48 protein-coding genes (2 of these 48 only partly in view) are annotated in these 57,671 nt (G+C 66.9%); 20 read left to right on the top strand and 28 right to left on the bottom strand.

The window, feature by feature from the left end:
• On the bottom strand, positions 1-263 hold the 5' end (the start) of the coding sequence (gene frr, locus OEZ60_RS00830; protein WP_263332245.1) for a ribosome recycling factor. It extends 301 nt beyond the left edge of the window; only the first 263 of its 564 coding nucleotides appear in the window; it begins with the start codon at positions 261-263; its stop codon lies beyond the left edge, outside the window.
• A gap of 76 nt (positions 264-339) precedes the next feature.
• Positions 340-1,071 carry a UMP kinase gene (pyrH, locus tag OEZ60_RS00825; RefSeq protein ID WP_263332243.1) on the bottom strand — a complete coding sequence of 244 codons (732 nt, stop codon included), beginning with the start codon at positions 1,069-1,071 and terminating at the stop codon, positions 340-342.
• A gap of 39 nt (positions 1,072-1,110) precedes the next feature.
• On the opposite strand from pyrH, the gene miaA reads away from it, so the two are divergent.
• From miaA to OEZ60_RS00765, 12 genes are all read left to right on the top strand, one after another.
• A complete protein-coding gene (gene miaA / locus OEZ60_RS00820; RefSeq protein ID WP_263332241.1) occupies positions 1,111-2,085 on the top strand; it encodes a tRNA (adenosine(37)-N6)-dimethylallyltransferase MiaA in 975 nt (324 codons plus the stop codon).
• 144 nt (positions 2,086-2,229) lie between these two features.
• Positions 2,230-3,138, top strand: a complete 909-nt coding sequence (locus tag OEZ60_RS00815; RefSeq protein WP_263332239.1) for an AraC family transcriptional regulator — start codon at positions 2,230-2,232, stop codon at positions 3,136-3,138.
• Between the two features lie 176 nt (positions 3,139-3,314).
• Positions 3,315-4,961 (top strand): ABC transporter substrate-binding protein, encoded by a 1,647-nt coding sequence (locus tag OEZ60_RS00810; protein WP_263332237.1) that lies wholly within the window; start codon positions 3,315-3,317, stop codon positions 4,959-4,961.
• A 105-nt stretch (positions 4,962-5,066) separates the two neighbouring features.
• On the top strand, positions 5,067-6,116 hold the full coding sequence (locus tag OEZ60_RS00805; protein ID WP_263332235.1) for an ABC transporter permease: 1,050 nt from the start codon (positions 5,067-5,069) through the stop codon (positions 6,114-6,116).
• A 1-nt stretch (position 6,117) separates the two neighbouring features.
• Positions 6,118-7,293: an ABC transporter permease gene (locus tag OEZ60_RS00800; RefSeq protein WP_263332233.1), complete on the top strand. Its 1,176-nt coding sequence runs from the start codon at positions 6,118-6,120 to the stop codon at positions 7,291-7,293.
• Positions 7,294-7,305: 12 nt separating this feature from the next.
• Positions 7,306-9,387, top strand: a complete 2,082-nt coding sequence (locus tag OEZ60_RS00795; RefSeq protein WP_263332230.1) for a dipeptide ABC transporter ATP-binding protein — start codon at positions 7,306-7,308, stop codon at positions 9,385-9,387.
• A gap of 111 nt (positions 9,388-9,498) precedes the next feature.
• Positions 9,499-10,467 (top strand): glucokinase, encoded by a 969-nt coding sequence (locus OEZ60_RS00790; protein ID WP_263332228.1) that lies wholly within the window; start codon positions 9,499-9,501, stop codon positions 10,465-10,467.
• A 75-nt stretch (positions 10,468-10,542) separates the two neighbouring features.
• The gene (locus OEZ60_RS00785) at positions 10,543-10,893 is read left to right on the top strand and encodes an STAS domain-containing protein (protein ID WP_263332226.1); all 351 of its coding nucleotides are present in this window, start codon (positions 10,543-10,545) and stop codon (positions 10,891-10,893) included.
• The gene (locus tag OEZ60_RS00780) at positions 10,884-11,249 is read left to right on the top strand and encodes a response regulator (RefSeq protein WP_263332224.1); all 366 of its coding nucleotides are present in this window, start codon (positions 10,884-10,886) and stop codon (positions 11,247-11,249) included. The genes OEZ60_RS00785 and OEZ60_RS00780 overlap by 10 nt, the downstream gene beginning before the upstream one ends.
• 11 nt (positions 11,250-11,260) lie before the next feature.
• Positions 11,261-13,216 (top strand): chemotaxis protein CheA, encoded by a 1,956-nt coding sequence (locus OEZ60_RS00775; RefSeq protein ID WP_263332222.1) that lies wholly within the window; start codon positions 11,261-11,263, stop codon positions 13,214-13,216.
• The gene (locus OEZ60_RS00770) at positions 13,213-13,668 is read left to right on the top strand and encodes a chemotaxis protein CheW (protein ID WP_263332220.1); all 456 of its coding nucleotides are present in this window, start codon (positions 13,213-13,215) and stop codon (positions 13,666-13,668) included. Before OEZ60_RS00775 ends, OEZ60_RS00770 begins: the two co-directional genes overlap by 4 nt.
• Positions 13,665-14,525: a CheR family methyltransferase gene (locus tag OEZ60_RS00765; protein ID WP_263332218.1), complete on the top strand. Its 861-nt coding sequence runs from the start codon at positions 13,665-13,667 to the stop codon at positions 14,523-14,525. Before OEZ60_RS00770 ends, OEZ60_RS00765 begins: the two co-directional genes overlap by 4 nt.
• 488 nt (positions 14,526-15,013) lie before the next feature.
• Here the strand turns inward: OEZ60_RS00765 and cheB are convergent, their stop codons facing one another.
• The 9 genes from cheB to OEZ60_RS00720 form a co-directional block, all read right to left on the bottom strand.
• Positions 15,014-16,048 (bottom strand): chemotaxis-specific protein-glutamate methyltransferase CheB, encoded by a 1,035-nt coding sequence (cheB, locus tag OEZ60_RS00760; protein WP_263332215.1) that lies wholly within the window; start codon positions 16,046-16,048, stop codon positions 15,014-15,016.
• A gap of 75 nt (positions 16,049-16,123) precedes the next feature.
• Positions 16,124-19,081, bottom strand: a complete 2,958-nt coding sequence (locus OEZ60_RS00755) for a methyl-accepting chemotaxis protein (protein ID WP_263332213.1) — start codon at positions 19,079-19,081, stop codon at positions 16,124-16,126.
• A gap of 256 nt (positions 19,082-19,337) precedes the next feature.
• A complete protein-coding gene (pgi, locus tag OEZ60_RS00750) occupies positions 19,338-20,936 on the bottom strand; it encodes a glucose-6-phosphate isomerase (RefSeq protein WP_263332211.1) in 1,599 nt (532 codons plus the stop codon).
• Positions 20,937-20,951: 15 nt separating this feature from the next.
• Positions 20,952-21,623, bottom strand: coding sequence for a 6-phosphogluconolactonase (gene pgl / locus OEZ60_RS00745; RefSeq protein ID WP_263332206.1), 672 nt, complete (start codon positions 21,621-21,623; stop codon positions 20,952-20,954).
• Complete coding sequence (gene zwf / locus OEZ60_RS00740) at positions 21,620-23,083, bottom strand: glucose-6-phosphate dehydrogenase (RefSeq protein ID WP_263332204.1); 1,464 nt, start codon at positions 23,081-23,083, stop codon at positions 21,620-21,622. Before zwf ends, pgl begins: the two co-directional genes overlap by 4 nt.
• 158 nt (positions 23,084-23,241) lie before the next feature.
• The gene (gene acuI / locus OEZ60_RS00735) at positions 23,242-24,237 is read right to left on the bottom strand and encodes an acryloyl-CoA reductase (RefSeq protein WP_263332202.1); all 996 of its coding nucleotides are present in this window, start codon (positions 24,235-24,237) and stop codon (positions 23,242-23,244) included.
• 10 nt (positions 24,238-24,247) lie between these two features.
• Entirely contained in the window at positions 24,248-25,333 is a 1,086-nt protein-coding gene (locus OEZ60_RS00730) for a dimethylsulfoniopropionate demethylase (protein WP_263332200.1), read from the bottom strand.
• Between the two features lie 20 nt (positions 25,334-25,353).
• Positions 25,354-25,974, bottom strand: coding sequence for a DUF1326 domain-containing protein (locus OEZ60_RS00725; protein WP_263332199.1), 621 nt, complete (start codon positions 25,972-25,974; stop codon positions 25,354-25,356).
• An 11-nt stretch (positions 25,975-25,985) separates the two neighbouring features.
• The gene (locus tag OEZ60_RS00720) at positions 25,986-26,792 is read right to left on the bottom strand and encodes a DUF2182 domain-containing protein (protein ID WP_263332197.1); all 807 of its coding nucleotides are present in this window, start codon (positions 26,790-26,792) and stop codon (positions 25,986-25,988) included.
• 112 nt (positions 26,793-26,904) lie between these two features.
• On the opposite strand from OEZ60_RS00720, the gene OEZ60_RS00715 reads away from it, so the two are divergent.
• Entirely contained in the window at positions 26,905-27,654 is a 750-nt protein-coding gene (locus OEZ60_RS00715; protein WP_263332195.1) for a FadR/GntR family transcriptional regulator, read from the top strand.
• A gap of 28 nt (positions 27,655-27,682) precedes the next feature.
• On the opposite strand, the gene OEZ60_RS00710 is transcribed toward OEZ60_RS00715, so the two are convergent.
• From OEZ60_RS00710 to hisD, 7 genes are all read right to left on the bottom strand, one after another.
• Complete coding sequence (locus OEZ60_RS00710; RefSeq protein ID WP_263332193.1) at positions 27,683-29,320, bottom strand: ABC transporter ATP-binding protein; 1,638 nt, start codon at positions 29,318-29,320, stop codon at positions 27,683-27,685.
• A 4-nt stretch (positions 29,321-29,324) separates the two neighbouring features.
• Positions 29,325-30,248, bottom strand: a complete 924-nt coding sequence (locus OEZ60_RS00705) for an ABC transporter permease (RefSeq protein ID WP_263332191.1) — start codon at positions 30,246-30,248, stop codon at positions 29,325-29,327.
• An 11-nt stretch (positions 30,249-30,259) separates the two neighbouring features.
• Entirely contained in the window at positions 30,260-31,213 is a 954-nt protein-coding gene (locus OEZ60_RS00700) for an ABC transporter permease (protein ID WP_263332190.1), read from the bottom strand.
• A 101-nt stretch (positions 31,214-31,314) separates the two neighbouring features.
• Positions 31,315-32,883, bottom strand: coding sequence for an ABC transporter substrate-binding protein (locus OEZ60_RS00695; protein ID WP_263332188.1), 1,569 nt, complete (start codon positions 32,881-32,883; stop codon positions 31,315-31,317).
• A gap of 59 nt (positions 32,884-32,942) precedes the next feature.
• Positions 32,943-34,052: a mandelate racemase/muconate lactonizing enzyme family protein gene (locus tag OEZ60_RS00690; RefSeq protein ID WP_263332186.1), complete on the bottom strand. Its 1,110-nt coding sequence runs from the start codon at positions 34,050-34,052 to the stop codon at positions 32,943-32,945.
• Positions 34,053-34,208: 156 nt separating this feature from the next.
• The gene (cuyB, locus tag OEZ60_RS00685) at positions 34,209-34,898 is read right to left on the bottom strand and encodes a cysteate racemase (protein WP_263332184.1); all 690 of its coding nucleotides are present in this window, start codon (positions 34,896-34,898) and stop codon (positions 34,209-34,211) included.
• A gap of 21 nt (positions 34,899-34,919) precedes the next feature.
• The gene (gene hisD, locus OEZ60_RS00680) at positions 34,920-36,221 is read right to left on the bottom strand and encodes a histidinol dehydrogenase (protein ID WP_263332183.1); all 1,302 of its coding nucleotides are present in this window, start codon (positions 36,219-36,221) and stop codon (positions 34,920-34,922) included.
• A 103-nt stretch (positions 36,222-36,324) separates the two neighbouring features.
• Here hisD and OEZ60_RS00675 point away from each other — a divergent pair, with 103 nt between their 5' ends.
• Positions 36,325-37,296 (top strand): LysR family transcriptional regulator, encoded by a 972-nt coding sequence (locus tag OEZ60_RS00675; protein ID WP_263332181.1) that lies wholly within the window; start codon positions 36,325-36,327, stop codon positions 37,294-37,296.
• A 127-nt stretch (positions 37,297-37,423) separates the two neighbouring features.
• Here OEZ60_RS00675 and OEZ60_RS00670 read toward each other — a convergent pair whose 3' ends face one another.
• The 8 genes from OEZ60_RS00670 to OEZ60_RS00635 all read right to left on the bottom strand — a co-directional run bounded on the left by OEZ60_RS00670 (position 37,424) and on the right by OEZ60_RS00635 (position 48,690).
• Positions 37,424-38,299 carry a dimethyl sulfoxide reductase anchor subunit family protein gene (locus OEZ60_RS00670; RefSeq protein WP_263332179.1) on the bottom strand — a complete coding sequence of 292 codons (876 nt, stop codon included), beginning with the start codon at positions 38,297-38,299 and terminating at the stop codon, positions 37,424-37,426.
• Positions 38,299-39,036, bottom strand: a complete 738-nt coding sequence (locus OEZ60_RS00665; RefSeq protein WP_263332177.1) for a 4Fe-4S dicluster domain-containing protein — start codon at positions 39,034-39,036, stop codon at positions 38,299-38,301. Before OEZ60_RS00665 ends, OEZ60_RS00670 begins: the two co-directional genes overlap by 1 nt.
• Positions 39,033-41,819 carry a molybdopterin oxidoreductase family protein gene (locus OEZ60_RS00660; protein WP_263332175.1) on the bottom strand — a complete coding sequence of 929 codons (2,787 nt, stop codon included), beginning with the start codon at positions 41,817-41,819 and terminating at the stop codon, positions 39,033-39,035. The genes OEZ60_RS00665 and OEZ60_RS00660 overlap by 4 nt, the downstream gene beginning before the upstream one ends.
• 76 nt (positions 41,820-41,895) lie before the next feature.
• Positions 41,896-43,056 carry an acetate/propionate family kinase gene (locus OEZ60_RS00655; protein ID WP_263332173.1) on the bottom strand — a complete coding sequence of 387 codons (1,161 nt, stop codon included), beginning with the start codon at positions 43,054-43,056 and terminating at the stop codon, positions 41,896-41,898.
• A gap of 1 nt (position 43,057) precedes the next feature.
• Positions 43,058-43,804: a sulfite exporter TauE/SafE family protein gene (locus OEZ60_RS00650; protein ID WP_263332171.1), complete on the bottom strand. Its 747-nt coding sequence runs from the start codon at positions 43,802-43,804 to the stop codon at positions 43,058-43,060.
• Positions 43,804-45,582 carry a sulfoacetaldehyde acetyltransferase gene (gene xsc / locus OEZ60_RS00645; protein ID WP_263332169.1) on the bottom strand — a complete coding sequence of 593 codons (1,779 nt, stop codon included), beginning with the start codon at positions 45,580-45,582 and terminating at the stop codon, positions 43,804-43,806. The genes OEZ60_RS00650 and xsc overlap by 1 nt, the downstream gene beginning before the upstream one ends.
• A 94-nt stretch (positions 45,583-45,676) precedes the next feature.
• Complete coding sequence (pdxR, locus tag OEZ60_RS00640; RefSeq protein WP_263332167.1) at positions 45,677-47,158, bottom strand: MocR-like pyridoxine biosynthesis transcription factor PdxR; 1,482 nt, start codon at positions 47,156-47,158, stop codon at positions 45,677-45,679.
• A 152-nt stretch (positions 47,159-47,310) separates the two neighbouring features.
• Positions 47,311-48,690, bottom strand: a complete 1,380-nt coding sequence (locus OEZ60_RS00635; RefSeq protein WP_263332165.1) for an aminotransferase family protein — start codon at positions 48,688-48,690, stop codon at positions 47,311-47,313.
• A 443-nt stretch (positions 48,691-49,133) separates the two neighbouring features.
• Between OEZ60_RS00635 and OEZ60_RS00630 the strand changes: the two genes are divergently transcribed.
• The 6 genes from OEZ60_RS00630 to OEZ60_RS00605 all read left to right on the top strand — a co-directional run bounded on the left by OEZ60_RS00630 (position 49,134) and on the right by OEZ60_RS00605 (position 55,478).
• Positions 49,134-50,132, top strand: a complete 999-nt coding sequence (locus OEZ60_RS00630) for a taurine ABC transporter substrate-binding protein (RefSeq protein WP_263332163.1) — start codon at positions 49,134-49,136, stop codon at positions 50,130-50,132.
• A 69-nt stretch (positions 50,133-50,201) separates the two neighbouring features.
• The gene (locus OEZ60_RS00625; RefSeq protein ID WP_263332161.1) at positions 50,202-51,008 is read left to right on the top strand and encodes a taurine ABC transporter ATP-binding protein; all 807 of its coding nucleotides are present in this window, start codon (positions 50,202-50,204) and stop codon (positions 51,006-51,008) included.
• Positions 51,005-52,270: an ABC transporter permease gene (locus OEZ60_RS00620; protein WP_263332159.1), complete on the top strand. Its 1,266-nt coding sequence runs from the start codon at positions 51,005-51,007 to the stop codon at positions 52,268-52,270. Before OEZ60_RS00625 ends, OEZ60_RS00620 begins: the two co-directional genes overlap by 4 nt.
• A 76-nt stretch (positions 52,271-52,346) precedes the next feature.
• Entirely contained in the window at positions 52,347-53,444 is a 1,098-nt protein-coding gene (locus OEZ60_RS00615; RefSeq protein ID WP_263332157.1) for an NAD-dependent epimerase/dehydratase family protein, read from the top strand.
• Positions 53,445-53,499: 55 nt separating this feature from the next.
• Positions 53,500-54,327 carry a methyltransferase domain-containing protein gene (locus OEZ60_RS00610; protein WP_263332154.1) on the top strand — a complete coding sequence of 276 codons (828 nt, stop codon included), beginning with the start codon at positions 53,500-53,502 and terminating at the stop codon, positions 54,325-54,327.
• A complete protein-coding gene (locus OEZ60_RS00605) occupies positions 54,324-55,478 on the top strand; it encodes a glycosyltransferase family 4 protein (RefSeq protein ID WP_263332152.1) in 1,155 nt (384 codons plus the stop codon). The genes OEZ60_RS00610 and OEZ60_RS00605 overlap by 4 nt, the downstream gene beginning before the upstream one ends.
• A gap of 30 nt (positions 55,479-55,508) precedes the next feature.
• Here the strand turns inward: OEZ60_RS00605 and OEZ60_RS00600 are convergent, their stop codons facing one another.
• Positions 55,509-56,219, bottom strand: a complete 711-nt coding sequence (locus OEZ60_RS00600) for a methyltransferase domain-containing protein (RefSeq protein ID WP_263332150.1) — start codon at positions 56,217-56,219, stop codon at positions 55,509-55,511.
• Between the two features lie 153 nt (positions 56,220-56,372).
• Positions 56,373-57,671, bottom strand: the 3' portion of a protein-coding gene (locus OEZ60_RS00595) for a mannose-1-phosphate guanylyltransferase/mannose-6-phosphate isomerase (protein ID WP_263332148.1). It continues 141 nt past the right edge of the window; the window shows 1,299 of its 1,440 coding nt (coding positions 142-1,440); the start codon falls outside the window, past its right edge; its stop codon occupies positions 56,373-56,375.

The following is a 57,671-nucleotide window of genomic DNA, read 5'->3' as shown; positions in this document are numbered from 1 at the left end:
GAGTCGCGGATCGCCTTTTCGACCTTGGAGACCAGCCCCTTGTCCCAGACGTTGATCGTGACCATACGCGGCTCGGGCACGTTGATCGTGCCGACCTGGTTGATCGGGGTCATCGAACCATAGGCATCGACCATGACCGGCTCGACCATCGAGGCCGAGGCGCGGCCGGTGCGGAGACTCGCGAATTCGTGGCGCAGCGCGGTCATCGCGCCGTCCATGCGGCGTTCAAGGTCGTCGATGTCGATCTCGATGTCGTCGGACATGGGGTATCCCGTTGGTAATGTCGTCAACTCTGCGTCGCGCCCTTTGTACCCGCAGGACGCGCATAATGATATAGGGTCAGGCGGCGACCAGCGTATAGGTCCCGTCGCCGGCCAGAATGCCGCGGAAGCCGCCCGGCTCGTCGAGCGAGAAGACGACGATCGGCAGGTGGTTGTCCCGCGCGAGTGCGATCGCAGAGGCGTCCATCACGCCGAGATGCTTCTGCAGCACCTCGTCGTAGCTCACCCGGTCGTAGCGCTTTGCGTCCGCGTGCTTCTTGGGATCCTTGTCGTAGACCCCGTCCACCTTGGTGCCCTTGAAGATCGCCTCGCAGCCCATCTCGTTGGCGCGGAGCGTCGCGGCGGTGTCGGTGGTGAAATAGGGGTTGCCGGTGCCGGCGGCGAAGATGCAGACCCGCTTCTTCTCGAGGTGCCGGATCGCGCGGCGCCGGATATAGGGCTCGCAGACCTGGTCCATCGGGATGGCCGAGATCACGCGGGTATGGATCTTCAGGGCCTCGAGTGCCGCCTGCATCGCGAGCGCGTTCATCACTGTGGCAAGCATGCCCATATAGTCGGCCGTCGCCCGCTCCATCCCCTGCGCCGAGCCCTGCAGGCCGCGGAAGATGTTGCCGCCGCCGATCACCATGCAGATCTCGACGCCGAGATCGTGGACCGACTTCACCTCGGCGGCGATACGGTTGACCGTGGGGGGGTGTAGCCCGTAGCCCTGATCGCCCATCAGCGCCTCTCCGGAAATCTTCAGGAGCACACGCTTGTAGGTGACCCTGGGTTCCTGCACCCCTTCCATGTTCCGCTCCGCTTGCCGCCCCATTCGTTCCGGCGCAAAATGGAGGAAATCGGCGGCAGGTTCAACCTCGGTCGACCCGAAACCCGGCGCAAGACACGGCACACCCCGACGATCACCGCAAGAACGGCAGGCAAGACACTGTTTTCAATAGATGAAATAGATCCGGAAAAACCGGTTCTGATTGCCGGGCCGACGGCTTCGGGCAAATCGGCGCTGGCGCTCGGGATCGCCGAGGCGCAGGGTGGCGTGATCGTCAATGCCGACGCGCTGCAGGTCTGGGACTGCTGGCGGATTCTGTCCGCGCGCCCCTCGCCCGAGGAGGAGGCGCGCGCGCCGCACCGGCTTTATGGCCATATGCCTCGCGGCGCGGCCTATTCGGTCGGCCACTGGCTGCGCGAGGTGGCGCCGATCCTCGCCGGCCCCGAGCGGCCGATCATCGTCGGCGGGACCGGGCTTTACCTGAGCGCGCTGACCGAGGGACTGGCCGAGATTCCACCGGTGCCAACCGAGATCCGCGCCGAGGCCGACCGGTTCCTCGCCGGCGCCGGGCTGGAGGCGATGCTGGCCGAACTCGATCCTCAGACGGCGGCGCGGATCGACCGGAGGAACCCGGCGCGCGTGCAGCGCGCCTGGGAGGTCGCCCGCGTCACCGGTCGCGGACTCGCCGCCTGGCAGGACGAGACCGGCGCGCCGCTCCTGCCGCTGGAGCGCACAGTGCCGATCGTGCTCGACGCCGACCGCGACTGGCTCGCGGAGCGGATCGACAGGCGCTTTGAGATGATGGTGGCGGAGGGCGCGCTCGACGAGGTGCGTGACGTGCTCGCCGACTGGAATCCGGCCGCGCTCTGGGCGCGCGCGATCGGCGCACCGGAGCTGGTCGCGCATCTGCACGGCGAATCCGATCTCGATACCGCGATCCGCCTCGCGCAGGCGGCGAGCCGGCAATACGCCAAGCGCCAGCGCAGCTGGTTTCGCGGCCGGATGAAGGGATGGCGCTGGCTGGCGCGGCCGTGACGGATCGGCATCGAACCGCCGATATGGCTGAATCGCCGGCTTTTTCTCTTGGGCCGAGCGGCTCTGGTGCCTAGACTTCACCGTGCCTCGGGGTCGATCCACCGCAACCGCCGGGGCAGTCGCCACGCCGCGGAGACCCGGCCGTTGAAACTTTTTACCGGTACGCCCCTGTCGCAATTCGCCGATCCGCCGCCCCTCGGCCGGCCGCCGGCGGATCGTGGCGGCGTCGAACCGCTGCCCACCATCGCTGACCCATTGCTGCAGGGGGCACGGAACGCGCCGGTGCGGGTCGTGTCGATCGCGCGGCTCGTCGCAGGCGGGCGCTGGCGGGTCGAGGCGATGCGGTCGCTGAGCGAGCCGCTCCTGCTCTGGTTCACGCGCGGCCAGGGGCGGATCACGATCGATGGCGTGACACGGGGCTACGGCGCCCACAATGCGATCTTCATCCCGGCTGGCGCGATGCACGGATTCGAGATCGGCGGCCAGAGCTTTGGCACCGCCGTTTTCTTCGGACAGGGCCGCGGTTTCGAGCTTCCGACCGACGCGCGACACCTACGGATCCGCGATGCCGGTCCGCAGGCGGAACTTTCGGGCCTGATCGACAACATCCAGCGCGAGCTCGACAGCGACAAGCCCGCCGCGGCCCGCGCGGCGCACCACCATGTCGGGTTGCTCAGCGTCTGGCTCGAACGCCATGTCGAGACCCAGGCGGCATCGGCCACGAAACCCGACGCCGCGCGCCGGCTCGCGGGCCGCTTCTCGACCCTGCTCGAACGCGATTTTCGGTCGGGCAAGGGCGTCGCCGCCTATGCCAGCGAACTCGGCGTGACGCCAACGCATCTCACCCGCGTCTGCAACCAGACCTGCGGCCGCTCCGCCTCCGACCTCCTGCACGACCGGGTAATCTACGAGGCGCGGGTGCTTCTGAGCGAGACCCGCCTTCCGATAGGGCATATCTCCGAGGCGCTGGGCTTTACCTCGGCGGCCTATTTCACCCGCGCCTTCCAGCACCGGACCGGAAAGACACCCTCGGCGTTTCGCCGCAACGGCTGACGCCCACGGCGAGATGCCACGTCGCAATTCGACCAAAAGTGACGGAATCGGCAATTGACGCGGGGGAAAAAAGCATGCGCAATGCGCGGGTGAGCAATTTCATTGCGCCACGCACCGACCTCAAAGGCCGGACGTTGCGCGGGGAATGAGTGAAAGACTCGCAGGGAGGAAAGCGAATGACCAAGCACTACACGCCGGAGATCCATCCGGCGGCCGTGAAGTACGCCGAAGAATGCAAGGCGGGCGATCTGAGCCGCCGCGAGTTCCTGACCCGGGCTTCCGCGCTCGGCGTCTCCAGCGCCGCCGCCTACGGCCTGCTGGGCCTCGCTGCGCCGAAGGCGGTCGCGCAGGAAGCCAAGGCGGGCGGCACCGTGCGCTGCCAGCTCGAGACCAAGGCGCTCAAGGATCCGCGCACCTACGACTGGTCGGAATTGGCGAACTTCAGCCGCGGCTGGCTGGAATATCTCGTCGAATACAACAACGACGGCACCTTCCGCGGCATGCTGCTGGAAAGCTGGGAGGTCAACGACGACGCCACCGAATACACGCTCAAGCTTCGCCAGGGCGTGAAGTGGAACAACGGCGACGACTTCACCGCCGACGATGTGGCCAACAACATCACCCGCTGGTGCGACGGCAATGTCGAGGGCAACTCGATGGCCGCGCGCATGGCGAGCCTCGTCGACGAGACGACCAAGACGGCCCGCGAGGGCGCGATCTCCGTGGTCGATCCGCATACCGTCAAGCTGACGCTCAACATGCCCGACATCACGGTCATCCCCGGCATGGCCGACTATCCGGCCGCGGTCGTGCATTCGAGCTATGACGGCGGCGATCCCGCGGCCAATCCGATCGGCACCGGGCCCTACATGCCCGAATCGAACGAGGTCGGCGTCAAGCAGGTGCTGGTGCGCAATCCCGACGTTACCTGGTGGGGCACCGAGGTCTATGGCGGCCCGTATCTCGACCGCATCGAGTATATCGACCTCGGCACCGATCCCTCTTCCTTCCTGGCCGCGGCCGAGGCCGACGAGATCGACATGGTGCACCGCACCGACGGCGACTTCGTGGAGATCTTCGACAGCATCGGCTGGACCAAGTCGGAAGCCACCACCTCGGCCACGATCGCGGTGCGCTTCAATCAGCTCTCGGCACCCTATGACAACGTGCAGGTCCGCAAGGCGCTGCAACTGGCCGTCGACAACGCAGTGGTGCTGGAGCTTGGCTACGCCAACCTCGGCTCGCCGGCCGAAAACCACCATGTCTGCCCGATCCATCCGGAATATGCCGAACTGCCGCCGCTGACGGTCGATCCGGCCGGGGCGAAGGCAATGCTCGACGAGGCCGGTCAAGGTGACACCGAGTTCGAGCTGATCTCGGTCGATGACGGCTGGCAGGCGGCAACCTGCGACACGGTGGCGGCGCAGCTGCGCGACGCCGGGTTGAACGTGAAGCGGACGATCCTGCCGGGTTCGACCTTCTGGAACGACTGGACCAAGTATCCGTTCTCGGCCACCGAGTGGAACATGCGCCCGCTCGGTGTCCAGGTTCTGGCACTCGCCTACACCTCCACCGCAGCCTGGAACGAGACCGGCTTCAAGAGTGCCGAGTTCGACTCGCTCCTGGCCGAAGCGATGGCGATCGCCGACGCCGATGCCCGCCGCGAGGTGATGGCCAAGATCGAGAAGCTGATGCAGGACGAGGGCGTGCTGATCCAGCCCTACTGGCGCTCGATCTACCGCCACTTCAAGGAGAACCTGCACGCGACCGACATGCACGCGACCTTCGAGCATCACCACTACAAGTGGTGGATCGACGCGTAAGCGCGACTCTCGGGGGGCGCCGCGCCACCGCGGCGCCCCACCCGCGACATCGACAGTGTCGTCCCGCCCAACCTGCGCTCGCGCCGGACGAGAAGGGGATTACCCATGCTGCCGTTCCTGCTCAAACGGATTTCCACGATGATTCTGACGGCCCTGTGCCTCACCTTCGTCGTGTTTTACCTCACCAACCTGCCACCCAACCTTGAGAAGCTCGCGAAATCGGAAGCGGGATCGCGGATCACCGACGACGAAGTCGCAAGCTGGCTGGAACGGAATGGCTATGCCAGCCCGATGATCCTGCGCTACGGCGAATGGCTTGGAGTGGTGCCTGGCTGGACTACGACCGACGCGGACGGAACCGTCGTCGCCGGCCGTTGCATCGAGAAGGGTCAGGATCCGGCGACCGCGGCCCGCTTTTGCGGCATCCTCCAGGGCGATTGGGGCGTCTCCAGCGTCTTCAAGGACGATGTCTCGAAGATCATCGGCGTGCGCCTGACCCTGACCGGCATCCTGATGTTCTGGGTCATGGTGACGATGGTGCCGGTCTCGCTCCTGATCGGGATCCTCGCCGGCATGCGCGAGGGCTCGCGGCTCGACCGCTCGCTGTCGACCTTCTCGATTTCGACGGCGGCGACGCCGGAATACGTCTCGGGCGTCATCCTGATCGCGATCTTCGCCTCCTCGATCACCGGGCTGAAATGGTTCAAGGGCTCGGCCGCCTCGGCGATGGACGGGATCACCTTCGAGAACTTCTTCCTGCCGGTCCTGACCATCGCGCTCTATGGCGTCGGCCAGGTGGCACGGATGACCCGTGCCTCGATGGCCGAGGTGATGACCGCGCAATACATCCGAACCGCCCGCCTCAAGGGCGTGAGCTTCGCCAATGTCGTGATCAAGCACGCACTCAGGAACGCGCTGATCGCCCCCTTCACGGTGATCATGCTGCTGTTCCCCTGGCTCCTGAACGGCGTCGTCATCGTCGAGACCCTGTTCAGCTACAAGGGCTTCGGCTGGACCCTAGTCTCTGCCGCCGGCAATAACGACATCGAGCTGCTGCTCGGCTGCTCGGTCGTCGCGGTCTTCGTGGTGCTCATCACCCAGCTGATCTCCGATATTGGCTACGTCTTCCTCAATCCCAGAATCAGGATAAGCTGACATGCAGGACCTCGGATGGAGCGGAATTCTCATCGGGATCCTGAAGAACTTTCTTCCGGTATGGATCTCTCTTGTCGTGCTTTTCGCGGTCTCGATCCGCTACAAGCGCCGGCTCGGCCTCTACGGCAAGCTCTTCGACTCGCCGATCGCAATGATCGGGTTCGCGCTGGTGATGTTCTGGGTCTTTACCGCGATCTTCGCAGATCTCATCGCCACCCACGATCCGCTGTCGCAGATCAGCCAGATGAAGAACAAGTTGCCCGGCACCGTACAGCCCGACGGCGTAAACTGGTACCTGCTCGGCGGCGACCATCTTGGCCGCGACGTCTTCAGCCGGGTGGTCGAGGGGAGCCGGATCGTGGTCCAGATCGCACCGCTGGCAACGCTCTTCGCCTTCATGGTCGGGGTCTCGCTCGGGTTGCCGGCGGGCTATTACGGCGGCAGGCTCGACACCTTCCTGTCGTTCCTCGCCAACCTGATCCTCGCCTTCCCGGTGATCCTGCTCTTCTACCTCTTGGTCACGCCGGAGATCGTCGAGACCGGGATGCCGCAATACATGGCGCTGGTGCTGTTCCTGTTCCCGATCGCCTTCCTCATGGTGCTGGTGAACTCGCGCTACTACGTCGTGCCCGAATTCCGAACCAAGGTCCTGCTGGTGATCGGGGTGATTGGCGGCTACCTCTACCTGTCGCTCGTCGGCGAGGTCGGTACCAAGGTCGCGGTGCTGCCGAACGCGCTCGACCTCATCCATGTGCCGGGCAACATCCTGATCGTGTTCGTCTCCGTCGTGTTCGTGAACTCTCCGACCGTGTTCCGGATCATCCGCGGCATCGTCCTCGACATCAAGACGCGCGACTATGTCTCGGCCGCCCAGACCCGCGGCGAACGGCCCTGGTACATCATGCTGTGGGAAATCCTTCCGAACGCGCGGGGGCCGCTGATCGTCGATTTCTGCCTCCGCATCGGCTACACGACGATCCTCCTCGGGACCCTCGGCTTCTTCGGCCTCGGCCTCAGCCCGGAAAGCCCCGACTGGGGATCGACGATCAACGCCGGCCGCAAGCTCATCACCATCGCGCCGCATCCGGCGATCGTGCCCGCGCTTGCGCTGATGAGCCTGGTGCTTGGCCTCAACCTTCTCGCGGACGGGCTCCGCGAAGAAAGCCTCAGGGATTAAGGGGGACACGTTATGTCGAAACCGGACTATGACGGCCCGATCCTCGAGATCGAGAACCTCTCGATCAGCTTCTTCACCCGTCTGCGCGAGATTCCGGCGGTGATGGACTTCTCCTGCACGGTGCAGCCCGGCGAGGCGATGGGCCTCGTGGGCGAATCCGGCTGCGGCAAGTCCACCGTCGCGCTCGCCGTGATGCGCGACCTTGGCAAGAACGGCCGCATCGTCGGCGGCACGATCAAGTTCAAGGGTCGCGACCTCACGACGATGTCGGAGGAGGAACTGCGCGAGATCCGCGGCTCCGAAATCGCGATGATCTACCAGGAGCCGATGGCCTCGCTCAACCCGGCGATGAAGATCGGCCAACAGCTCATGGAAGTGCCGATGATCCATGAGGGCGTGTCGAAGGAGGAGGCCTACGACCGCGCGCTCGAAGTGGTGACCGACGTGCGCCTGCCCGACCCCGAGCGGATCCTGAAAAGCTACCCGCACCAGCTTTCCGGCGGCCAGCAGCAGCGCATCGTCATCGCGATGGCGCTGATGTCGAAGCCGGCGCTTCTGATCCTCGACGAACCGACGACCGCGCTCGACGTCACCGTCGAGGCCGCGGTGGTCGATCTCGTCAAGGACCTCGGCAAGAAGTACGGCACCTCGATGCTGTTCATCTCGCACAACCTCGGCCTCGTTCTCGAGGTCTGCAACCGGCTTTGCGTGATGTATTCCGGCGAGGCGGTGGAGACGGGCTCGATCAAGGATGTCTTCGACAAGATGCAGCATCCCTACACCCAGGCCCTGTTCCGCTCGATCCCGCTGCCGGGCGCGGACAAGAACGCGCGGCCGCTCGTCGCGATCCCCGGCAACTTCCCGCTGCCGCACGAACGGCCGAACGGCTGCAATTTCGGCCCGCGCTGCGACTATTTCCAGGCCGGGCGCTGCGATGCCGGCGACATCCCGATGTTCCCGGTCGAGGGCCACGACCGCCACGATACCCGCTGTCTCAAGGTCGCCGAGATCGACTGGAACGCGCCGCTCGTCGCCGCCAAGACCACGGAGAAGGCCCCGATCGGTGACGTTGTCCTGAAGATGGACGACCTCAGGAAATACTACGAGGTCAGCGCCAACGCGCTCTTCGGCGGCAGCACCAAGGTGGTGAAGGCCAACGAGACCCTGAGCTTCGAGGCGCATGAGGGCGAGACGCTCGCCATCGTCGGCGAGTCGGGCTGCGGCAAGTCGACCTTCGCCAAGGTGCTGATGGGGCTCGAGACAGCGACCTCCGGCCAGATCCTGCTCCACAACCACGAGATCCAGTCGACGCCGATCCAGGAGCGGTCGACCGAGACGGTCTCGAGCGTGCAGATGGTGTTCCAGAACCCGTTCGACACGCTCAACCCCTCGATGACCGTGGGCCGCCAGATCATCCGGGCGCTGGAGATCTTCGGCCAGGGCAATTCCGACGAGGAGCGGCACGAGCGGATGCTCGAACTCCTCGACCTCGTGAAGCTGCCCCGCGCCTTCGCCGAGCGGATGCCGCGCCAGCTCTCGGGCGGGCAGAAGCAGCGCGTCGGCATCGCCCGCGCCTTCGCCGGCGGCGCCAAGATCGTCGTCGCGGACGAGCCGGTCTCGGCGCTCGACGTCTCGGTCCAGGCGGCGGTCACCGACCTCCTGATGGAGATCCAGCGTGAGAACAGGACGACGCTTCTCTTCATCTCCCACGACCTCTCGATCGTGCGCTATCTCTCCGACCGGGTCATGGTGATGTATCTCGGCCATGTGGTGGAGCTCGGCTCGACCGACCAGGTCTTCGCGCCGCCCTACCATCCCTATACCGAGGCGCTGCTGTCCGCCGTGCCGATCGCCGACACCCATGTCGAGAAGAAGCGGATCGTGCTTGAGGGCGACATTCCGTCGGCGATGAACCCGCCGCCGGGCTGCCCGTTCCAGACCCGCTGCCGCTGGAAGTCGAAGGTGCCGGGCGGGCTCTGCGAGAAGGAGGTGCCGCCGTTCCGCACCCTCGCCGCCGGGCATCAGGTCAAGTGCCACCTTTCGGACGAGGAACTCGCCTCGATGGAACCGGTGATCAAGATCGCCGCGGAGTGAGCCTGCGCGTCGCGTCCGATGCGGCGCGACGCTTGATGCGGCGGGTCGAAACGTCCTATGACACGGGTGCGGGCCCTCGCCCGGCCGACCCGTGATTAAGAAGACCGTCCCATGCCCCAGACGCTGACCCTCGTGGCCGATATCGGCGGAACCAATACCCGTGTGGCGCTTGCCCCCGGCGGTGCGGTCGACCGCGCCTCGATCCGGCGTTTCGCCAACGCCGATCACCCCGGCCTCGGCCCGGTGCTTGCCGCCTATCTTGCGACCGCAGGCAATCCGCGCTGCGAGGGCGCCTGCGTCGCCGTCGCGGGTCCGGTCGCCGATGGCGTCGCGACGATGACCAATCTCGACTGGACCATCGACCGCGACGCGGTGGCCGAAGCGACCGGTGCCGCGCGCGTGGCGGTAATCAACGACCTTCAGGCGCAGGGCTACGCGCTCGACCACCTCGCGCCGGGCAGCCTCCGCCCGCTCGTCGCCGCCAACTGCCCGCGCAAGCCCGGCGCGGCACAACTCGTCATCGGCATCGGCACCGGTTTCAATGCCGCCCCGGTGCACGAGACCCCGGTCGGGAGGATCGTCACCGCCTCGGAATGCGGCCAGATGACGATCCCGGTGCGCAGCGAGGCCGACCTGAGGCTGATGCGCTTCCTCGAGACCGCGCATGGATTCGCCTGCGTCGAGGATGTGCTGTCCGGTCGCGGTCTCGAACGTCTCTTCGCCTTCCACTCGAGCGAGGCGGGCCGCGACGACCGCCCCGCGGCGGCGGCGGTCATGGCGGCAATCGCCGAGGGCGCGGACCCTGTGGCAACCGCGACCGGGGCAAGCTTCGTGCGCATCCTCGGCACCGTCGCGGGCGATCTGGCACTGAGCCACCTGCCCTTCGGCGGCATCCACCTGATCGGCGGCGTCGCCCGCGCCTTCACGGCGCATTACGACCGGTTCGGCTTTGCCGAAGCCTTCCGCGACAAGGGCCGGTTCTCCGGCTTCATGCAGGAATTTCCGGTCTCGATCGTCGAGGACGATTATGCGGCCCTTGAAGGCTGCGCGCTCTGCCTCGGGTCCGGAAACTCTGAGTGAGCCTTTCGTCGTCAAACCATTCTTAAGAGCTTTCGCCCTAGCCTGATCCGAACGTTTCAGGCGAGCGAGGGCGAGGTGCGAGACTCCGAGATACCCACGAAGGCGATCGGCGGAGCCTCCGAACTGACGCTTCCGGCGCGGCTCGATCTGACGGCCGCCTGTCCCCTCCAGGACGCGCTTCTGTCGCATCGCGGTGCAGCGCTTAACGTTGATGCCGGCGCCGTAGAGCATCTCGGCACCCCCTGCCTTCAGGTGCTGTTGGCGGCGGCTGCGGAGTGGCGCGCCCTCCGCCAACACCTCGACGTCACGCCGATGTCGGAGGCGTTTCGTGACGCGCTGCGCAGCTTCGGCCTCACGCCCCCTGATCTTGCGGCGCACGGTTCCGGCGAGATCAACGTTGCGGGGACTTGCACATCGTGGGCGTGAACATCTTGGCAGTCGACGACAGCCGCACGATGCGCGACATGCTGGCATTGGCTCTTGGCGCGGCGGGCTACACGGTTCGGCTCGCTGAGGATGGCCAGCATGGGCTCGAGACACTCGAGAGCTTCCGCCCCGACGCGATCCTGTCGGACATCAACATGCCACGGCTCGACGGATTCGGTTTCGTCCAGGCCGTGCGGCAGATCGAACGGCACCGGGCGACGCCGATACTCGTCCTCACGACCGAGGATGCGCCCGAACTAAAGGCCCGCGCCCGCACCGCGGGCGCCACCGGATGGATCGTGAAACCCTTCGACGCTTCGAAACTGGTCCGCGCGTTGCAGATGGTCGTCCGGTGAAGGGAAATGCCATGTCGACACCGGGCGACTCGATGGATCGACTCCGCGCCGGATTCCACGTCGAATGCGAAGAGCAGATCGAACGGCTGCGCGATGCGCTCGGCATGGTCGAGGCCGCCTGCGACCGCGGCTGCACGCCGGATCCCGAGGCCGTCAACGTGGCCTTTCGAGCGGTGCACACGATCAAGGGCGGTGCGAGCGCCTTCGCGCTGAGGCCGCTCGTCAGCTTCGCTCACCGGATGGAAAGCACGCTCGAGGGGGTGCGATCGGGGGCGATTCCCGTCGACGGCGCGACGACGGCCGCGCTGATCCGGGCCACCGACCAACTTGCCGATCTGGTTTCCGCCGGCGCCACCGGCGATGACATGACGACAGAGGAACGGACGTTCGCTGATCCGGCCGACGCGCCTGGCGATGCCGATCGCAACTGGCGGGTTCGTTTCCGACCGCGCGCAACGCTTTTTGCTACGGGAAACGAGCCGCTTTACCTGTTGCAGGCACTATCTGCCCTCGGGGCAAGCGAGGTGATCTGTGACATGTCTGCGCTTCCTCCGCTCTCCCAACTCGATCCGGAGACGGCATATGTCGGATGGTCACTGGCGCTTCCGGGAGATCGCGACCGTTCGGAAATCGTGGAGATCTTCGACTTCGTCGAGGATGTGTGCGACGTCGTGATCGATCGAAGCACTTCCGAACGCGAAGCGACGCCGCCGGTCGCAGTCCCGTCCGAGGATACACAGCCCGGAACCGAACCAGCCCGCTCCATCCGGGTCGATCTGAATCGCGTTGACCGCGTAATGAATCTCGTCGGCGAGTTGGCGATCGCGCAGTCGATCCTGTCGCAAGCGATCCGCGATGCCGGACTTGCCACCGATTCCGGCATTTCCCCTAGGCTCGAAGCCCTCTCGGCGTTGACGCGCGATATCCATGACACGGTCATGACGATCCGCGCACAACCCGTGAAGCCCCTCTTTCAGCGCATGGGACGGATCCTGCGTGAGACGGCGGACGCGCTCGGCAAACCGGCACGTCTGCGAACCGAGGGCGACCTGACCGAGGTCGACCGTACCGTCATCGAGCAACTCGCCGATCCACTCATGCACATGATCCGCAATGCCGTGGATCACGGGCTCGAGCCGGTCGACCTACGGCGCCGAGCCGGAAAATCCGATGAAGGCACAATTACGCTCACCGCGGCGCATCGGGCCGGCCGGTTCGTCGTCGATCTCGCCGATGACGGGCCGGGGCTCGACCGTGCTCGGATCCGCGCGGCGGCCGTGGCAAAGGGATTGATCGATGCCGCGGCGGTATTGAGCGACGCGGAGGTCGACCAGCTGCTTTTCTGTCCGGGCTTTTCCACCGCCGCATCGGTCAACGACGTGTCCGGTCGCGGGGTGGGGCTGGATGCTGTCAGGACGGCGATTGCTCGTCTGGGCGGGCGGCTGTCGATCCAGTCGGACATCGGCCGCGGAACGCGCTTCACCATGTCCTTGCCGCTCACGCTGGCGGTTCTGAACGGGTTGATCGTGCGCGTTGCGGGGCAGATTCTGGTCATACCGGTGGCCGCGGTCGTCGAATCCGCGGCGGTCCGGGCGCTCGAACGGCGAGACCTCGGTCCCGGGCGCGAACTCTTGCGAATTCGCGACAGTTTCGTCCCCCTTTGCGATGTGGCGGAAACGCTCGGTTACCGCACCTCGGGAGCGCGACCTCAGGATGCGATCGCAATCCTCACCGAAGCCGAGGCCGACATGCGCTCCGCATTGGTCGTCGATGCAATCCTCGATCAACGGCAGGTCGTAGTCAAACCGGTACACGGCGCCTTCACCAGACCACGCGGGATCGCTGCCGCGACAATCCTCGGAGACGGACAGATCGCACTCATCCTCGATCCGGGCGATCTCGTCCGGCCGACGGGACGGCAGGCCGCCCCGGCTGTCTCCGGTCTCACCGGAGAAACAATCAGATGACGGACGCGGCTCCCGAAGAGGTGAAACTCCTGACGTTCTGCGTCGGGGCGGAGAGCTTCTGCCTCGACATCATGGCCGTCCGGGAGCTTCGGACGTGGAGCCCGCCGACGCCATTGCCCCATGCGCCGTCCTATCTGTCGGGCGTGATCAATCTGAGGGGTACGATCCTTCCGGTCCTCGACCTCGCCGCTCGCCTCGGACTGCCCTCCGTGGAGGCTACCGAACGCCACGTAATCATCGTCGTCGAAACCGCGAGCCAATCCGCGGGCCTTGTTGTCGAGGCGGTCCACGCGATCCGCCCGGTTGCACGCGATCTGTTTGAGCCCATGCCGCCGGCCGCACGCAACGGAAGCGAGGACTGCCTCGCCTCACTCGCACTCGTCGGTGGCCAGATGGTCCGAGTGATCGACGTATCGGCGATTTTGACCGACCGCCGGGCTTTCTCGGCATGAAAGGGTACACGGAACCGCTGACAGACACATCGGCGGCCGCCGACGCGATTGCCCTACATGCAGAGCAGTTGACGGGGATCGTCCTGTCGAAAGGCGGCGCCGCGATGATCGGCGCGCGCATCGGACGCAGATTGACCGCACTTGGTCTTGCGGATCTCGACGCCTATCTTGCATTTCTGCGCTCGCCGGCCTGGTGTGATGAACGTCATCACTTCATCTCTGCCGTTACTACCAACGAGTCGAGCTTCTTTCGCGAGCCGCATCATTTCGACCATCTCCGCAACAAGGTATTGCCGCCGCTGATCGCGCGTGCGCGCTGCGGAGGCCGAGTACGTCTCTGGTCCGCCGGATGCGCCGGCGGACAGGAGGCTCTTTCGCTCGCGATGGTGGTTCTTGACATGTTGCCGGATGCCGAAAGACACGATCTCAGTATTCTGGCGACCGACATTGACCGCGCGGTGCTCAAGCGCGCCCGCTGCGCCGATTTCTCCACCGCCTCGCTCGCATCTGTACCCGCCGAGATGCGATCCCGGTTCTTCTCGTCGGAAGGTAACATGTGCCGCCCTACCCCCGCGCTGCGCAAGCTAGTTCGTTTTCGTGAACTGAACCTGCAGGGGCATTGGCCGATGCACCGACCTTTCGACATCATCGTCTGCCGAAATGTCGCGATCTACTTTGCGCCAGAAACGCAGCGCCGGCTGTGGCGGCGGTTCGCAGACGCACTGACACCGGGCGGCAGACTTTACGTTGGCCATTCCGAACAGATCTCGACGGACAGCGGCTTGCCGTTACGCTGGGACGATGTGTCTTGCTACCAGCGACTTGCCGACGAGCCGGAAGACGGAGCCCGGCCGTGACCGTGACATCAGAGTTCCCTGGTGACACACCCAAAATGGTCCTGGCGGCGCTCCTGCAGGAGGTGGCCACCGAACTCGCAAGTTCAGCGGCGTTGGCCGGATCCGTCCAGGTGGCGCTCTCCCGCTGCCGCTTCTCAGTTCCGCCCGACCCGGAAACGCTCACGAAGCTGCAGGGCTTGGACCGGATCAGCCAGTCCCTGGACTCTGTCAGCCGCTTGATGGCATCTCTCTCCGCCTGCTTGCCACAAGACGTCATGGTCGCGACTTCAGCGTTGAACGCGGATCAGCGGCACAATAACTTGCCTCAACGGATCACGAGATCCGGCCGGACAGAAAGCGGGGAATCCCTTTCGCGCCCGGGTGACGTGGCCTGGTTGTGACCGCGGGGCTGCGACGCGATACAGTTCGTTCGGATTCGTGACCCCGCGCTGGACTCGTCCCGCTACAACATCAGATCCCGACTTCCCGTCTCCTGCGCACGTACCAAACTACGGTATATCCGGCGGACCCAAGACGGATCCGGTAAGTTCGAGAATGGCCTGCGACATTCGGTTGATCGGAACCGCAATCTCCGCGGCGCCGGTGGACAATACTGCGCCGGGCATACCGAATATCACGGAACTGGCTGCATCCTGGGCGAGGCATCGTGCACCGGACCGGCGCAGTTCGGCCATCGCAAACGCGCCATCGCGCCCCATCCCGGTCAGCATCACCGCCACGACGTCTTTGGCCGTGTGGAGAGCTGAGGCGAACATCGCCTCCACCGAAGGGCAATGGCCGTACGCCGCCTCGCCTTCGCGCAACCTGCAACGCGGGGGCTTTCCGGGTCCGATGACGAGGTTCCAACCTCCCCCGGGTGCCAGATAGACATTGCCAGGTAGAATTGGTTCGCCGTCGCGAGCAATCCGCATTCGCGGAGCGATCCGGGCGTCCAGGCGCGCTGCAAACCGCTCGAGCATTGTTCTTGGCATATGTTGAGTGACGACGATCGGAGGACCGTCCGCCGGAATACCCGAGAGCAAGATCTCCAGTGCCTCGACGCCACCTGTCGATGCGCCGATCAGGACAAGACGCCCGTTCCATCGAAATCCCGTCGCAGGGAGCGAAGAAATACTCCGTCGGCTGGGACTGCGCACCCGCGCTCGTGACGCAGCTACAAGGCGGTCTCCAAGTCCCTCGAAGGGGCGTCGACAGCCTTCACCGGGTTTGCCAATGCAGTCGACAGCACCGCGCGCGAACGCCTCTACCGCCACTGCACTTCCTCGTGGAGAATCGCTGGATATCATTACAACTGGTAGCGGACGAATCCGCATAAGAAGATCTAGAAAGCTCAACCCGTCCATCCGAGGCATCTCGATGTCGAGGGTCAGTACGTCCGGAGAATGCGTCCTGATCTTGTCACGAGCCTCGATCGGATCTGCCGCTTCGCCGACCAACCGGATTCGCGGATCCGGCGCGACGGCCTCGCGTATGAATGCGCGCATAGTGGCGGAATCATCAATAATCAGAAGTCTAGCCACCATGATCGAGCTGCCGCGCTTTAGCGGATCGGGGCAAGAGGACCACGAGAACTGAAGCGCCGTCCCCTCCGGTTTTACTTAGAACTCGCTCCAATCCTCGGCCTCCGATCCAGGAGCCGCCACCGCGGCAATAAGGCTCGAATGGCCAGATGCCAGAAAGGATCCACGGCTGGCCGAGCGGCGCGGTCGCGCTGTGGCCGGGGTCTCAATGGTGCGGCGAGACCACAAACCTTCAGTCTCGCGGCTCTCACTCGTGCCGCCAATCCTGAACCGCGCCGTCGTGGCGTTGAGCAGTTCGGCTCCTCGTGTCAGGGATTGGCTCGCGGCCGCGGCCTGGCCAAACAGGGCGGCGTTCTGTTGCGTCACCTGATCGATCTGGTTGACCGCCACGTTTATTTCCGCAAGCCCAGCCGACTGCTCCTGGGATGAAACCGCGATCTCCGACACCCGTGCGGAGATGCTGGAGACCGAGGCCACGATATCCTTGAGTGCGCGCCCGGTCTCGGCTACGAGGCCGACACCGCGCTTGACCTGGGCCGAAGAAGCAGAGATCAACTTGTCGATTTCCCGCGCCGCTTCTGACGAGCGCTGCGCGAGCGCACGGACCTCGGCAGCCACGACAGCGAAGCCACGTCCAGCTTCGCCCGCCCGGGCCGCTTCCACACCGGCGTTCAGCGCAAGCAAGTTGGTCTGGAAGGCGATGTCATCGATCACTGTTATGATCTTCGCGATCCGCTCCGACGAGCACTCGATCTCGCCCATCGCCCGAACGGCCTCCTCCACGACGGTTCCGGACGCTTCCGCCGAAGCGCGCGCAGTTCCTACGAAGCTGCTCGCTTCCGCGGCGCCGACTGCCGCCGACTTGACCGACATCGTAAGCTCGTCGAGGGCCGCCGCCGTCTGCTCCAACGTTGCGGCCTGCTTTTCGGTTCGGCCATTGAGATCATCGGCCGACCGCGCGATTTCAAGCGCATCGACCTCGATCGTGGATGCGTTCTCGATCACCGCGCCCATCGCATCGGCTAGCCGGGCCGCGGCCTGGTTGAAGTCCATTCGTAATGTCTCGTAATCCGTGGCGAATTCGCCCTCGATCCGCGCGGTCAGGTCGCCATCGGACAGATGGCTTAGACCGACCCGAAGCGCCTCCACCACCTGGCTCTGCGCGGCTTCCATGGCGCGCCGGTGGATCTCGGCCGTGCGCAGCGCTAGTTGCGCCTCCGTCACGTCAGATCCCATGAGGAAGACTTTCAGCAATCGGCCGTCCCGATCGTGGACCGGTGAGAGACCGCCGTCGATGATGCTTTCGCGCCCCTCGTCGGGTCCGGTCCGGAATCGGCCGACCACCGAGTCGCCCGCCATGAGACGTTCCCAGATGGCATCCAGATCGCCCTTCGCCTCTGGATCGCCCCGAAGGAGCTCGGCATGGTTCTTTCCGAGGTACTTGCCCTCGGGCGCGCCGAGCAGGGCGATCATTTTCTCGTTCACCTTGATGAGCCGTCCATCGGCATCGAACTCGGCCGTCGCAAGGTACCTGTCGATGGCCGCCAGGACCGCCAGGTTCATTCGCTCGACCGTTACGTCCCGCAATTCGATTACGGACCCGATCCGGCCCTGACCCTCCATTGCGACCTCGTTGATATCGAGCGCAAAACGGGCACTGCCGAGTTGCGCCTCCGAGCAGAAAGGCAGTGTCGCTTCGTCCTCCAGACGCAGTCGTGCGGCCTCAGGCAGGATACCGAGCATCTCGACGTCATGACCGACCACGGCATCTGGGTGAAATCCGGGCCTCGCCTTTCGGACCTCACCGACATGGCGGTCGAGCAGGGCCGTCGCGGATGGATTGACGTAGCTCACGCGCAGATCGCGATCCACGATCATCAGGGCCGCCGAAGAGCTCTCGAAGGCGGCGCTCTTGAATGCGGCGTCGCGAGCGATGGCCGCGGTCGCGGCCAACCCGTTACGCACGGTCTCCAGCGCCCGCGCGATCGTTCCAATCTCGTCGCGCCGGGCAGTGTCACGGATCGGTACCGAGTAGTCACCGGCGGCGATCACGCTCATCGCCGCCGCGGTGCGTTCGAGCGGCCGAGCGAGACTGCGCGCCAGCAGGAACACGACCAGGCCAAGCGCGACCATCGAGGCGACGCCGCCCAGCACCATGCGTTCGGTCAGGAGCGTGACCGGCGTCAGAAGCGACGCCATCGGCTCTTCGTAGATCAGTGCCAGATCCAGCCCCGGAAGCGTGATCCTGCCGGACATCAGCACCGACGGCACGCCGAACAATCCATTTTCGCGGGCAAAGACATGGTTCTCTCGAAACGCCGACTTGAGCACCTCGGCGGCGCTTTTCTGAGAGAGCGCAGTCGACTCTCCCCCGACATTTGTGCGCAGCCGGTAGTCCCTGCCGACAAGATAGGTCAGCGAACCCGTATTCGCTCCGAGATCCGCTCCGAGCAACGCGGTCAGCTGTTCGGCCGAGATCTGGAACACGAGCGCACCGAGCGCCCGCCCGTCCACCGAGCGGATGGGCGCGGCCGCGAAGCTCGTCGCCCGCCCTGTCGAGGGGCCGTAATGGTCGAAATCGGAAAATAGGACTGTCGCATCGGGTGCCTGCATGGCGCGGCGGGCAGTCTTGGCGAGCAGGCTCGAGCGCAGCGGGCCGGTGAAGATATTTTGGCCGAGATCGTCCTCCTTTGCGACGCTGTAGAGCACATTGCCCCCGTCATCGAGGATCATGATGTCGTGATAGGCCTTCTGCCGAAGGATCGAAACGAACCCCGCGTGGTAGCGGTTATGGGCAATCGAATAGTCAGAAACGCTGGCGGGCTGCTCGAGCCGATACCTCTCGCCGGCCGGATAGGGGTTGCGGGCAATGAACTGCTCATGGAGCACGTCCGGCGCGGCCTGGCCGAGCCGCTCCCATGCCATGGTGAAGTCTCGGACCGCGCGGACCGCCGTCGGGCTTGCGGCCTGAGAGGCCAGATCCGCAGCGACGACGGAAAACCACGAAGCGACCTCGGTCTCCTTCGCGTCGACCACCGTCTCGATCCGGGCGCGCGCTGCATCCATGAGCGCATCCCGTGCGAAGCGGTAGCTCGTGTAGCCCATCGCAAGAAGCGCCGCGAGCGCGAGCGCGCCGAGGATGATCGGCAGCTTCACCGCAAGGCTGAGGTTGTCCAGAAGCCGCATCGCCATCTCCGCCGCAAGCACCCGCATCGGCCGTCGAGGCCATGCGAGGCCGAGAATGGAGCGCGCAGCTTGAAGATTCGCTTAACGATGCTTCGGCGCGCGCGCTTCAGCCGGCGAGGTAATCGACGAGAAGGCGCGTGGATCCGTCCTTGCTCTCCGTCGGCTCGCGACCCGCAAGGATCGGCTCGAGGGCCAGCGCCAGTTCCTTGCCGAGTTCGACCCCCCACTGGTCGAAGGAGTTGATGCCGAGGATCACGCCCTCGACGAAGACCCGGTGCTCGTAGAGGGCGAGGATCTGGCCGAACGTGAACGGGGTCAGCTTCGGGTAGAGCAGCGTCGTCGAGGGCCGATTGCCCGGAAAGACCCGGTGCCGCGCCTGCCGCTCGAGATCGGGGCCGGCAAAGCCAGCAGCAGACATAAGCGCGCGCGCCTCCGCCAGCGTGCGGCCGCGCATGAGCGCCTCGGCCTGCGCGAGGCAGTTCGCGGCGAGCAGGCGATGCTGATGCGCCAGCGTCGGCTCGTGCCCCTCGCGGGCAAGCAGGAACTCGCAGGGGATCACCCGTGTACCCTGGTGGATGAGCTGGTAGAAGGCGTGCTGGCCATTGGTACCGGGCTCGCCCCAGACCACGGGACCCGAATGGCGCGGCAGCTCGGTGCCGTCCATCGCCACGCGCTTGCCGTTACTCTCCATCTCGAGCTGCTGGAGATAGGCCGGCAGGCGGCTGAGGCGCTGTTCATAGGGCAGCACCGCGCGGGTGGCATGGCCGCAGATCTGGTTGTGCCAGATGCCGACCAGCGCCAGCATCACCGGCATGTTCTCGACCAGCGGCGCCTCGCGGAAGTGCCGGTCCATCGCCGCGCCGCCGGCGAGAAACGCCGTGAAGGCCTCCGGCCCGATCGCCAGCATCAGCGAGAGCCCGACCGGCCCCCAGACCGAATAGCGACCGCCGACCCAGTCGGCGAAGCCGAAGACCCGCTCGGCCGCGATGCCGAAGGCCGCGGTGGGCTCGGCGGCGGTCGAGACCGCGGCGAACTGCGCGCCCGGATCGGCGACCGCCTTCGCCATCCACGCACGGGCGGCATCCGCATTGGTCATCGTCTCGACCGTCGTGAAGGTCTTCGAGGCGACGATCACCAGCGTCGTCGCCGGATCGAGCGGTGCGAGCACATCATGGACATGGGCGCCATCGACGTTGGAGACGAAATGCGTGCGCGGCCCGTCGGCATAGGGCGCAAGCGCGAGGCAGGCCATCGCCGGGCCGAGGTCGGAGCCGCCGATGCCGATGTTGACCACATCGGTGATGCGGCCGCCCTGCCCCGCGATGCGGCCCGACCGGACCGCCTCGGCAAAGGCTTCCATCCGCGCATGGGTGGCGCGGACCTCGGGCATCACGTTCTCGCCATCCACATCGATATCCGTGTCGAGATTGCGCAGCGCGGTGTGCAGGACCGCGCGGCCCTCGGTCTCGTTGATCTTCGCGCCCGCGAACATCGCCTCGCGGCGCCCGGCCACGCCCGAAGCCTCGGCGAGCCGGATAAGGAGATCGCGCGCATGCGGGTCGATCGACGTCTTGGAATAGTCGAACAGGAGCCCGCCGGCGCGGATCGAGAACCGCCCAGCCCGGTCGGCGCCCTCGAAGAGCGCAAGGATCGGCCGGTCGGCGTGAAGCGCCTGATGGTGGCGCAGGTCGTCCCAAAGGGTCATGGTGGCTCCGGTTGATCAGGGGGCCCAATGCACGGTGGCATTGGCCAGCACCGAGAGGATCGGCGCCTCGTCCGCGGACAGATCCTGCGCGCGTTCAAGGGCCTTACGCTTCTCCGCGCCGGTAATGACGACATGGCAGCTCATCGCGTCGGCGAGAACGCGGGCCGACAGCGTGACCCGCGTTTCACCTGCGCCGGGCGCGCGGATCGGCACCAGCAGCGGCGCGTCGTCGTCGAGCGCCTCGGCGAGCCCGTCGGCGCCGGGGAAAAGCGAGGCGGTGTGCATGTCCGCGCCCATGCCGAGCAAGAGTACGTTGAGCGGCAGGAGCGGTTCGATCTCAGCCGCAAGCCGGTCAAGCACGGCCTCCGGTTCGGGCGCATCGGCATAGAGCGGCAGGAAGCGGGCATTCGCGGCGCGGCCGGTCAGCAGGCGCTGGCGGATCAGGCGCGCGTTCGAGCGTTCGTGGCTTTCGGGCACCCAGCGTTCGTCCGAGGGCAGGACGGTGACCCGGTCCCAGTCCAGTTTCACCCCCGACAGGACGTCGAAGATCGGGCCCGGCGTGGTGCCGCCGGGAACGCAGAAGCTGACCGCGTCGTTCTGGCGCAGCGCCATCGAAAGCTCGCTTGCCAGAAGGTCGGCCAGGTCGAACATCATCAGTTCGGCGTCGGGGTAGTCTTCGAAGGTCATTCCCGGATCTCCCGCCATCTTCGCCCGTCGCGATGCAGAAGCATCAGCGCGTCCTCGGGCCCCGAGGAGCCCGGATCATATGCTTTCGGTCGGTCGCCGCGCGCCTCCCAGGCGGCGATGATCGGATCGGTCCAGGCCCAGGCCGCCTCGACCTCGTCGCCGCGCATGAACAGCGTCTGGTTGCCCCGGATCACGTCCATGATCAAGCGCTCATACGCGTCCGGGATGTCGGCACCGTCCTCGCCCAGAGCCTCGGCAAAGGACATGTCGAGCGGCACCTCGGTCAGGCGCATCCCGCCCGGCCCCGGTTCCTTGATCATCACCGAAAGCGTCATCCCCTCGTTCGGCTGGAGCCGGATCGCCAGCACGTTCTCGCGCCAACCCTCCTCGTCGCCGAAGATCGAATGCGGCACCTCCTTGAACACGACCGCGATCTCGGAGGCCCGCGCGCGGAGCTTCTTGCCGGTGCGCAGGTAGAACGGCGTGCCCTTCCAGCGCCAGTTGGCAATGTCGACCTTGAGAGCGATGTAGCTCTCGGTGCGGCTGTCGCGATGGTCGACATCCTCGACATAGGAAGAGCCATTGCCGCCCGGCCCGCCCGCCCGGTACTGGCCGCGCACGATGTCCTCGGGCGCGACCGGCTGCAGCGCGTGGATCACCTTGAGCTTCTCGTCCCTGACCGCGTCGGGATCGAAGCGGTAGGGCGCCTCCATCGCGATGAGGCAGAGAAGTTGCATCAGGTGGTTCTGTACCATGTCCCGCATCGCGCCGGACTTGTCGTAATAGGCGCCGCGGCCGCCGACGCCGACCGTTTCGGAGACGGTGATCTGGACGTGATCGACGTGGCGCGCGTTCCACAGGGGCTCGAACAAGATGTTGGCGAATCGCACCGCCATCAGGTTCTGCACCGTCTCCTTGCCGAGATAGTGGTCGATCCGGTAGATCTGGCTCTCCGCGAAATGCGCGGCCAGCGTGGCGTTCAGCGCCTTCGCGGTCTCCAGATCGCGGCCGAAGGGCTTCTCGACGACGATCCGCGCCTCGGGCGAGGCGATGCCGTGGCGGTGGAGCCGTTCGGCGAGGTCGCCGAAGAGCGAGGGCGCGACCGAGAAGTAATAGGCCTGGACCACGTCGGGACGGATCAGGGCTGCCAGCTCCGGCCAGCCGCTGTCACCCTTCGCATCGACTGAGACATAGCGCAGATGGTCGAGGAAGCGCGCGACGCTTTCGGCGTCGCGCTTCTTCGCGTCGATGAACTCGGCGATCGCCTCGGCGACGAAGGCGCGGAATCCTTGGTTGTCCATCTCGGTCCGGGCCGAGCCGATGATGCGCGAGGTCTCGGGGATCTGGCCGGCGACGAAACGCCGGTAGAGTCCGGGCAGGATCTTGCGGCGCGCGAGGTCGCCGGTCGCCCCGAAGACGACGAGGTCGAACGGATCGACCGGAATCACGCGAGAGACCATGGACTCCTCGTTGCTTTACGCGCCCGTTAGCGCTAACGGTGACGCTCTTAGCGATTTCACGGCCGGGAGTCTAGCACCTGCCGCGCGGGCGTGCCATCTCAACGCGAACGGGCGCCGGCGCATTCGCGTCGGCGCCTAAAGCGGTCAATAGTCGGGGGTCAGGCGTTCACGTCGACGACGACGCGGCCCTTGACCTGGCCCTTCAGGATATCGCGGCCGAGCTGCGGCAGGTCCGAGAGCACCGCCGGCTGGATCATCGCCTCGAGCTTGTCCATCGGCAGGTCCTTCGCGATCCGCTCCCAGGCGCGGACCCGGTTGGCATAGGGCTGCATCACCGAGTCGATGCCGAGCAGGTTCACCCCGCGCAGGATGAAGGGGGTGATCAGCGCCCCCTCGATCGCGGCACCGCCGGCAAGGCCCACTGCGGCAACCGAGGTGCCGTATTTCATCTGCTTCAGCACGCGGCCGAGCATTGCCCCCGCCACAGCATCGACGCAGCCGGCCCACTGCTCGCCTTCGAGCGGCTTCTTCGTGACCTCGGTCAGCTCCTCGCGCGCGACGATCTGGGTGGCGCCGAGGCTTTTCAGGTAGTCCGCCGTCTCGGGACGCCCCGTGACGGCGGCGACCTCGTGGCCGAGCTTGGCGAGGATTGCGGTCGCGACCGAGCCGACGCCGCCCGCCGCCCCCGTGACCAGAACCGGCCCATGACCCGGCGCGAGCCCGTGATCCTCGAGCGCCATGACCGAGAGCATTGCGGTCAGGCCCGCCGTGCCGACCGCCATCGCTTGGCGCGTGGTCAACCCCGCGGGCAACGGCACCAGCCAGTCGGCCCGGACGCTCGCCTTCTGGGCATAGCCACCCCAATGCGCCTCGCCGACGCGCCACCCGGTCAGCACGACCTTGTCGCCGGCCTTGTAGCGCGGATCGGAAGATTTCTCGACCGTACCGGCGAAGTCTATGCCCGGCACATGCGGGTAGTTGCGCACCAGCCCGCCGCCCGGCCCGATGCAGAGCCCGTCCTTGTAGTTCACCGTCGAATACTCGACCGCGACCAGGACCTCGCTCTCGGGCAGGCGGCTTTCCTCGATCGCCTCGACCGAGGCGGAGGTCTTGCCGCTTTCCGCGTCCTTCGTGACCACCAATGCGTTGATCATCGCTTTCTCCTCAAATCCAGAATTTCGCCTGCACGACGGCATCGCGCATGCCGTCCTGCGTCTCGACCTCGACCTTCGTGCCCGCGTCCCAGTGGCTCTGGTCGATCATCCCGATGGCCACGTTGGTTCCGAAGTCGGGGCTGTACTTGGCGCTCGTCACCTGACCGACTCTCGCACCGCCCGCATAGACAGGCCAGAGCCGATCGCAGCGCGGCAGGTCGCCCTCGATCGCGAGCGGGCGGATCATCCGCTCCACCGGCCGGGCCGTGAGTCCCGCCTTGCCGATATAGTCGGCGGGCGAGTTGACGTATTTGCCAAGGCCCGCCTCGAACGGCGTGTTCGCGCGGGTCATGTCGTTGCCGTAGCTCAGGAGCCCGCCCTCGACCCGCTCGATCAGGTTGGGGCAACCCGCGCGGACATGGAGATCCTCGCCCGCCGCAAAAAGCGCCTCCCAGAGCGGCATGCCGTAATCCCCGTCATCGACATAGATCTCGAACCCGCCCTGCTTCGAGTACCCCGAGCGCGCCACGATCATCTCGCGGCCCTCGAAGGCGAGCCGCTTGTAGCGGAAGAACCGGATCTCGCGCACCGCGTCGCCGAAGACCCGCGCCATCAGGTCGTCGGACTTCGGCCCCTGCACCGCGAGCGGCGAGACGTCCGGCTCCTCGACCACCACATCGAGCCCGAGCGCGTCGGCGACACCCAGCACATACTGCAGGTAATCGCTGTCAGCGATCGAGATCCAGTAATGATTTGCCGCGACCTTCACCGCCACCGGATCGTTGAGCAGGCCGCCGTTGCGGTCCACGACCGGGATATAGTAGCACTGGTCGTCCGCCATCTTCGTCAGGTCGCGCGGGCTGATCAGCGTCATCAGCCGCAGCGCGTCCGGCCCCTTGACGCTGACCTGCCGCTCGCAGGCCACGTCCCAGACCTGAACATGGCGCTTCAGGTGGTGGTAGTCCTCGACGAAGCCGCCGAACTGCGCCGGCAGCAGCATGTGGTTGTAGACCGTGTAACTCGTCACACCGGCGGCTTCGACGCCGGGCGTAAACGGGGTACGCCGCACGCGGCGCGAGGAAGTGATGACCGTCATGCCTTTCTCCCTGCCCCGGCTCAGTTCGGCCCGTGCCAGTCGATCTGGCAGATCTCGGCCGAGCGGCCATCGAAATCCCAGACCCGGCCGAAGGCGCGGACCTTGCCCTTCGAGGCCTTGGCCACGGTGATATCCGGGCCCATCCAGTATTCGGTATTGCTGACGACGATATCCTCGCCACCCTTGCCCGCCACCGGCGCCACCTCGCCCTTGATCGCGCGTCCGACGGTCAGGCGCCGGGTCTTGCCCTCGGTCTCGTAACTGACGGGCGCGCGCTCGGCACCGAGGAACTCGCTCACGAGCACCTTGAAAAGCCCGGTCGTGCCGCGTGCCTGGCCGGTGAAGATCTTCAGGAGCCCCTCGTAGGCCTTGTCGGAAGCGCGGTCGTCGACATAGGCGGCGGCCTTCCAGTTGCCGCGGCCCATCTTGCCGGGGATCTCGAGGAGGAGGCCGATGTTCAGCCCCGCGAGGCTTTCGCCATCATACTGCCCCTCGTCGATGCGGATGCCGGCCCAGCCCATGCAGTAGCCCTCGGTCGGGGGATGATCGCCGAGCGAGATAACGCAAGGACAGAAGACGGTGCAGTTGCAGTTGAGGATCAGTTCCCCCTTGATGGTCCATTCGGGCAAGGTATCGGCCATGTGTTCCTCCGTCAGGCGATTTGCAGGGCGCGAAGGGCGGCAAGGCCCCCCGCAAGGATCAGTGCCGAACCGGCGGGGCGGGTGAGCCTCCGGCCGATCTCGGGCAGTTTCTCGAGCGTCATGAAGAGCGTCGCCGCCCCCATCCAGACGAGGTTCATCGTGCCGCCGATGAAGCCCAGGGCCATCAGCGCCCAGCAGCAGCCGAGGCACAGCGCGCCGAGGCGCAGCCCCATGCCGAAGGCGGCAGTCGCGCCGGGCCGCCAGTGCTGCAGGAAGAAGGTGAGCGGCATCCGGCATTTCGCGAGGCAGGCCGCCTTGATCGCCGAGAACTGGTATGCGCCCGCGCCGAAGAGCAGCGCCGCCGTCAGCCAGGGCGAGAGGCTCACGCCGGCGGGCGTCAGCATGCCGCCCCGCGCCAGCGCCCATTGCGCGGCGGCGCCGAAGACCGAGGCCGCGAGCCAGACCGCGACATAGCCCGCGACGAGGGCGACGGCCCCTGGCCCGGTCGTGGCCCCGGTCGCCGAAAGATCAGTGAAGGTCCGGAGCGCCGGCACGAAGGTCGGCAGCATCATCGCCGAGGCCATCAGCGCCCACATCGCCCAGAGCGCGACGGGCTCCGCCTCGCCGGCCGAGGCGCAGAGCGCCGCCCAGAACTCCGCCGGGACCGAGCCCGCTTCCGCTCCCGGCAGGCCGCGCGCCATCAGCGCGACGCCGGCCCAGGCAGCGAGGATCACGCCGTATAAGCCCAGCCAGCCCATCGCACGCGCAGAGAGCCGCACGGCTGCGCGCCTTCCGCCATGCTGGATCGGTGCGGACATGGATGCCCCCGGGACAGAAAAGAATGGACGGATGCCCCCGTCGCGCCTAGGGTCTGCCTATCCGCGGCAAATGTCAAACAATTAATGTCTGACAATTGAGAATGGAAAGCGAATGGAGAAACTGACGCTCGGCACCGAGGGCGAACTGCCGGTCCGGATCGCCCAAGCGATCCGAGATGCGATCGTCGCGGGACAACTGATCGTGGACCAGCGCCTTCCTTCCGAACAGGAACTGGCCGAGCAGTTCGGCGTCTCCCGCCCCACCGTGCGCGAGGCGCTGAAGCGGCTCGCGGCGCAAAGCCTGATCCGCACCCAGAGAGGCGCCACAGGCGGCGCCTTCGTCAACCGGATCTCCTACGAGGAGGCGGCAAGCCAGCAGATCACCACCTCGACGCTGCTTCTCAGCATGAACGCGGTGGATTTCGATACCGCCCGCGAGGCGCGCTACGCGCTCGAGCGCGCCTGCGTCCCCTTCGCCGCCGAACGGCGGAAGGCCGACCACCTCGCGGCGATGCGGGCCGAGATCTTCCGGCAGGGCCAGCCGGGGCTGTCGGACGAGGGCTTCTGCGCCTCGGACGTCGCCTTCCACCGCGCTTTGGTCGACGCAGCCGGCAATCCGGTCCTCTCCTACCAGCTCGCCGGCGCGGTCGAGGCGATGCAGCCCCTGATGAACATGATCACCTTCTCCGCGCGGTCACGCGAACGCATCGTTGCCCTGCACACGGCGATCGCCGACGCCATCGAGGCGCGGGATGCCGGAACCGCCGAGACCGCGCTCGCGAGCCTCTCCGCCTATACCGCTGAACTTGCCGCGAATATCCGCGCGAAACGCCAGACGATGCGCGATGCGGCAAAAGGCTGAGGCGGGTTCAATCCCGCCTCGCTTTTGATCAGGACGCCTTTTCCGCCCGCTCCTTCAGCAGCTTCGTCAGCCAGTCGGGGTCCATCTCGGGCACCGAGGACAGCAGAAGCTCGGTATAGGGATCGTGCGGCGGCTGGAACATCTCGTCCTTCGGCCCCTGTTCCACCACCCGCCCGTTCTGCATCACCACCACCTCGTCGGCGATGGCGCGCACCGTCGCGAGGTCGTGGGTGATGAACATGTAGGCGAGGTCGAACTCGGTCTGGAGCCGGTCGAGGAGCTTCAGGATGCCTTCGGCCACGAGCTGGTCGAGGGCCGAGGTCACCTCGTCGCAGATGATGAACTTCGGCTCCGCAGCGAGCGCGCGGGCGATCCCGACCCGCTGCTTCTGGCCGCCCGACAGTTCCGACGGCAGCCGGTCGATGAACTTGTCGGGGTCGAGCTCGATGAGGTTGAGGAGGTCGCGAATGCGGTCGGTCAGCGCCTTGCCCTGCAGCCCGAGATACATCTGCGCCGGCCGGCCGATCAGCTCGCGCAGGCGCAGCTTCGGGTTCAGCGCGGTATCGGCCATCTGGTAGATCATCTGCGCCTGCCGGAGCTGGTCGCGGCTGCGGCTGCGGTAATCGGGCGGCAGCGGCTTGCCGTCGAAGAGCACCTGCCCCTGCCGCGGCGGCAGGAGCCCGGTGATCACCCGCGCCGCCGTCGACTTACCCGAACCGCTCTCGCCCACCACCGCGACGGTGCGGCGCTTGTGGATGTCGAAGTTGATATTCTTGAGGATGTCGATCGGGCCGTAACCGGCCGTAACCGCCTTGACCGAGACCACCGGCACCGTGCCCTTTTCCACGGGAGGCTGGGTCGCGCGGGCATGGCTGCGCACCGCCCAGAGCGTCTTGGTGTAGTCCTGCTTCGGGCTTGCCAGCATGGTGCGGGTGTCGGCCTCCTCGACCTCGTCACCGCGCAGCAGCACCTTGATCTTGTCGGCCATCTGCGCCACGACCGCGAGGTCGTGGGTGATGTAGATCGCCGCCGTGTCGAACTGGGCGACGATGTCGCGGATCGCCGCCAGGACCTCGATCTGGGTCGTCACGTCGAGGGCGGTCGTCGGCTCGTCGAAGATGATCAGATCCGGCCGGCAGGCCATCGCCATGGCCGTCATCGCCCGCTGCAGCTGGCCGCCCGAGACCTGGTGCGGATAGCGGAACCCGATCTCGTCCGGATTGGGCAGTTGCATCCGGCGGTAAAGCTCCACCGCGTCGCTCTCGGCCTCGGCGCGGCCCATCACGCCATGCTGGACCGGCGCCTCGCTGTACTGGTCGATGAGCTTGTGGGCAGGGTTGAAGCTCGCCGCCGCCGACTGCGCGACATAGGCGATGCGCTTGCCCCTGAGCCCCCGCCTCGTCGCCTCCGACGCCTTCATCAGGTCGATCCCGTCGAAGTCGATCGTGCCGCCGGAGATCCGGCAGCCGTCGCGGGTGAAGCCCATCGCGGCGAGGCCCAGCGTCGACTTGCCCGCGCCGCTCTCGCCGATCAGCCCCAGCACCTCGCCTTTGTTGAGTGTCAGGTCCACGCCCTTGATGATCGGCGACCAGGTCTCGTCCGAGCGACCCTCGATCTCGATATTGCGCATCGTCAGGAGGACGGGCTTGTTGGTCGTGTCTTTCATCGCCTCACTCCTTCAACCCGCTGGCGCGGTGCAGCATCCAGTCGACGACGAAGTTGACCGCAACCGTGAGGAGCGCGATCGCGCCCGCCGGCAGAAGCGGCGTAACATCGCCGAAGGTGATCAGCGCCGCGTTCTCCCGAACCATCGAGCCCCAGTCCGCGGTGGGCGGCTGGACGCCGACGCCGAGGAAGGAAAGCGCCGAGATCATCAGGAAGACGAAGCAGAACCTGAGCCCGAACTCGGCCACCAGGGGCGCCATCGCGTTCGGCAGGATCTCCCGCGTGATGAGCCGCCAAAGCCCCTCGCCGCGGAGCTTCGCGGCCTCGATATAATCCATTACCACGATGTCCTGCGCCACCGATCGCGCGAGTCGGAACACCCGCGTCGAGTCGATGGTCGCGATCACGAGGATCAGCGTCACGACCGAGGTGCCGAAGATCGTGAGAAGCAGGAGCGAGAAGATCAGCGACGGGATCGCCATCAGGATATCGACGACACGGCTGAGAAACTGGTCCATCCAGCCCCCGACGGTCGCCGCCAGCAGCCCGAGGATCGAGCCGATGGCGAAGGCCAGAGCGGTGGTCATGAAGGCGATGCCGACGGTGTTCCGCGCCCCGTAGATGAGCCGGGTGAACATGTCGCGGCCGAGATTGTCCGTGCCGAGGATATAGGGCGCCTCCCAGGGCAGGAACTGGCCGCCCACGACCTCGCGCTCGGCGAAGGGCGCGATCACCGGGGCGAAGATCGCGACGAGGATGTAGAGAAGGATCACGAGCATCCCGAACGCGGCCGTCAGCGGCGCGGTTCTCAGCGCCTTGCGCAGCCCGCCGCGCGACACCGCGATGGCCGCGGTTCGGAAGAGCCAGCCCGCGGCCAGCGCCACGGCAATGGCCACCGCGATCCAGAGGAGCTTGATGAGGATCGTCATGTCAGCCCTCCTTACTTGCGGTGGATGAGACGCGGATTCGACAGGGTCGAAAGCACGTCGGCGGTGAGGTTGAGAAGCACGTAAGCCGCGGCGAAGATCAGCGCGACGGCCTGCACGACCGGGAAGTCGCGCTTGGCCACGCTGTCGACCATCAGCTGGCCGAGGCCCGGATAGACGAAGACCACCTCGACCACGACGACGCCGGTTATGAGATAGGCGAGGTTCAGCGCGATGACGGTGATGATCGGCGCCAACGCGTTCGGCAGCGCGTGCTTCAGGATAACCCGCATCGGGTTGATGCCCTTGAGCCGCGCCATCTCGATATAGGGCGAGGCGAGCAGGTTGATGATCGCCGCCCGTGTCATCCGCATCATGTGCGCGGTCACCACGAGCGTCAGCGTCAGCGCCGGCAGGAACGCGCGGTAGAGCGCCTCGCCGAGGCTCGTATTCGGATCCATCCGCGTCATCGACGGGAAGAGACCCGACTGCGCAAGGACGAAGATCAGGATGTAAGCCACAAAGAATTCAGGAAAAGAGATCGAGGTCAGCGCCAGCGCATTGGCCGCGCGGTCGAAGATCGAGTTGCGGTAGAGCGCGGCGAGGATGCCGAGCGTCAGCGACAGCGGCACCGCGATTGCCGCAGCATAGAGCGCGAGGAAGAGCGTGTTGCCGAGCCGGGTCGCGATCAGGTCGGCAATTGGCCGCTTGTTGGCGAGCGAGGTGCCGAAATCGCCCTGCAGCGCCCCGAAGAGCCAGTTGAAGTACCGCTGGTAGGCCGGAAGATCGAGGCCAAGCTCCTTGCGGAACGCCGCGACGGTCTCGGGCGTCGCCGACTGCCCGAGAATTGCCTGCGCGAGGTCACCCGGCAGAAGTTCCGTGGCGCTGAAGATGATCACCGAAATGACCAGCAGCGTCAGAAGCCCGAGGCCAAGACGCTTGAAGATCATTTCCCACACGATGGACATGCAGGCCTCCCCCGATTATCGCCCTGCCGGTTCTCCGGCCGGCGGATTTGGCCCGATTGGGCGGTGTTAGCCCCGGCGCCTCAGCGCCGGGGCCGATGGTATCAGGCGAACCACCAGCGCTCGTAGAGCCGCAGGCCGTCGAGGCCCTGGTTGGTGCCGATGACCTCGGGCACACCGACCTTGTCGGAATGCGCGTTGACGTAGCTCGCGAACATCGGGATGACGACGCCGCCCTCGTTGGCGCAGATCGCCTGCATCTCCCAGTACATCTCGCGGCGCTTGTCGTCGTCCAGTTCCGACCGCGCGGATACAAGCAGTTCATTGAACCGCGCATGATCCCAGAAGCTGTCGTTCCACGGCGCCCCGGCGCTGTAGGCCACCGAGAACATCAGATCCTCGGTCGGTCGGCCGCCCCAGTAGGAGGCGCAGAACGGCTTCTTCATCCAGACGTTGTCCCAGTAGCCGTCCGACGGTTCGCGCACGACCTCGATGTTGATGCCGGCGGCCGCGGCCCGCTCGGCATAGAGCACGGCGGAATCCACCGCCCCGGCGAATGCAGCATCGGCTGCCGAGAGCTGGACCGTCAGCGTGTCCATTCCGGCTTCCTTGAGGTGGAACTTCGCCTTGTCCGGGTCGTAGGTCTTCTGCTCCAGTTCGGTGTTGAAGTAGCGCTGGCCGCTGCCGATCGGATGGTCGTTGCCGGCGCTGCCGAAGCCGCGCAGGATCTTCTCGACCAGTTCGTCGCGGTCGATGCCGTACTTCAGCGCCTGACGCACGTTGTTGTTGTCGTAGGGCGAGAGCCGGGTATCCATCGGGAACACGAAGTGCTGGTTGCCGGTCACGGGCAGGACCTTGATGCCCGGCGCACGCTCGAGAAGCGAGACGGTGTTCAGGTCGACGCCGTCGATCACGTCCACTTCGCCGGTGATCAGCGCGTTCTGGCGCGCCGCCGCGTCGACGATCGACAGCGCGTCGATGCCGTCGAACCAGGCGCGGTCGGTCTTGAAGTAGTTCGGGTTGCGGCTCATCTTCACCGAGACGCCCGGCTCGAAGCTGTCGAGCACATAGGCGCCGGTTCCGTCCGTCGTCGTCGGGTCGATCTTGCCTTCCGCCGAGGGCAGCACCACGAGGTGATAGTCGGCAAGGATGAACGGGAAGTCGGCATTGCCGCCCGAGAGCGAGATGACGACGTTCGAACCCTCGGCCTTGATGTCGGTGATCGGGTCGACATAGGGCTTCGCGGCCGATTTCGATTCCTCACCGCGGTGATAGTTGAGCGATGCGACGACGTCGTCCGTCGTCATCGTCTTGCCGCTGTGGAAGGTCACGCCCTCGCGGATCTTGAAGGTCCAGGTCGCGGCGTCGGCCGAGGCCTCCCAGCTCTCGGCAAGTTCCGCCACCAGCGAGCCGTCGGGCGCGATCTCGGTCAGCGTGTTGCAGCGCGCGGTGTTGAAGCTCTGCACGAAGGTCGAATCCCAGGTCGCGGGATCGAGGCTGTCGGTGGTGTTGCCGCTGGCGAGGGCGATACGCAGGACGCCGCCCCGCTTCGGCTCGGCCATGGCCTTACGCACGCTCGCGGGCAGGATCAGCCCGGCGGCGCCGAGCGCGGTCGCGCCCTTCAAGAGGCCGCGGCGGCTGATGCCACCCATCGGGGAGTTCAGTTTCGACATTTTGTCCTCCTTGTCGGTGTTCTTGTTTGGATTGATTACGGCCGCCGGATCGGGCGGGGTCAAGCCTCTAACGCGCTCTTTTGATAATTTGCCCGGCCGAGCCAGTCGGGGTCGATCTCGACGCCCCAACCGGGACCGTCGGGAATGTGCAGATGCCCATCGCGGACCGCATAGGGATCGCCGAGGAACAACCCCTGCTGCCAGGGGTAATAATCGGGCCCCTCGATCGAGAATTCGAGATATTTCCCGGCATTCGGGATCGCGCCCAGAAGGTGCATCGTACAGATCGTCACGAGCGACAGATTGGCGCTGTGCGGGGTGCAGGGCAAGCCCGCCTCCGCGGCCATGTCGGCGACCAGAAGCGTCCGTGCGAGGCCGCCCATGTACATCACGTCGGGCTGCACGATATCGACCGCGCGCATCTCGATCATCCGCTTCCAGGTGGCGAGGTCCCAGTCCTGCTCGCCCCCTGTCACGTCGAGGTCGAGCGCGTCGGTGACCGCTTTCGTCTGTTCCAGTTCCCAGTAGGGGCACGGCTCCTCGAAATGCGAGATCCCCACGGCCTCGAGCTGCCGGCCGACCTCGATCGCGCGGGCCGGCGAGAAGCCCGAATTGCCGTCGACGAGCTTGGCCACGTCGTGCCCAAGCGCCCGCGCAACGACCGGAATCACCGCCTCGGTCCGCCCCGGCCATTCGTCGACGTCGCGTCCGCATTCCGCGCCGACGCGCCACTTGAAGGCGTCGAAACCCTGTTCGTCCCGGAGCCGACAGAGCCGCGCCGCCTCGTCGTCGGGCGTGATGTCGCGCTTCATCGATGAGGCATAGGCGCGGATCGGGCCCGGCTTGCCGCCCAGAAGTTCCACGACCGGCTTGCCCTCGCGCCTGCCCCGGAGATCCCAGAGCGCGGTGTCGAGCCCCGCGAGCGCCCGGCAGCGATAGGAGCCGGGGAACTTGTGCTCCTTCTCCTCGATCCGCTGGACGAGGCCGAGGATATCGCCGGTCCCCGCCCCGAGCGCGTGCGGCGCGACCTGGCGATGAAAAATCTGGGCGGTGATGTCGGCATTGTAGGTGGAGCACTGGCCCCAGCCGGTGGCGCCATCCTCGGCGGTCAGTTTCACGAAGCAGACGAACTCGTTCGAAAAGGTCTCAAGAGTAGAGATCCTCGCCATGCAACGCGCCCCCGATCGCCGCCAACCCCCAGGCCCGGATCGTGGATCCGGCCTCAATTGTCAGACCTTAAGGCACCGTTAGCGCCAGAATAGCGCCTGAAAGCGACGCTCTGTCGATTATTTGCGACACAACATCGCTTTTCATTGATTGACTGATCAATTTACCGAGAGCGTCACGATTCGCGCGGCAAGACAGTCGAGGCTGTCGGTCCAGACCAGATCCCCCGGCAGGCCGGGGGCAAGGATCGACAGTTCGGTGCAGGCTACCAGAAGCGCCGCGCAGCCCTGCCCCGCGATCAGGTCACGCCCGATCGCGGCGAGGTCCGCACGGTCACCCTCCGACACCCGCCCTGCCTTGACGGCGCGGATGATCGCCAGCAGCCGGTCCTCCTCCGCGCTCCAGACCGGGGTGAGCCCCGCCTCGGCGAAGGCCGCGTCGAAGACCCGCGCCTTCCGCGCCGCGGGCGAGGCGAGCATGCCGATCCGCGCGCCCGCCCCGTGCTTCGCCACGAGCGCCCCGACCGTCTCGGCGATCATATCGATGAACGGCACCGTGACCGCGGCGCGGATGTCGGGCGCATAGGCGTGGGCAGTGTTGCAGGGCATCGCGATCGCCTCCGCTCCCGCCGCCTCGAGCCGCCGCGCGAGATCGGCGAGGACCGGCGCCGGGCTTGGCCCGGTGCCCTCGATCAGGGCGGCGATGCGGCTCGGCACCTGGGGATACTGGAACACCAGAAGCGGCACATGGTCGGAATCGTCCGCCGCCGGCCGCGCCGCGATCACCCGCTCCATCAGGAGCACGGTCGCATCCGGCCCCATGCCCCCCAGAACCCCGACAAGCCGCATCGCGCCTCTCCCCTCACGCCGTCAGGGTGTAACCACGAACGCTTCGCCGGGGAAGAACTTCTCCAGCCGGATATCGGCGGAGCGGGCATGGCCCTCCATCCCCTCGTAACGCGAGATCCGCGCCGTCACCGCGGCCAGTTCGCGCAGCGCCTCGGGCGCCACCTCCTGCCAGGTCACGGTCTTGAGGAACTTGTGGACCGAGAGCCCGCCGGTATAGCGCGCCGCACCAGAGGTCGGCAGCACATGGTTGGTGCCCGCCGCCTTGTCGCCGAACGCAACCGTCGTCTGCGGCCCGAGGAAGAGCGAGCCATAGGCCGACAGCCGGCCCCGCCACCAGGGAAGATCGGCGGCCTGCACATGCAGATGCTCGGGCGCGACCCGGTCGGCATGCTCGGCCATCTCCTCGCGGGTGTCGCACAGCACGATCTCGCCGAGGTCGGCCCAGGCGGCCTCGGCGGCACCCCGGTTGGGCTGCGGCAGCTCGGCGATGCAGGCCGGGATCAGCGCCGTCACCGCCTCGGCCAGCGCGGCGCTGTCGGTCACCAGCCAGACCGGCGAGGTCTGGCCGTGCTCGGCCTGCCCGACCAGGTCCCAGGCCACCAGATGGGGATCGGCATCGCCGTCGGCGATCACCATGCTGTCCGTGGGCCCCGCGAACATGTCGATGCCGACGCGGCCGAAAAGCTGGCGCTTGGCCTCGGCGACATAGGCGTTGCCGGGGCCGACGAGGATATCCGCCGGCGGCAGGCCGAACTGGCCGAAGGCCATCGCCGCAACCCCTTGCACACCGCCGAGCGCGAGGATCCGGTCGGCTCCGCAATAGTCGAGCGCGTAGAGGATCGGCGCCGGGATGCCCTTGCCCGGACGCGGCGGCGACACCGCCGAGATATGTCCGACGCCGGCCACCTTCGCCGTCGTCACGGTCATCAGCGCCGAGGCGATATGGCTGTAGCGCCCGCCCGGCACATAGGCCCCGGCCGAGGCGATCGGGATCAGCCGCTGCCCGGCCCTGAGTCCCGGCCTGAGCTCCACCTCGGTCTCGCGGCAGCTTTCGAGTTGGGCGCGCGCAAAGCCGGCGATGTTGTCATGGGCATAGCGGATGTCGTCCTTCAGCCGCTGCGGAACCTCGTCCGCTGCCGCCTCGATCACCTCGCGCGGCACCACGATCTCGCCCGTCCAGCCGTCGAGCCGCTCGGCATAGCGCTGGGTGACGATCTCGCCGCCGGCCTCGATCTCGGCCAGCATCCGCGCCACGGTGGCCTGGACGCCGGCATTCTCTTCGGCCTTCTCGCCGCCCGACTGCTTGATGAACCTGATGCTCATTTTCTTCGATCCCATTTCATTGCCGCATCGGTCGGGCTTGACCCGATCCGATTGCGGGTTCACTTTTCTGAAACTTGCGACACCCCAAGAGGCTCCGCCCTTCATGCTTTCCAAAGGCATCACCCTGCGCGCGCTCGAACTGTTCGAGGCGATCGCCCAGACCGGCACCGTGGCCGAGGCCGCGCGGCTGATGGATCTGAGCCTGCCGGCCGCCTCGCAGCAGATCTCGAACCTCGAGACCACGCTCGGCACCACGCTCTTCGACCGCGCCCACCGGCCCCTGCGGCTCACGCCCGCGGGGCGCGTCTTCCTGCACCGGGTGCGCGACGCCCTGAGCCAGATCCGCCAGGCCCGCGCCGAGCTTACCGTGCTCGACATCTCGCATCTGAAGAGCCTGCGGCTCGGCGTGATCGACGATTTCGACGCAGAACTGACACCGGAACTGGTGATCGCGCTCGCCAAGAACCTGAAGAACTGCCGTTTCCGCCTGACCACGGCGCCGAGCCACGAGGTCACGGCGCTGCTGGCGAGCCGCCAGCTCGACATCGTGATCGCGGCCGCGCCGCAGGATCCGGTGCCGGGCGCGCATGAACATCGGCTGCTGCGCGATCCTTACGTGCTCGCCGTGCCGCGCGGCCTCTCCCTGCCGAAGGGGCGCGAAATCGACACGCTCACGGCGCTGCCCTTCCTGCGCTACGACCGCAATCAGCTCATGGGCCGCCAGATCGAGGCGCATCTGGCGCGCCACCGCGTCACGCTCCCCGACCGGATCGAGATCGACAGCAACCAGTCGATCATCGCGCTCGTCGCCAATGGCGCGGGCTTCTCGATCACCACGCCCTTGGCGTTGCTGAGGGCGCGGAGCTTCCTGCCGCAGATCGACATCCATCCCCTGCCCCTCGCCGCGATGTCGCGCACGATCTCGCTCTTCGCGCTGAGCCAGGAGGCCGGCAATGTCCCGGCCGAGATTGCGAAGATGCTGCGCGCGATGATGACCGCGCGGCTGATCGGCCCGGCCAAGGAATTCGCACCTTGGCTTGCCGACACGTTCGCGGTGATTCCGGCGCAGGGTTAGGATCACGGGGCGGGCTCCGGGGCGGGGTCTTCCCGGATAGGACGGCGCGGGGGACGCTGCGGCAAGCATCGCCCCCCGTTTTCTGCAAGATGGAAGCGCGGCTTCCGGAAACTGGAATACGCCGGGGTCAGCGCCGCCCATAGTAGAGACCGACGACATGCTCGGCCTCCGCGAAGAAGAGCCAGCGCGCGGCGAAGGCCCCGGCAAGATGGACGAGGGCTGCCAGCGCCACGGTCGCGACCGACGCGGGCAGGACCAGCAGGATCACCGCCGGCAGAAGCCCGGCCGCGACGACCGCGATCATCCGCAGCCGGGCGGCATGCTTGCGCCCCACGTCATGGATCATCTCGCGCAGGAGGTAGTTCGAACCGGTATGGGCCGGCGCGAACTGCCGCACCGATCCGACCGACCCGAGCCCGGTCGCGCTGCCGAGCGAGGCGCCCACGGCGGCGAACCGCCCGTCACCGAGACGGAAAGCCGCGACGAGCAGCAATCCGAGCGCGAGGCAGAGCAGTGCCGCCAGCACCGCCCGCCCCGACAGCATCGCCCCGGCGGCGAGCGCGAAGCCCATGAACAAGGCCGGCGTGGTCCAGAAGTTCCAGCGCGGGATGGTCTTGAGCTGGGTGTAGATCATCGAGGTAGCGGCGATGGTCACAAGACAGGATAACGCCCCCAGAACGCCCAGGGCCGCGGGCGGCTCCGCCCCGAAGACCGCCGCCAGCGCGACCGGAGCAAGGAGGGCAAGCGAGACGACCGCGGCCCAGGCCTCGCGGCTAAGCCAGCTCGTCCGCCACTGGGTGAAGGCGCGGAGCGCCCGCTGCGGGTTGCCAAGGTGGAAGGCCGAGGCGAGAAGCCCGATCCCGGCCAGCGCGTAGCCGAGCCCCCAGAGCAGGAGGGCCGCCCAGCCCGTGACCGCGACCGCGCCGAGCCCGAGGAAGGCCAGCAGCCCGAATCCGGCACCGGACAGTACCGTGAAGACAATGACGGAAGGTGCTGGATGCATTAGAGTTTCTCCAGAATCCGGTCGAGCCATCCGGCGAATCCGGTGGCCTTCACATCCAGAAGCGGCGCGAGCACGTCGATCTCCTCGGCCTTGCCCTTCGGGCGCGGCGGCAGGTACTTGTTGACCGGCTTGGTCTCCATCTCCGGCATGAGGTCATAGCCGCCACGCTCGGCAACGAGCTTGCTCACGGCGCTTTCGGGATCGCCGAGATCGCCGAAATGCCGCGCCCCGGCCGGGCAGGTGCGGACGCAGGCCGGCTGGCGGTCCTCCTCGGGCAGGTTCTCGTTGTAGATCCGGTCGACGCAGAGCGTGCATTTCTTCATCACGCCCGCCGCCTGATCAAGCTCCCGCGCCCCGTAGGGACAGGCCCAGGCACAAAGGCCGCAGCCGATGCAGGCATCCTCGTTCACCAGGACGATCCCGTCCTCGGCGCGCTTGTAGCTCGCCCCGGTCGGGCAGACCGTGACGCAGGGCGCGTTCTCGCAGTGGAGGCACGAACGCGGGAAGTTGATGATCTGCGCGGGGCCCTGTTCAGGCTGTACCTCGTAGGAATGGACGCGGTTGAGGAACGTCCCCGAAGGTTCTGATCCGTAAGCGTTCTGATCCGACAGCGGCACGCCGTAGCCCTGATCGTTCCAGCCCTTGCAGGCGGTCACGCAGGCATGGCAGCCAACGCAGGTGTCGAGGTCGATGACGAGCCCCAGTTTCTTCGCGGAGGGCGGCGGAAGCGCAGTCATGGCCGGTTCCTCCTCGCTTGCGGCACGGGTGAGACGAGGTTCGGGAAGGCGGGCTGCGCCTCGCCCGGCGGATCGGCCTTCTCGACCCGCACGCGCAGGTCGAACCACGCCGCCTGGCCGGTGATCGGATCGGAGTTGGACCAACGCAAACCATCGCCCTTCTCGGGCAGAAGTTCGTGGATCAGGTGGTTGAGAAGAAAGCCTTTCGTCGCCTCCGGCGCCTCCGGGTCGAGCGCCCAGGCGCCCTTGCGCTTGCCGATCGCGTTCCAGGTCCAGATCGTGTTCTCGTTCAGCGCCGCCATGTGCGCCACCGGCACCGTGATCTCGCCCGAGGGCGAGGTCACGCGGGCCCAGTCGCCCTCCGAGAAGCCGCAGGACTCCCAGATCTTGGTTGGCACATAGAGCGGGTTATGACCGTGGATCTGCCTCAGCCAGGCGTTCTGCGAGCCCCAGCTGTGGTACATCGCCATCGGCCTCTGAGTCAGGGCATGGACCGGATAGGCGTCGCCCGCGCTCTCGCCGAAGGGTTCGTACCACATCGGCAAGGGGTCCATCGTCTCTTTCAGGCGCTGGCGCAGATGCTCGGGCGGCTGGCGCATTCCGTGGCCCTCGGCGGCCAGCCGGAACCGCTGCAACGGCTCGGACCAGAGCGTGAAGAGATAGGGTTGGGGTTTGTCGTAGAATCCGAGGCTTACCGCCCAGTCCTGATACGCCGCGTTCCACGGCTTGTAGAATTGAGCCTCCTCCGGGACATGGGCGACGTGGAACCCGCCATTGTCGATGTAGCGCTGAAGCTGATCGGGATTGACCGGCCCGCGCCCGGTCTGGTCGCCGTTGCCACGCCAGCCCATCAGCGGCCCGACCCCCGGCCGACGCTCGTGGTTGACCATGTAATCCGCGTAATCGCGGTACTTTGCGCGGCCTTCCTCATCCACGAAGCCGGGCAGCTTCAGCCGGTTCGCAAGCTCCACCAACACCGACTGGAAGCCCCTGACCTCGCGGTCCGGCTCGATCACCGGCCAGCGGATCGCGTCCGCCGCCGCCTCGGCCTCGCAGATCGGCCGGTCGAGGAGCGAGATGCAGTCGTGCCGCTCCAGGTAGGTCGTGTCCGGCAGCACCAGGTCGGCATAGGCCACCATCTCCGAGGCATAGGCGTCGGAATAGATGATGCGCGGGATCTTGTACTCGCCCGCCTCGTCCCTCTCGGTCAGCATCTCCATGACGCTGCGCGTGTTCATCGACGAGTTCCACGACATGTTGGCCATGTAGAGCAGGAGCGTGTCGATCTTGTAGGGGTCGCCGGCATGGGCGTTCGGGATGACCATGTGCATCAGCCCGTGCGCCGACATCGGGTTTTCCCAGGAAAACCCCTTGTCGATCCGCGCCGGCGAGCCGTCCGGCTTCAGCGCGAGATGCTCCGGCCCCCGCACAAAGCCGAGATGCGGCCCGCCCAAGGGCTTGCCCGGCACGCAGTCGCAATGCGGCGTCGGATGCGCCTCGATCGGCTTCGGATAGGGCGGCTTGAAACGGAACCCGCCGGGCGTCTCGACCGAGCCGATGAGGATCTGCAGCAGGTGCAGCGCGCGGGCGGTCTGGAAGCCGTTGGAATGGGCCGAAATGCCGCGCATCGCGTGGAAGGCGACGGGGCGGCCGACCATCTTCTCGTGCCGGTCGCCGCGGAAATCGGTCCAGGCGCGGTCGAGCACCACCGGCGCGTCGAAGGCGGCGTGGGCGATCTCGGCCGCGAGCCCCTTGATGCGGGCCGCCGGAATGCCGGTGCGCTCCGCCACCGCCTCGGGCGCGTAGTCGTCGGCGAGATAACGTTCCGCGAGGTGCTGGAAGACCGTGCGATGCCCGTCGTGGACGGCACCGAGATCGGGCCGGACGCCCTGCTGGTCGAAGGGCGCGGGCTTGCCGGTCGCCCTGTCGATCACCAGAAGCTTGCCGTCTCCATCGCGCAGCAGGAGCCCCTTGCCCGGCCCCTCGGTGCCATCCACCAGACAGGGCGCGTTGGTGAACCGCGCGAGATAGTCGAGGTCGATCTTGCCGGCTTTCAGGATCTCGTGGACCAGCGACAGGATCAGGAGCCCGTCGGTCCCCGGCGTGATTCCGTACCAGTCGTCGGCGACGCCGTTGTAGCCGGTGCGGATCGGGTTGACGCCGATCACCCGGGCGCCGCGCGCCTTGAGCTTGCCGATGCCGATCTTGATCGGGTTGGAATCGTGGTCCTCGGCGACACCGAACAGCACGAAGAGCTTCGCCCGGTCCCAGTCGGGCTGGCCGAACTCCCAGAACGCGCCGCCCATCGTGTAGATGCCGCCTGCCGCCATGTTGACCGAGCAGAAACCGCCATGCGCGGCATAGTTCGGCGTCCCGAAGCCCTGCGCCCAGAAGCTCGTGAACGATTGCGACTGGTCGCGCCCGGTGAAGAAGGCAAGTCTCTCCGGCGCGTCGTCGCGCAGGGGCTTCAGCCAGCCCACCGCGATCTCGAACGCCTCCTCCCAGGAGATCTCCTCGAACGCGCCCGAGCCGCGCGGACCGACCCGCTTCAGCGGCGCGCGGAGCCGCGAGGGTGCTGTCACCTGCATGATCCCCGAGGCGCCCTTGGCGCAAAGCACGCCCCTGTTGACCGGGTGCCGGCGGTTGCCCTCGATATAGCTCACGCGCCCCGACTTCAGGTGCACGTTGATGCCGCAGCGGCAGGCGCACATGTAGCATGTCGTGCGCCTGACCTCGTCCGAGACATTGGGAGAAGTGTCCAGCTTCGGCTCTTGAAAGCCCATTTTCGTTCCCTATCCCTGTTCGCGCGCGGAACGTTCTTCCCGATTGATCCTCAGATCAACCCGAATGTGCCCGCTTTCATTTTTTCGTATCGGTCGTTTGCCCCCCGAGTACCGCGACCACCTCGGCCGCGATGTGGCGCTCCTCGGCGGCCGGCACGATCACCACCGGCACCGCCGAACCGGCCCGGTCGAGCCGCGCCCCGCCCGCAGCATTCGCTGCCGGATCGAGCGCCACGCCCATGAAACCGAGCCCCTCGCAAATCGCCCTGCGCGCCTCGGCGTCGTTCTCGCCGATGCCGCCGGTGAAGGCGACGCAGTCGAGCCCGCCCATCGCCGCGATCATCGAGCCGGCGTGGCGCACCGCCCAGTAGCCGAAATGCGCGACCGCAAAGCGCGCCTCCTCGGTTCCCGCCGCGTGCAGCGCGCGCATGTCGGAGGCGCCGCCGAGGCCGAGAAGCCCGCTTCTGTTGTTGAGGAGCCGCTTTGCCCCGTCGATGCCGTGATCCTCGGCGAGCCGGAGCACGGCGTTGCCGTCGATCGCGCCGGTGCGCGTGCCCATCGTCAGCCCGTCGAGCGGCGAGTAGCCCATCGTCGTCGCCACCGACCGCCCGTCGCGGATCGCCGCGAGCGAGGCGCCGTTGCCGAGATGGAGCGCCAGCACCCGGCCCGGCAGCGGCGCGCCGAGCAGCTCCGGCAGCCGCAGCGTGAGGCTCGCGTAGGAGATGCCGTGAAAGCCGTAGCGGCGGATGCCCTTCGCCTCTTCCTCCGCCGGCAGCGCGTAGCGCAGCGCGACCTCGGGATTGGTGGCGTGGAAGGCGGTGTCGAAGCAGGCGACCTGCGGCAGCTCCGGCGCGAGCCGCCCGAGAGCCCGGATCGCCGCGAGATTGTGGGGATTGTGCAGCGGCGCGAGCGGTACGCAGGCCTCGATCGATGCCAGCACCTCGGGAGTGACCCGGACCGAGCCGGTCAAGGCCCGCCCGCCATGCACGACCCGGTGGCCCGCCGCCTTCAGCCGCGCGACCGGATGACCCGCCTTTGCGAGCCCCGCGATGAGGAGCGACAGCGCCGCGTCATGGTCGGGCGCCTCGCAGGCGCGCTCCACGCCGATCTTCAGCCGCGCGGCACCGCCGATCTCGGTCACGGCGCCGGTAGCGACAGTCTGAAGCGCGCCGTCGAAGAGCGCCACCTTGATCGAGGACGACCCGGCATTGACGACGAGGATCAGGTCATTCTCCATCTCAGATCACCGATTTCAGAAGGCCGAGCGTCGCGAGCCCGGCAAGGAGGAGAAGCGCGAAGCGGCGAAAGTCCTGCGGCTCGGCCTTGAGGAACTGCCGCCCGCCGAGCCAGATTCCCGCCGCCATCATCGGCAACACGAAAAGCGTGGCGCGGAACGTGTCGGCGCTGACCATACCGGCCCGCGCCATGATGGGCAGCGACCAGAGGTCCATCAGCGTGAAATAGGCGATGAGCGTCGCCCGGAACACCGCAGCCGCGACCGGCTGCGCCGTCATGAAGACCGCGACCGGCAGCCCCCCCACGCCCGCACCGTTGGCGAGGCCCGAGACGAAGCCGGTGCCGGTCGTCCCGACATCGCCGACGTGACCGCGAAAGCTCCAGCCGATCCAGAGCAACGCGCACATTACCAGCACGAAGAGCGCGATCACCGCCCGCGCGAGATCCGTGCCGATCGACGTGATGATCGTCACCCCCAAGGGCACGCCGGCCAGCGCGCCGAGCATCAGCGTGCCGACCCGCCGCCAGTCGATCCGCGCCCAGATCCCGCGCGCCTGCTGCACCGTCATCACGATGTCGCACAGGATCACCACCGGCACCGCATGGAGCGGGCTGGTGACGAGGCTCGTGGCCAGGATCACCAGTGCCGCGAAACCGAACCCGGAATAGCCCCGCACGAAGGCCGCGCCGAAGACGGCGACGGCGAGAAACGCCGCCGCCGCCGGTTCCAGCCCGAATGGGAGCGCCATCACGCCCCTTTTTGCGGGCGCATGTCGGCGCGGTTGATGCCCGCGACCTCGACAGGCTTCTTCATCGCGTCGCGGCGGAAGGGCTCGCCCAGTTCCTGGTTGATCATGGCTTCGATGAGCGTGGTCTTGCCATGCTTCATCTGGTCCTCGATCGCCTTGTTGAGCGCGGCCGTCAGCTCGTCCATCGTCCGGGCCACGACGCCCTGCAACCCGCAGGCCTTGGCGATGCCGGCATAGGACACCTGCGTATCCAGCTCGGTGCCGACGAAGTTGTCGTCATACCAGAGGGTGGAGTTGCGCTTTTCCGCGCCCCACTGGTAGTTGCGGAAGACGATCTGCGTGACGGCCGGCCATTCCTCGCGGCCGATGGCGGTCAGTTCCGTCACCGCGATGCCGAAGGCGCCGTCGCCCGAGAAACCGACGACCGGCACGTCCGGGCAGCCGATCTTGGCGCCGATCACCGCAGGCAGGCCGTAGCCGCAGGGGCCGAAGAGACCCGGCGACAGGTATTTGCGGCCTTCCTCGAAGGACGGATAGGCGTTGCCGATGGCGCAGTTGTTGCCGATGTCGGACGAGATGATCGCGTTCTTCGGCAGTGCCGACTGAATCGCGCGCCACGCTTTGCGCGGCGAGAGCCAGTCCGGCTTCGCGGCACGGGCACGCTCGTTCCAGGTGGTGCCCGGATCGTCCTGCTCGTGATCCATCGAGGTCAGTTCCTGCGCCCAGGCCGACTTAGTCTTGGCAATGAGCGCCTTGCGATCGTCACGACCGGCGTCGCCAGCGCTGTCCGAGAGCCGCTCGAGGATCGAGTTGGCGACCTTCTTCGCATCGCCGATGATGCCGACGGTGACCTTCTTGGTCAGTCCGATCCGGTTCGGGTTGATGTCGACCTGGATGATCGCGGCATCCTTCGGCCAGTAGTCGATGCCGTAGCCCGGCAGCGTCGAGAACGGGTTGAGCCGGGTGCCGAGCGCCAGGACGACATCAGCCTTGGCGATGAGTTCCATGCCCGCCTTCGAGCCGTTGTAGCCGAGCGGGCCCGCGAAAAGGGGATGCGAGCCGGGGAACGCGTCGTTGTGCTGGTAGCCGACGCAGACCGGGGCCGATAGGCGCTCGGCGAGCTTGATCGTGTCGCCGATGGCGCCGCCGAGCACCACGCCCGCGCCGTTCAGGATCACCGGGAACTTGGCGTTCGACAGAAGCTCGGCCGCCTTAGACAGCGCCTCATCGCCGCCGCCGGGGCGTTCGAACTCGACGATCTGCGGCAGTTCGATGTCGATCACCTGGGTCCAGAAATCGCGCGGCATGTTGATCTGCGCCGGCGCCGAGGCGCGCTTGGCCTGCAGGATCACGCGGTTCAGCACCTCGGCGACGCGCGACGGGTCTCGCACCTCTTCCTGATAGGCGACCATATCGCGGAACGCGGCCATCTGCTCGACTTCCTGGAAGCCGCCCTGCCCCATCGTCTTGTTGGCGGCCTGCGGCGTCACCAGCAGAAGCGGCGTGTGGTTCCAGTAGGCGGTCTTCACGGCGGTGACGAAGTTGGTGATGCCGGGGCCGTTCTGGGCGATCATCATCGACATCTTGCCGGTGGCGCGGGTGTAGCCGTCCGCCATCATGCCGCCCGATCCCTCATGGGCGCAGTCCCAGAAGGTGATGCCGGCTTTGCCGAAGATATCCGAGATCGGCATCATGGCCGAGCCGATGATGCCAAAGGCATGCTCAATGCCGTGCATCTGCAGGACTTTGACGAAAGCTTCTTCGGTGGTCATCTTCATGGGTCGTCTCCTTCAGCCGCAGCCATTCCGACGGGGCCACAGGCCCCGGTTCGAAACGTTTCTACGCCCCGTTACCGGCACCCTGTAGGGCCAGTCACGCCACCTGATTAGCGCCAGTTTCGCGCAACGCCTCGGCGATGAGCGCGATGCCCTCGGGAATCCGGTTCTGCGAGATCGAGGAATAGGCGAGCCGGTAGTAATTCCGCGGCGCCGTGCCCGGCGCGAAGAAGGCCCGCCCCGGCTCGATCAGCACGCCCTTCGCGCGCAGGTCGACCGCGAGCAGCCCGGTATCCACCGCCGCTGGCGCCCGCATCCAGAAGCTCGATCCGCCGAAGGCGCCCTGCCCGGCGATTTCCAGCCCGTGGGTTCGGATCGCCTCGTCCATCACCGTGCGGCGGCGCTTGTAGGCCTGGTTCAGCCGGTTGATCAGCGCGTCGTAATGGCCGAGCGAGAGGAAATAGGCCACCGTGCGCTGGATATGCCCCGGCGTGTGGCGCAGCATCGCCGCGCGAAGCGCGCGCGCCTCGCGGATGAAGGCCTCGGAGGCGACGAGATAGCCGAGCCGGAGCCCCGGAAACAGCGACTTCGAGAACGAGCCGACATGGATCACCCGGCCCTCGCGGTCGAGCGACTTCAAGGCCGGGGCAGCGGGCTTCAGGAACGACATCTCGAACTCGTAATCGTCCTCGATGACAAGGAAATCCTCGCGCCCCGCGCGCTCCAGAAGCGCGGTGCGTCGGCCGATCGGCATCGTCGCATTGGTCGGGCAGTGATGGCTTGGCGTCGTGAAGATCGCCTCGATCCCCTCCGGCACCGCCTCGGGCAGCAGGCCATCGGCATCCACCTCGACCGGCAGCACCTCGGCGCCGATCTGGCCGAGAATCGCGCGCAGGCCCGGATAGCAGGGATTCTCCACCGCTGCCCGGCTGCCCTGGCCGAGCAGGATCTCGGACGCGAGCCAGAGCGCGTTCTGCGCCCCCATGGTCAGGAGGATCTCCTCGGGCCGGGCGCTGATTCCGCGCCGGGGCAGGATCGAGCGCATGATGTACTCGATCAGCATCGGGTCGTCGCGCTCGTAGAAATCGGCCGTCAGCACCTCGAAGTCACGCTTGCCGAGCGCACGCAGCGCGCATTGGCGCCAGTTCTGGTGGTCGAAGAGCGTGGCGTCGGCCTGGCCGTAGATGAAGGGATAGGCATAGGACTGCCAGTCGACCGGCCGCGCGATCAGCTCGTGGCGCGAGAACCGGCGGCCGACGATCCGCTCCCAGTCCACGGTGTCGCGATGCGGCCGCTCCTCGAACTCGAAACCCGGCTGCATCGGCGCGGTGTCCGAGACGTAATAACCCGAGCGCCCCCGCGCCGTCAGGTAATCGCCCGAAACAAGCTCGGTATAGGCGAGCGTCACGGTGATCCGGCTGACACCGAGATGCTCGGCGAGCCCGCGGCTCGACGGCAGCTTCTCGCCCGGGCGGAAGCGGCCGCGCAGGATGCCCTCGGCCACCATCTGCTGGATCTGCTGCTGCAACGTCCCGTTGAAACCGGGCGTCAGGAAAAAGGCTTCCGCCGGGATCGACATTTCTGGCCTTATGCGCGCGCTGAACTGGACCTAGATCCAGAAAGCCGAAACGGGCGCCGCCGTCAAGCCGCGCCCGCTCCTTCTTCATTGTCCAAGTACCCCGGGGGAGTCGCCGCCCCGGCGGCGACGGGGGCAGCGCCCCCTCCTTGGCCTCAGCTGAAGACCTTGGTCAGCGCCTTGTCGATCGCACCGGTGATCTGGTCGATGTCGTCCGCGGTCGCGATCAGCGCCGGCGAGAGGCAGAGCGTGTTGTTGAAGCCCGGCAGCGAGCGGTTGGTCGCGCCGATGAGCACGCCCTGCGCCGCACATTCGGCGACCACGGCCTGCACCTTCTTCTCGTCCGCCGGCTCCTTCGTGGCGCGGTCCGCCACCAGCTCGGCGCCGCAGAAAAGGCCCTTGCCGCGCACGTCGCCGATCACCCGGTGCTTGTCCATCAGCGCGCGGAGATTGTTCATCGTCCGCTCGCCCATCTTGACGGTGTTCTCCAGGAGCCCCTCGTCCTCGATGATCCGCATGTTCTCGATCGCCGCCGCCGGACCGGCGGTGCAGCCGCCGAAGGTGGAGATGTCGCGGAAATAGTTCATCGGGTCCGAGGCGTCGTCCTTGAACATCTCGAAGACGGCTTCGGTCGTCACCATGCAGGCGATCGCGGCATAGCCCGAGGCGACGCCCTTGGCCATCGTCACGAAGTCCGGCTTGATGCCGTAGTGCTGGTAGCCGAACCAGGTGCCGGTGCGGCCGACGCCGCAGACGACCTCGTCGATATGCAACAGGATCTCGTACTTCTTGCAGATCTCCTGCACCCGCTCCCAGTAGCCTTCCGGCGGGGTGATGACGCCGCCGCCCGCGGTCACCGGCTCGAGGCAGAGCGCGCCGATGGTATCCGGCCCCTCGCGCAGGATCACTTCCTCGATCGCGTCCGCCGCGCGCTCGCCGTAATTCGCGACATCCCACTGCTTGCGGTATTCGAGGCAGTGCGGAACCTTCACGAAGCCCGGCACGAAGGGGCCGTACTGGGCGTTGCGCTCGTCCTGGCCGCCGGCCGACATCGTCGCGATGGTGGCGCCGTGATAGTCGCGGTCGCGGTAGAGGATCTTGTGCTTCTTGCCGCCGTAGCGCTTATGGGCGATCTGGCGGATCATCTTGAACGCCTTCTCGTTCGCTTCCGAACCCGAGTTGGTGTAGTAGACACGGCTCATGCCCGGCATCTTCTCGATGAGCCGCTTGGCGAAGATCGAGCCGGGAATCGAACCGGCGGAGTTGGCGAAGTAGTTGACCTTGATGAGCTGGTCATAGACCGCCTTGGCGATCGACTCGCGGCCATAGCCCACGTTGACGGTCCAGACGCCACCCGAAACGGCGTCGAGCAGTTCCTTGCCCTTCGCGTCCCAGACCCGCATCCCCTTGCCCTCGACGATCACGCGGGGGTCCGAGGTCTCGAACGGCTTGTGCTGGATCAGGTGATGCCAGAGATGGGCGCGGTCGGCCTCGACCACTTCGGAAATATCGTTCGAATAGACGGAGCTGTTCATCGTTTCTACCTTTTCTCGGTGCGCTGCCGGCCCGTCGGAATCGCGCCTCTATTCGGCCGGGACGGGGTCGGGCTTGACGCCGAAATCATCACGAAAGCCGCCGTTGCCGTAGGGCCAGAGACTACGCTCCGATAGTACCAGATTTCCACCAACATTCCACTTTCCGAAACCTGCACTTCGCCGCTTCGAAAAGCGCGACGGCGCGCTTGCCGCAGGGACCGGCGCCGATCCGAATGGAGAGGTCGGAAGGCGGGAGGCCATCTGGTACACTGCACGCGCGGGAGAAAGGCCCGGCGGCAGCCGGCAAGACAAGCCCGGATCCGGGAAAACTGGACTTAACACTGACACGGAATCTGGTCCTATACCGGCCATTGTTAGCGCCTCATAGTGACGGGCAACAAGGCAATCCGAACAGGACCAGGGTTAATCAGGGAGAACGACGCATGAGAACTACGACTTTCAGGACGGCGGTCGCGGTGGCAGCTCTGATGGCGGGGGCCCAGGCGGCCCAAGCGCTCGATGAGATCACGGTGGCCTACTTCCTCGAATGGCCGATGCCGTTCGAATACGCAAAGGTGATGGGCACCTACGAACAGGAGATGGGCGTCAAGATCAACTGGCGCAGCTTCGACACCGGCACCGCGATGTCGGCGGCGATGGCGAGCGGAGACGTGCAGATCGCCGTGAGCCAGGGCGTGCCGCCCTTCGTCGTCGCGACCTCGGCCGGCCAGGACCTGCAGGCGGTCGACGTCGCCGTGTCCTACGCCGAGAACGACAACTGCGTCGTGCGCACCGATCTCGAGATCACCAAGGACAACGCCGCCGAACTCGCCGGCAAGAAGGTCGCCGTGCCGATCGGCACCGCGGCCCATTACGGCTTCCTCAAGCAGATGTCGCATTTCGGCGTCGACATCTCGACGATGGAAATCGTCGACATGGCGCCGCCCGACGCCGCTGCCGCCTTCGCGCAGGGTTCGCTCGACATGGCCTGCGGCTGGGGCGGCGCGCTGCGGCGGATGCTGGAAAGCGGCAACGTGCTCCTGACCGGGGCCGAGAAGGAAGAACTCGGCATCCTCGTCTTCGACGTGACCTCGGTGCCGGCTTCCTTCGCGGCCGAACAGCCCGAGCTCCTGTCGAAGTTCCTCAAAGTGACGGCCGATGCCAACGCGATGTGGAACGAGGGCTCAAAGCAGGCCGAGATGCTGCCGGTCATCGCCCAGGACGCCGGCATGGACGAGACCGCGACCGCCGACACCATGGCCACCTTCGTCTTCCCCTCGGCCGAGGACCAGCTTTCGGCGAAGTGGCTCGGCGGCGGCGCGCAGGAGTTCATGAAGGGCGTGGCCGACGTCTTCGTGCAGGCCGGCTCGGTGCCGGCGGCGCTCGACAGCTACGACAACGCGGTCAACGTCGCGCCGCTCTCCTCGGCAGCGGGGATGTAAGCACCCCCACCCCGCGGCCCGGCCGCCAGCGGCCGGGCCGTCCCGCAACCAGATCCGCGAGGGGGGACCATGACCGGATTGATCATCGACAACGTGTCGATGCGATTTGACTTGCCCAACGGCTCGGCCGTTCAGGCGCTCAAAAACGTATCTCTGGAACTGAAAAAAGGCGAACTCCTGTCGGTCCTCGGACCCTCGGGCTGCGGCAAGACCACGCTGCTCAACATCCTCGCGGGCTTTCTCGCGCCGACCGAGGGCAAGGTCGAGCTGAACGGCCACCGAGTCACCGGCCCCGCCGCCGAACGCGGCATGGTGTTCCAGCAGGGCGCGCTCTTCGAATGGATGAGCGTCCGCAAGAACGTCGACTTCGGCCCGCGCATGAAGGGCATGGCCCAGGCGGAGCGCGACAAGATTACCGACCACCTGCTCGATATCGTCGGGCTTCAGGAGTTCAAGGAAAAGGCGGTCTACGAGCTTTCGGGCGGCATGCAGCAGCGCGTGGCGCTGGCGCGGTGCCTCGCGAACGACCCCGACGTGATCCTGATGGACGAGCCCCTCGGCGCCCTCGACGCGCTGACGCGCGAGAAGATGCAGGGCCTCGTGCTCAAGCTCTGGAAGGAAACCGGCAAGACAGTGATCCTCATCACCCACTCGGTCGAGGAGGCGCTTCTGCTCGGTGAAAGGCTCCTCGTCATGGCCCCGCGTCCGGGGCGGATCTTCAAGGAATATCGCCTGCCCTTCGCCGAACGCGGCGTCGGCCGCGACCTGCGCGACGTCAAGAAGTCCGAGGGCTTCGCGGAGACGCGCGAAGAGATCCTCGGCATGATCTGGGGCATGGAGGAAGAAATCATGGGCCGATCGGAGACCGCGGCATGACCGTTCTCATCTTCTACGTCGCGCTCTTCGCCGCCGCCTATTTCGTCGTGCGCTTCATCCGCAGACACCGCGAGGGGCGGCACGACTACACCAGCCTCAAGACCGTGACCTTCGGCGACGAAAGCGCGATCACGCCCGACCGCGTGGCCTCGGTCATCTCGGTGCTCACGATCTTCCTGATCTGGGGCGCCTTCACCGGCTCGAAACTGGTGCCGTTCCACGTCCCCGGCCCGTTCATGGGCGAGACCTCCTTCACCTACACCGCGACCAACGCCGCCGGCGAGACCGACGAGGCCACCGTCACCGTGCTCGTCCACGAGGCCGGCCAGAAACCGGCGGCGCCGGAAGTCGCGCCCGGCACCGGCTTCGCCAAGGACGACAGCGCGGCGATGCAGGCCTGGCGCAGCATGCTGCTGCGGCCCGCCTCGAACGACGAGGGCGGCTCGGAGTCGGGCTTCACCATCACCGCGATCGACGGCAAGCCGGTGCAGCCCGAGGTTCCCGCCGCCGTCGCCAACGGCAAGGTGACGCTGACCTCGAAGGGCTCGATGAACTTCGAGCCCGACAAGGGCTGGCAGATGGAGCCGATCTGGATGCCCGCGCCCGAGGCCGTGGCCGCGCGACTCGCCGAGATTGCCACCAACGGCTATCAGAACACCTCGCTCTGGGGCCATCTCGGCGCCTCGCTGATGCGGGTGCTCGGCGGCTTCATCCTCGGCTCGATCGTCGGCATTCCCCTCGGCTACGCGATGGGCCTGTCGAGCTGGTTCCGCGGCTGGTTCGACCCGATCGTGGAGTTCATGCGCCCGGTGCCGCCCTTGGCGCTGATCCCGCTCGTGATCATCTGGTTCGGCATCTGGGAGACCGGCAAGATCGTCCTGCTGTTCCTCGCCGCCCTGTGGATCATGACCATCGCCGCGCGCTCCGGCGTCTCGGGGGTCAGGATCTCCAAGATCCACGCCGCCTACTCGCTCGGCGCCACCAAGGCGCAGATCATGCGCCACGTCATCATCCCGAACTCGCTGCCCGACATCTTCACCGGCGCGCGGGTGGCGATGGGGGTCTGCTGGGGCACCGTGGTCGCGGCCGAGCTCGTCGCCGCGCAGAAGGGTGCCGGCATGATGATCATCGCCGCCTCGAAGTTCCAGCTCACCGACATCGTCGTGATGGGGATCATCCTGATCGGCATCATCGGCTACGGCATCGACATCCTGATGCGGATGGCCGAACGCTGGCTCGTGCCCTGGAAGGGCCGCGGCTGACCACTCTCCCGGCGGGGCGTTTGCAATTGCCCCGCCGACCGCTATCGTCAACCGGACGCGAGACGGAGGGCGGAGCGTGCATGAAGCTGGATGGCGCGATGCGCTGAGGGGGCGCCGGGTCTTCGTGACCGGCGCCTCCGGCTTTATCGGGCGCCGGCTGGTCCCCGCGCTCGCCGCCTCCGGCGCGGCCGTCACCGTGCTCGCCCGCTCCCGCGCCGCCGCGCGGGGCCTACCGCCCGGGGTCCGCGTCCTGCCGGGCAGCCTCGCGCCGGGGACGGACCTCGCCGCCGCGCTCGCCGGGCAGGAGGTGCTGCTGCACCTCGCCTACGACCTCCGCGCCGCCCCCGCCGCCAATCTCGCGGCCTTCGACCTTCTCGCCGATGCCGCGGCACGCGCCGGGGTCGGTCGGATCGTCCACGCGAGCTCGATCGTCGTCTATGACGGCTGGCCCGGCGGCGACCTCGACGAGGCCAGCCCCTGGGGCGGCTCCGGCGGCAGCGGCTACCGCGCGGTCAAGATCGCGATGGAACGACGCCTCCTTGCCGGCACGCTTCCCGCCGCGATCCTTCAGCCGACCATCGTCTACGGCCCCGGCTCGGCGCTCTGGACCGACAGCTTCGCTTTGGCGCTCGCGCGCGGCGCCGTCGTGGTGCCGGAGCCCGAGGGCCTCTGCAACGGCGTCTTCGTCGACGATGTGGTGCGGGCCGCCTTGCGCGCCGCGGCCCTGCCCGACCTCGGGCACGAGCGTTTCATCGTCTCGGGGCCCGAGCCCTTCGCTTGGTCGGCGCTGATCGAGGGCTACGCCGCAATCCTCGGCCGGGGCGAACTGCGCCGTGTGCCGGAGGCCGAGCTCCGCGCCCGCCTTGGCCCTCGCCCCGCCCCCGCCGGCCCCGCGGCCGCGCCGCCGCTCGCCGCCCGGATCAGCGCCGGCGCCCGCCGCCTGATCGGCCACCGCCGGTTCGAGGCGCTGACCAGCGCGCTCCGCCAAGGGCTCGACCGGGACGGCGTCATGTATCCCGACCACCACCTGCTCGACGAGATGACCGGGCGCGGCCGCTGCCGCATCGACCATGCTTGCGCCCGGCTGGGCTACGCGCCCGACCATAACCTCGCGCGAGGCCTCGCCGCGACGGCGGACTACCTGCGCAGCCGCCATCCCGACCGCCGCGCTTGACAGAAAAAAAAGATTATGCCCGGCTAGACCCTTAGAGGGCGCAGCAAAAGGATTCATGGTGATCATTGGCGCGCAGCTGGCGGGTATTGTTCGGGGCGTTGCAACAAAGCTTCTCCCTGACGACCTGCGCAAATGGATCCGGAAACAGCAGCGCCTGCTCAAGCTGCAATCGGTGCCGGTCGGCACGGTGGATTTCGGCGGCCTCCGGCGGCTCACCCCGATCAGCCCGATCTTCGGCATCGACCGCGACCTGATCTCGGTCGAACGCTATTACATCGAGCATTTCCTCAAGCGCCACGAGGCCGACATCCAGGGCCGCGTGCTCGAGATGGGCGAGCCGCTCTATACCGAGAAGTTCGGGGGCGCGAAGGTCACGCGGAGCGACGTGCTGAACTATGTCGAGGGCAACCCGAAGGCGACGATCGTCGCCGATCTCTGCGACGCGCCACACATCCTCGACGACACGTTCGACTGCATAGTGATAACCCAGACCCTGCAGATGATCTTCGAGGTCGACAAGGCGATCGCGACACTGCACCGGATCCTCAAGCCCGGCGGGGTCGTGCTCGCCACCTCGCACGGCATCACAAAGGTCGCCCGGCGCGAGGGCGTCGACGACTGGGGCGAGTACTGGCACTTCACCACCCAGTCGAGCCGCCGCCTCTTCGGCGACGTCTTCGGCCGCGAGAACATCGCGGTCGAGCCCTACGGCAACGTCCTGACCACGATCGCCTCGCTGCACGGCCTCGCCGCGCGCGAGCTCGACTCCGAGGAGCTCGACCACAACGATCCGGACTTCGAGCTTCTGGTCATGATCCGCGCCGTCAAGGCCGCGGATGCCGCCGATGCGGCAGCGAGTCCGGGCGGCACGAAAGCGCCGTGACCGGACCGGCGCAAACCGACCGGCCGATGCGGATCCTGCAGATCGGCACCCAGTTCGGGGTCGGCGGCATTGCCCGGCATGTCATCGATCTCACGCATTGGCTGCGCGGCGCCGGGCACACGGTCCATTTCGCCGGCGAACCCGGCGCCCTGCTCGACGCCAGCAAGGACGACCAGTTCCACGCGCTGCCGCTGGCCGGGGTCTCCGCACTGGGCGGCTCGGTTCCGGCGCGGATACGCAACCTCCTGCGCTGCGTCCCGCGGCTGCGGCGCCTGATCCGTGCCCATCCGGTGGACGTGATCCATTGCCATGAAAGCGCGCCAGCCCTCGTCACGAGCCTCGCCGTGATCGGCACCGGAATTCCGGTCGTGGTCACCTACCACGGCTCCGAACCCGAACGCATCCGCAGCTTCGGCCGCATCTGCCGGCTCGGCGCCGAGGTCGTGGTCACGCCCAGCCACCTTTGCGCCGGGCAGCTCCACGAGATCGGCGGCATTCCCGCCGACCGCCTCCGCGTCGTCGGTCTCGGCGTCAAGCCCGCCCCAGAGACCGACGCCGAAGAGGTCGCCGCGCTGCGCCGCGACCTCCTCGGCGCCGACGGCGAACTGCTCGTCCTCTCGCTTTCGCGCGCCTCCTACCAAAAGGGGCTCGACATCCTCATCGAGGTCGCGATGGAGGTGGCCAGGCACCGGGGCGACATCCGCTTCGTCGTGGCCGGTGCCGGGCCGCTGCTGGAGAACCTCCGGGCCGCGGCCCGCGCCAAGGGGGCCGAGCGCCATGTGCGCTTCATCGGCGCGACGCACCGGCCCTACCTCCATCTCCTTGCCTCGGACATCTACCTCCTGACCTCGCGCTGGGAGGCGCTGCCGATCTCGATCGTCGAGGCATTCCGCGCCGGCGTTCCGGTGATCGCCTCCGACACCGGCGGCGTCCGCGAACTGGTCGACACCGATGTCGGCGCTGTCGTCCCGGTCGGCGACGTGGCGGCCTGCGCCAGCGAGATCCTGCGGCTCGCCGGCGATCCCGGCTTGCGCGCCGCGATGGCCGCCGCAGCGTTCGAACGGAGCCGCGAGGACCGCTTCACGCCCGACTTCATCCACCGCCAGTTCGAAAAGCTCTACCGCGACCTCGCAGCCAAGCGGACGGGCTAGCCGCCGCTCCGGCTCCGCGCGCTGCACCGGTCACTTGATCGCGAGGAACCCCTCGAAGCAGAGGTATTTCTGCACCGTTGTGATGTCGACGAACCCCGCCCGCGTCATCAGGTCGAGGTTTCCTTGTGTCGAGAAAGGCTCGAGAATGCCCTTCAGGCTGCGCGCCTTCGAGACGATCTCGTCGCCGGTGAAGCCGTTGCGCAGCTTGAAGTCGGCATAGAGCGTGGTGAGGATGTCCTGGAACCGCGCATCCGGCGCGCGGACCTTTTCAAACATGATCAGCGCCCCGCCCCAGTGCAGCGCCTCGTAGAGCTTGTCGATGAGCTGCTGGCGGTCGCGCGGCGGGATGAACTGCATCGTGTAGTAGGACACGATCAGATCTGCCTTCTGGTAGTCGAAGAGCCGCGCGTCCTCGTGCAGAAGCTCGATATTCGCGATCCCGGCGCAATGGTCGCGCGCCTTGTCGATCATCGGCCCGACCGGATCGATGCCGATCCACTTGGCCCCGGTCTTGGCCTGGTTGTGCACCGCGAGCTTCTTCAGAAGCTCGCCCGTCGAGGTGCCGATCTCGTAACAGGTCGAGACGTCGGAGACGAAGAAGTCGCTGAGCTGGCAGACGAGGTCATGGCCCTCGTCATAGAGCGGGACAGACTGGCGGATATGCTCGACGAAGGTGTCGGCGGTCTTGCCGTCGAAGGTCCAGCCGGCATTCCCGGCTTCGATCTTGTGGCCGACACCCATGTTTAACCCCGCGTTCCGCTCACCCGTTACCCGCCGATGCACGTTCCCGCACATCGGAACATCAACGGATGATCACCCGGAACACGCGGAAAATCAACGTTCCGTCATGATCCCGGCCGTGCGCGCCCGGCCCGGCAGACCTCGCGGCCGGGCTCAGACCCGCCCGAACGCATCCTCCATGCGTTCGATATCGTCCTCGCCGAGATAGTCGCCAGTCTGGACCTCGATCAGTTCGAGCGGCCCCTCCGCCGGGTTGGCGAGCCGGTGCACCGCGCCGATGGCGACATAGGTGCTCTCGTTCTCGCGCAGGATAAAGACCTTGCCTTCGAGCGTGACCTCGGCGGTGCCGCGCACCACGACCCAGTGCTCGGCGCGGTAGCGGTGGCGTTGCAGGCTGAGCATCGCGCCCGGCTTCACCACGATGCGCTTGACGCGGAACCTTTCGCCAAGATCGGTGGTCTGGAACCAGCCCCAGGGCCGGTGGGTGCGGGCATGTTCGGTCGCTTCCGGCCGCCGCCGCTCGGTCAGCGCGCCGACGAGTGCCTTGACGTCCTGCGCCCGCTCTCGCGGCGCGACCATCACCGCGTCCGGCGTCTCGACGATCGCGAGCCCCTCGACCCCGAGCGCACAGACCAGACGCCCCTCGGAATGGATCATGTTGCCGCGCGCGTCGATGGCGAGCCCCGCGCCGCGGATCGCGTTGCCGTCGCCGTCCTTCTCGGCCGCGGCCCAGACCGCGTTCCAGTCGCCGAGATCGGACCAGCGAAACCCGGCCGGCACCACATGGGCGTCCCGCGTGCACTCCATGAAGCCGTGATCGAAGGAGATCGCACGGATGTCGGCGAAGTCAGACCCCGGCACGAGGAACCCGTGCTCGCGGCGGAGCCCGCCCACCGCGCGCCCGACCGCCGCCACCGCCTGCGGATCGACCGTCTCCATTGCCGCGACCAGCCAGCCGGCGCGGAAGCAGAAGATGCCGGCGTTCCACAGGCAACCCTCGGCGATGAGACGCCGCGCGAGCGGTTCCTCTGGCTTCTCGACGAACTTCGCGACCGAAAAACAGCCCGCCCCGCTCGCATGGCCCGGCCGGACATAGCCATAAGCGGTCGAGGGCGCGTCCGGCACGATGCCGATCACCGCGACGCCCGCCTCCCCGACCCGCGCCGCCGCCATCGCGACCGCGCTACGGAACGCATCCCCGTCGCGGATCAGATGGTCCGAGGGAACCACCGCCACGACCGCATCCGGATCGTCGCGGGCGATGATCGCCGCCGCGAGCAGCACCGCCGCCAGCGTGTCGCGCCGCTCCGGCTCGACCACGATCCGCGCGCCGGGCACGATCGCCTCGACCTGATCGCGCAAGGTGAACCGCTGCGGCGCGGAGCCGACGACCACGGGTGCGGCGAAGCCGGGGCCCATGACCCGCCGGAGCGTGATCTGCAACAGCGTCTC

Origin of the sequence: Albidovulum salinarum (genome assembly GCF_025673475.1) — a bacterium.
Lineage (GTDB): Bacteria > Pseudomonadota > Alphaproteobacteria > Rhodobacterales > Rhodobacteraceae > Albidovulum > Albidovulum salinarum.
This window is presented reverse-complemented; position numbering and strand designations above follow the sequence as displayed.

What these genes read in the sequence shown, in the direction of transcription:
- pyrH (WP_263332243.1), bottom strand. Translation starts at nt 1,071, where the DNA reads ATGGAAGGGGTGCAGGAACCCAGGGTCACCTACAAGCGTGTGCTCCTG.
- miaA (WP_263332241.1), top strand. Translation starts at nt 1,111, where the DNA reads ATGGAGGAAATCGGCGGCAGGTTCAACCTCGGTCGACCCGAAACCCGG.
- OEZ60_RS00810 (WP_263332237.1), top strand. Translation starts at nt 3,315, where the DNA reads ATGACCAAGCACTACACGCCGGAGATCCATCCGGCGGCCGTGAAGTAC.
- OEZ60_RS00805 (WP_263332235.1), top strand. Translation starts at nt 5,067, where the DNA reads ATGCTGCCGTTCCTGCTCAAACGGATTTCCACGATGATTCTGACGGCC.
- OEZ60_RS00800 (WP_263332233.1), top strand. Translation starts at nt 6,118, where the DNA reads ATGCAGGACCTCGGATGGAGCGGAATTCTCATCGGGATCCTGAAGAAC.
- OEZ60_RS00795 (WP_263332230.1), top strand. Translation starts at nt 7,306, where the DNA reads ATGTCGAAACCGGACTATGACGGCCCGATCCTCGAGATCGAGAACCTC.
- OEZ60_RS00790 (WP_263332228.1), top strand. Translation starts at nt 9,499, where the DNA reads ATGCCCCAGACGCTGACCCTCGTGGCCGATATCGGCGGAACCAATACC.
- OEZ60_RS00775 (WP_263332222.1), top strand. Translation starts at nt 11,261, where the DNA reads ATGTCGACACCGGGCGACTCGATGGATCGACTCCGCGCCGGATTCCAC.
- OEZ60_RS00770 (WP_263332220.1), top strand. Translation starts at nt 13,213, where the DNA reads ATGACGGACGCGGCTCCCGAAGAGGTGAAACTCCTGACGTTCTGCGTC.
- OEZ60_RS00765 (WP_263332218.1), top strand. Translation starts at nt 13,665, where the DNA reads ATGAAAGGGTACACGGAACCGCTGACAGACACATCGGCGGCCGCCGAC.
- cheB (WP_263332215.1), bottom strand. Translation starts at nt 16,048, where the DNA reads ATGGTGGCTAGACTTCTGATTATTGATGATTCCGCCACTATGCGCGCA.
- pgi (WP_263332211.1), bottom strand. Translation starts at nt 20,936, where the DNA reads ATGACCCTTTGGGACGACCTGCGCCACCATCAGGCGCTTCACGCCGAC.
- pgl (WP_263332206.1), bottom strand. Translation starts at nt 21,623, where the DNA reads ATGACCTTCGAAGACTACCCCGACGCCGAACTGATGATGTTCGACCTG.
- zwf (WP_263332204.1), bottom strand. Translation starts at nt 23,083, where the DNA reads ATGGTCTCTCGCGTGATTCCGGTCGATCCGTTCGACCTCGTCGTCTTC.
- acuI (WP_263332202.1), bottom strand. Translation starts at nt 24,237, where the DNA reads ATGATCAACGCATTGGTGGTCACGAAGGACGCGGAAAGCGGCAAGACC.
- OEZ60_RS00730 (WP_263332200.1), bottom strand. Translation starts at nt 25,333, where the DNA reads ATGACGGTCATCACTTCCTCGCGCCGCGTGCGGCGTACCCCGTTTACG.
- OEZ60_RS00725 (WP_263332199.1), bottom strand. Translation starts at nt 25,974, where the DNA reads ATGGCCGATACCTTGCCCGAATGGACCATCAAGGGGGAACTGATCCTC.
- OEZ60_RS00720 (WP_263332197.1), bottom strand. Translation starts at nt 26,792, where the DNA reads ATGTCCGCACCGATCCAGCATGGCGGAAGGCGCGCAGCCGTGCGGCTC.
- OEZ60_RS00715 (WP_263332195.1), top strand. Translation starts at nt 26,905, where the DNA reads ATGGAGAAACTGACGCTCGGCACCGAGGGCGAACTGCCGGTCCGGATC.
- OEZ60_RS00710 (WP_263332193.1), bottom strand. Translation starts at nt 29,320, where the DNA reads ATGAAAGACACGACCAACAAGCCCGTCCTCCTGACGATGCGCAATATC.
- OEZ60_RS00705 (WP_263332191.1), bottom strand. Translation starts at nt 30,248, where the DNA reads ATGACGATCCTCATCAAGCTCCTCTGGATCGCGGTGGCCATTGCCGTG.
- OEZ60_RS00700 (WP_263332190.1), bottom strand. Translation starts at nt 31,213, where the DNA reads ATGTCCATCGTGTGGGAAATGATCTTCAAGCGTCTTGGCCTCGGGCTT.
- OEZ60_RS00695 (WP_263332188.1), bottom strand. Translation starts at nt 32,883, where the DNA reads ATGTCGAAACTGAACTCCCCGATGGGTGGCATCAGCCGCCGCGGCCTC.
- OEZ60_RS00690 (WP_263332186.1), bottom strand. Translation starts at nt 34,052, where the DNA reads ATGGCGAGGATCTCTACTCTTGAGACCTTTTCGAACGAGTTCGTCTGC.
- cuyB (WP_263332184.1), bottom strand. Translation starts at nt 34,898, where the DNA reads ATGCGGCTTGTCGGGGTTCTGGGGGGCATGGGGCCGGATGCGACCGTG.
- hisD (WP_263332183.1), bottom strand. Translation starts at nt 36,221, where the DNA reads ATGAGCATCAGGTTCATCAAGCAGTCGGGCGGCGAGAAGGCCGAAGAG.
- OEZ60_RS00675 (WP_263332181.1), top strand. Translation starts at nt 36,325, where the DNA reads ATGCTTTCCAAAGGCATCACCCTGCGCGCGCTCGAACTGTTCGAGGCG.
- OEZ60_RS00670 (WP_263332179.1), bottom strand. Translation starts at nt 38,299, where the DNA reads ATGCATCCAGCACCTTCCGTCATTGTCTTCACGGTACTGTCCGGTGCC.
- OEZ60_RS00665 (WP_263332177.1), bottom strand. Translation starts at nt 39,036, where the DNA reads ATGACTGCGCTTCCGCCGCCCTCCGCGAAGAAACTGGGGCTCGTCATC.
- OEZ60_RS00660 (WP_263332175.1), bottom strand. Translation starts at nt 41,819, where the DNA reads ATGGGCTTTCAAGAGCCGAAGCTGGACACTTCTCCCAATGTCTCGGAC.
- OEZ60_RS00655 (WP_263332173.1), bottom strand. Translation starts at nt 43,056, where the DNA reads ATGGAGAATGACCTGATCCTCGTCGTCAATGCCGGGTCGTCCTCGATC.
- OEZ60_RS00650 (WP_263332171.1), bottom strand. Translation starts at nt 43,804, where the DNA reads ATGGCGCTCCCATTCGGGCTGGAACCGGCGGCGGCGGCGTTTCTCGCC.
- xsc (WP_263332169.1), bottom strand. Translation starts at nt 45,582, where the DNA reads ATGAAGATGACCACCGAAGAAGCTTTCGTCAAAGTCCTGCAGATGCAC.
- pdxR (WP_263332167.1), bottom strand. Translation starts at nt 47,158, where the DNA reads ATGTCGATCCCGGCGGAAGCCTTTTTCCTGACGCCCGGTTTCAACGGG.
- OEZ60_RS00635 (WP_263332165.1), bottom strand. Translation starts at nt 48,690, where the DNA reads ATGAACAGCTCCGTCTATTCGAACGATATTTCCGAAGTGGTCGAGGCC.
- OEZ60_RS00630 (WP_263332163.1), top strand. Translation starts at nt 49,134, where the DNA reads ATGAGAACTACGACTTTCAGGACGGCGGTCGCGGTGGCAGCTCTGATG.
- OEZ60_RS00625 (WP_263332161.1), top strand. Translation starts at nt 50,202, where the DNA reads ATGACCGGATTGATCATCGACAACGTGTCGATGCGATTTGACTTGCCC.
- OEZ60_RS00620 (WP_263332159.1), top strand. Translation starts at nt 51,005, where the DNA reads ATGACCGTTCTCATCTTCTACGTCGCGCTCTTCGCCGCCGCCTATTTC.
- OEZ60_RS00610 (WP_263332154.1), top strand. Translation starts at nt 53,500, where the DNA reads ATGGTGATCATTGGCGCGCAGCTGGCGGGTATTGTTCGGGGCGTTGCA.
- OEZ60_RS00600 (WP_263332150.1), bottom strand. Translation starts at nt 56,219, where the DNA reads ATGGGTGTCGGCCACAAGATCGAAGCCGGGAATGCCGGCTGGACCTTC.